This window comes from Kitasatospora sp. NBC_01300, assembly GCF_041435235.1.
Lineage (GTDB): Bacteria > Actinomycetota > Actinomycetes > Streptomycetales > Streptomycetaceae > Kitasatospora.
The window spans coordinates 2,040,134-2,096,727 of record NZ_CP108408.1 but is presented as its reverse complement, the minus strand read 5'-3'; the positions used below and the strand labels follow the sequence as shown (position 1 = coordinate 2,096,727).

Annotated in this window: 53 protein-coding genes, 1 pseudogene and 2 riboswitches (2 of these 56 running past the window's edge); of the genes and pseudogenes, 30 read left to right on the top strand and 24 right to left on the bottom strand. The window is 72.9% G+C overall.

The genetic code is table 11. The features are described 5' to 3' along the window. The 5 genes and pseudogenes from lpdA to cobU all read right to left on the bottom strand — a co-directional run. Positions 1–1,116: the 5' portion of a dihydrolipoyl dehydrogenase gene (gene lpdA, locus OG556_RS09375; protein ID WP_363580954.1), read on the bottom strand. 273 nt of this gene lie to the left of the window's left edge; only the first 1,116 of its 1,389 coding nucleotides appear in the window; it begins with the start codon at positions 1,114–1,116; its stop codon lies off the left edge, out of view. Between the two features lie 407 nt (positions 1,117–1,523). Further along, entirely contained in the window at positions 1,524–3,029 is a 1,506-nt protein-coding gene (locus OG556_RS09370) for a leucyl aminopeptidase (protein ID WP_371516716.1), read from the bottom strand. 260 nt (positions 3,030–3,289) lie between these two features. After that, positions 3,290–4,069 carry an adenosylcobinamide-GDP ribazoletransferase gene (locus OG556_RS09365; protein WP_371516715.1) on the bottom strand — a complete coding sequence of 260 codons (780 nt, stop codon included), beginning with the start codon at positions 4,067–4,069 and terminating at the stop codon, positions 3,290–3,292. A 103-nt stretch (positions 4,070–4,172) separates the two neighbouring features. Continuing rightward, entirely contained in the window at positions 4,173–5,288 is a 1,116-nt protein-coding gene (locus tag OG556_RS09360; RefSeq protein WP_063347305.1) for a nicotinate-nucleotide--dimethylbenzimidazole phosphoribosyltransferase, read from the bottom strand. Positions 5,289–5,316: 28 nt separating this feature from the next. Then, positions 5,317–5,934, bottom strand: a pseudogene (cobU, locus tag OG556_RS09355) (bifunctional adenosylcobinamide kinase/adenosylcobinamide-phosphate guanylyltransferase); the annotation flags it as partial. A 72-nt stretch (positions 5,935–6,006) separates the two neighbouring features. Between cobU and OG556_RS09350 the strand changes: the two are divergent. Beyond that, positions 6,007–6,207, top strand: coding sequence for a hypothetical protein (locus OG556_RS09350; RefSeq protein ID WP_350886321.1), 201 nt, complete (start codon positions 6,007–6,009; stop codon positions 6,205–6,207). 17 nt (positions 6,208–6,224) lie between these two features. Here OG556_RS09350 and OG556_RS09345 read toward each other — a convergent pair whose 3' ends face one another. Continuing rightward, entirely contained in the window at positions 6,225–6,965 is a 741-nt protein-coding gene (locus tag OG556_RS09345; protein ID WP_371522638.1) for a class I SAM-dependent methyltransferase, read from the bottom strand. 158 nt (positions 6,966–7,123) lie between these two features. After that, on the bottom strand, positions 7,124–7,714 hold the full coding sequence (locus OG556_RS09340; protein WP_350886323.1) for a DUF3043 domain-containing protein: 591 nt from the start codon (positions 7,712–7,714) through the stop codon (positions 7,124–7,126). Between the two features lie 299 nt (positions 7,715–8,013). Here OG556_RS09340 and OG556_RS09335 point away from each other — a divergent pair, with 299 nt between their 5' ends. After that, complete coding sequence (locus tag OG556_RS09335) at positions 8,014–8,817, top strand: PspA/IM30 family protein (protein ID WP_350886325.1); 804 nt, start codon at positions 8,014–8,016, stop codon at positions 8,815–8,817. A gap of 37 nt (positions 8,818–8,854) precedes the next feature. Beyond that, positions 8,855–9,148: a hypothetical protein gene (locus OG556_RS09330; RefSeq protein ID WP_371516714.1), complete on the top strand. Its 294-nt coding sequence runs from the start codon at positions 8,855–8,857 to the stop codon at positions 9,146–9,148. A 106-nt stretch (positions 9,149–9,254) separates the two neighbouring features. On the opposite strand, the gene nadA is transcribed toward OG556_RS09330, so the two are convergent. Next, positions 9,255–10,439, bottom strand: coding sequence for a quinolinate synthase NadA (nadA, locus tag OG556_RS09325; RefSeq protein ID WP_363622260.1), 1,185 nt, complete (start codon positions 10,437–10,439; stop codon positions 9,255–9,257). Between the two features lie 219 nt (positions 10,440–10,658). Between nadA and OG556_RS09320 the strand changes: the two genes are divergently transcribed. The 3 genes from OG556_RS09320 to OG556_RS09310 all read left to right on the top strand — a co-directional run bounded on the left by OG556_RS09320 (position 10,659) and on the right by OG556_RS09310 (position 13,829). Further along, on the top strand, positions 10,659–11,582 hold the full coding sequence (locus OG556_RS09320) for an NADP-dependent oxidoreductase (RefSeq protein WP_363372070.1): 924 nt from the start codon (positions 10,659–10,661) through the stop codon (positions 11,580–11,582). Positions 11,583–11,764: 182 nt separating this feature from the next. Next, a complete protein-coding gene (locus OG556_RS09315; RefSeq protein ID WP_063347298.1) occupies positions 11,765–12,229 on the top strand; it encodes an Lrp/AsnC family transcriptional regulator in 465 nt (154 codons plus the stop codon). Positions 12,230–12,461: 232 nt separating this feature from the next. After that, positions 12,462–13,829, top strand: a complete 1,368-nt coding sequence (locus OG556_RS09310; protein ID WP_371516713.1) for an aspartate aminotransferase family protein — start codon at positions 12,462–12,464, stop codon at positions 13,827–13,829. Between the two features lie 91 nt (positions 13,830–13,920). Here the strand turns inward: OG556_RS09310 and OG556_RS09305 are convergent, their stop codons facing one another. Continuing rightward, the gene (locus OG556_RS09305; protein WP_371516712.1) at positions 13,921–14,781 is read right to left on the bottom strand and encodes a GNAT family N-acetyltransferase; all 861 of its coding nucleotides are present in this window, start codon (positions 14,779–14,781) and stop codon (positions 13,921–13,923) included. Positions 14,782–15,028: 247 nt separating this feature from the next. Between OG556_RS09305 and erpA the strand changes: the two genes are divergently transcribed. Then, complete coding sequence (erpA, locus tag OG556_RS09300) at positions 15,029–15,382, top strand: iron-sulfur cluster insertion protein ErpA (protein ID WP_030391519.1); 354 nt, start codon at positions 15,029–15,031, stop codon at positions 15,380–15,382. A gap of 112 nt (positions 15,383–15,494) precedes the next feature. Here erpA and OG556_RS09295 read toward each other — a convergent pair whose 3' ends face one another. Further along, positions 15,495–16,193: a hypothetical protein gene (locus tag OG556_RS09295; protein WP_371516711.1), complete on the bottom strand. Its 699-nt coding sequence runs from the start codon at positions 16,191–16,193 to the stop codon at positions 15,495–15,497. Between the two features lie 124 nt (positions 16,194–16,317). Continuing rightward, positions 16,318–16,527: a hypothetical protein gene (locus tag OG556_RS09290; RefSeq protein ID WP_350886337.1), complete on the bottom strand. Its 210-nt coding sequence runs from the start codon at positions 16,525–16,527 to the stop codon at positions 16,318–16,320. A gap of 280 nt (positions 16,528–16,807) precedes the next feature. On the opposite strand from OG556_RS09290, the gene OG556_RS09285 reads away from it, so the two are divergent. Next, positions 16,808–17,785 (top strand): carbohydrate kinase family protein, encoded by a 978-nt coding sequence (locus OG556_RS09285; protein WP_371516710.1) that lies wholly within the window; start codon positions 16,808–16,810, stop codon positions 17,783–17,785. Here OG556_RS09285 and OG556_RS09280 read toward each other — a convergent pair. After that, positions 17,778–19,178 (bottom strand): cysteine desulfurase/sulfurtransferase TusA family protein, encoded by a 1,401-nt coding sequence (locus tag OG556_RS09280; RefSeq protein ID WP_371516709.1) that lies wholly within the window; start codon positions 19,176–19,178, stop codon positions 17,778–17,780. The genes OG556_RS09285 and OG556_RS09280 overlap by 8 nt on opposite strands. Positions 19,179–19,546: 368 nt before the next feature. Here OG556_RS09280 and coxB point away from each other — a divergent pair, with 368 nt between their 5' ends. The 4 genes from coxB (at position 19,547) to OG556_RS09260 (ending at position 24,032) form a co-directional block, all read left to right on the top strand. After that, positions 19,547–20,401, top strand: a complete 855-nt coding sequence (coxB, locus tag OG556_RS09275) for a cytochrome c oxidase subunit II (protein WP_371516708.1) — start codon at positions 19,547–19,549, stop codon at positions 20,399–20,401. Further along, positions 20,398–22,173, top strand: coding sequence for a cytochrome c oxidase subunit I (ctaD, locus tag OG556_RS09270; protein WP_371516707.1), 1,776 nt, complete (start codon positions 20,398–20,400; stop codon positions 22,171–22,173). The genes coxB and ctaD overlap by 4 nt, the downstream gene beginning before the upstream one ends. Next, complete coding sequence (locus tag OG556_RS09265) at positions 22,173–22,589, top strand: cytochrome c oxidase subunit 4 (protein WP_063347290.1); 417 nt, start codon at positions 22,173–22,175, stop codon at positions 22,587–22,589. Before ctaD ends, OG556_RS09265 begins: the two co-directional genes overlap by 1 nt. A 180-nt stretch (positions 22,590–22,769) precedes the next feature. Beyond that, a complete protein-coding gene (locus OG556_RS09260) occupies positions 22,770–24,032 on the top strand; it encodes an Ig-like domain-containing protein (RefSeq protein ID WP_371516706.1) in 1,263 nt (420 codons plus the stop codon). Positions 24,033–24,051: 19 nt separating this feature from the next. Here OG556_RS09260 and OG556_RS09255 read toward each other — a convergent pair whose 3' ends face one another. From OG556_RS09255 to OG556_RS09235, 5 genes are all read right to left on the bottom strand, one after another. Further along, on the bottom strand, positions 24,052–24,423 hold the full coding sequence (locus OG556_RS09255) for a GntR family transcriptional regulator (RefSeq protein WP_371516705.1): 372 nt from the start codon (positions 24,421–24,423) through the stop codon (positions 24,052–24,054). Positions 24,424–24,529: 106 nt separating this feature from the next. Then, positions 24,530–26,182, bottom strand: a complete 1,653-nt coding sequence (locus tag OG556_RS09250) for a cytochrome bc complex cytochrome b subunit (RefSeq protein WP_371516704.1) — start codon at positions 26,180–26,182, stop codon at positions 24,530–24,532. After that, entirely contained in the window at positions 26,179–27,231 is a 1,053-nt protein-coding gene (locus tag OG556_RS09245) for a Rieske 2Fe-2S domain-containing protein (protein ID WP_371516703.1), read from the bottom strand. Before OG556_RS09245 ends, OG556_RS09250 begins: the two co-directional genes overlap by 4 nt. An 8-nt stretch (positions 27,232–27,239) precedes the next feature. Continuing rightward, on the bottom strand, positions 27,240–28,049 hold the full coding sequence (locus OG556_RS09240; RefSeq protein WP_063347285.1) for a c-type cytochrome: 810 nt from the start codon (positions 28,047–28,049) through the stop codon (positions 27,240–27,242). Positions 28,050–28,236: 187 nt separating this feature from the next. Next, a complete protein-coding gene (locus tag OG556_RS09235; protein WP_063347284.1) occupies positions 28,237–28,857 on the bottom strand; it encodes a heme-copper oxidase subunit III in 621 nt (206 codons plus the stop codon). 395 nt (positions 28,858–29,252) lie between these two features. On the opposite strand from OG556_RS09235, the gene OG556_RS09230 reads away from it, so the two are divergent. The 3 genes from OG556_RS09230 to OG556_RS09220 all read left to right on the top strand — a co-directional run bounded on the left by OG556_RS09230 (position 29,253) and on the right by OG556_RS09220 (position 32,587). After that, a complete protein-coding gene (locus tag OG556_RS09230) occupies positions 29,253–29,678 on the top strand; it encodes a hypothetical protein (protein WP_350886353.1) in 426 nt (141 codons plus the stop codon). A 120-nt stretch (positions 29,679–29,798) separates the two neighbouring features. Next, a complete protein-coding gene (gene trpD, locus OG556_RS09225; RefSeq protein ID WP_371516702.1) occupies positions 29,799–30,875 on the top strand; it encodes an anthranilate phosphoribosyltransferase in 1,077 nt (358 codons plus the stop codon). Positions 30,876–30,982: 107 nt separating this feature from the next. After that, a riboswitch (SAM riboswitch) is annotated at positions 30,983–31,100 on the top strand. 53 nt (positions 31,101–31,153) lie between these two features. Next, positions 31,154–32,587, top strand: coding sequence for an aminotransferase class V-fold PLP-dependent enzyme (locus tag OG556_RS09220; RefSeq protein ID WP_371516701.1), 1,434 nt, complete (start codon positions 31,154–31,156; stop codon positions 32,585–32,587). Positions 32,588–32,615: 28 nt separating this feature from the next. Here OG556_RS09220 and OG556_RS09215 read toward each other — a convergent pair whose 3' ends face one another. Continuing rightward, entirely contained in the window at positions 32,616–32,897 is a 282-nt protein-coding gene (locus tag OG556_RS09215; protein WP_063347281.1) for an Lrp/AsnC ligand binding domain-containing protein, read from the bottom strand. A 41-nt stretch (positions 32,898–32,938) separates the two neighbouring features. Further along, a complete protein-coding gene (locus OG556_RS09210) occupies positions 32,939–33,721 on the bottom strand; it encodes a rhomboid family intramembrane serine protease (protein WP_371516700.1) in 783 nt (260 codons plus the stop codon). A 201-nt stretch (positions 33,722–33,922) separates the two neighbouring features. On the opposite strand from OG556_RS09210, the gene OG556_RS09205 reads away from it, so the two are divergent. From OG556_RS09205 to OG556_RS09180, 6 genes are all read left to right on the top strand, one after another. After that, positions 33,923–34,186, top strand: a complete 264-nt coding sequence (locus OG556_RS09205; protein WP_371516699.1) for a hypothetical protein — start codon at positions 33,923–33,925, stop codon at positions 34,184–34,186. 288 nt (positions 34,187–34,474) lie between these two features. Further along, positions 34,475–35,836: an NYN domain-containing protein gene (locus OG556_RS09200; protein WP_371522636.1), complete on the top strand. Its 1,362-nt coding sequence runs from the start codon at positions 34,475–34,477 to the stop codon at positions 35,834–35,836. Positions 35,837–36,036: 200 nt separating this feature from the next. Then, positions 36,037–37,071, top strand: coding sequence for an NlpC/P60 family protein (locus tag OG556_RS09195; RefSeq protein ID WP_371516698.1), 1,035 nt, complete (start codon positions 36,037–36,039; stop codon positions 37,069–37,071). Between the two features lie 337 nt (positions 37,072–37,408). Next, a riboswitch (cyclic di-AMP (ydaO/yuaA leader) is annotated at positions 37,409–37,558 on the top strand. A 10-nt stretch (positions 37,559–37,568) separates the two neighbouring features. Next, positions 37,569–38,714, top strand: a complete 1,146-nt coding sequence (locus OG556_RS09190) for an NlpC/P60 family protein (protein WP_371516697.1) — start codon at positions 37,569–37,571, stop codon at positions 38,712–38,714. A 227-nt stretch (positions 38,715–38,941) separates the two neighbouring features. Further along, entirely contained in the window at positions 38,942–39,988 is a 1,047-nt protein-coding gene (locus tag OG556_RS09185; RefSeq protein ID WP_371516696.1) for an NlpC/P60 family protein, read from the top strand. Positions 39,989–40,065: 77 nt separating this feature from the next. Next, positions 40,066–41,208, top strand: a complete 1,143-nt coding sequence (locus tag OG556_RS09180) for a hypothetical protein (protein ID WP_371516695.1) — start codon at positions 40,066–40,068, stop codon at positions 41,206–41,208. A 13-nt stretch (positions 41,209–41,221) separates the two neighbouring features. Here OG556_RS09180 and OG556_RS09175 read toward each other — a convergent pair whose 3' ends face one another. Continuing rightward, positions 41,222–42,661: a glycosyltransferase 87 family protein gene (locus OG556_RS09175; protein WP_371516694.1), complete on the bottom strand. Its 1,440-nt coding sequence runs from the start codon at positions 42,659–42,661 to the stop codon at positions 41,222–41,224. A gap of 244 nt (positions 42,662–42,905) precedes the next feature. On the opposite strand from OG556_RS09175, the gene OG556_RS09170 reads away from it, so the two are divergent. Next, the gene (locus OG556_RS09170; protein WP_363582986.1) at positions 42,906–44,042 is read left to right on the top strand and encodes a glycosyltransferase family 4 protein; all 1,137 of its coding nucleotides are present in this window, start codon (positions 42,906–42,908) and stop codon (positions 44,040–44,042) included. A gap of 62 nt (positions 44,043–44,104) precedes the next feature. On the opposite strand, the gene OG556_RS09165 is transcribed toward OG556_RS09170, so the two are convergent. Further along, positions 44,105–45,898: a long-chain fatty acid--CoA ligase gene (locus tag OG556_RS09165; RefSeq protein WP_371516693.1), complete on the bottom strand. Its 1,794-nt coding sequence runs from the start codon at positions 45,896–45,898 to the stop codon at positions 44,105–44,107. 325 nt (positions 45,899–46,223) lie between these two features. Between OG556_RS09165 and OG556_RS09160 the strand changes: the two genes are divergently transcribed. The 5 genes from OG556_RS09160 to OG556_RS09140 all read left to right on the top strand — a co-directional run bounded on the left by OG556_RS09160 (position 46,224) and on the right by OG556_RS09140 (position 50,375). Continuing rightward, positions 46,224–46,685 (top strand): SRPBCC family protein, encoded by a 462-nt coding sequence (locus OG556_RS09160; protein WP_350884431.1) that lies wholly within the window; start codon positions 46,224–46,226, stop codon positions 46,683–46,685. A 24-nt stretch (positions 46,686–46,709) separates the two neighbouring features. Further along, on the top strand, positions 46,710–47,882 hold the full coding sequence (locus OG556_RS09155; protein WP_371516692.1) for an ArsA family ATPase: 1,173 nt from the start codon (positions 46,710–46,712) through the stop codon (positions 47,880–47,882). A gap of 85 nt (positions 47,883–47,967) precedes the next feature. After that, entirely contained in the window at positions 47,968–48,345 is a 378-nt protein-coding gene (locus tag OG556_RS09150) for a DUF5304 family protein (protein WP_371516691.1), read from the top strand. Positions 48,346–48,538: 193 nt separating this feature from the next. Further along, complete coding sequence (locus OG556_RS09145; RefSeq protein ID WP_371516690.1) at positions 48,539–49,483, top strand: ROK family glucokinase; 945 nt, start codon at positions 48,539–48,541, stop codon at positions 49,481–49,483. A gap of 133 nt (positions 49,484–49,616) precedes the next feature. Continuing rightward, complete coding sequence (locus OG556_RS09140) at positions 49,617–50,375, top strand: endonuclease/exonuclease/phosphatase family protein (protein WP_371516689.1); 759 nt, start codon at positions 49,617–49,619, stop codon at positions 50,373–50,375. Here OG556_RS09140 and OG556_RS09135 read toward each other — a convergent pair. Together OG556_RS09135 and OG556_RS09130 are read right to left on the bottom strand one after the other, a co-directional pair. Next, on the bottom strand, positions 50,372–51,130 hold the full coding sequence (locus tag OG556_RS09135) for a hypothetical protein (protein ID WP_371516688.1): 759 nt from the start codon (positions 51,128–51,130) through the stop codon (positions 50,372–50,374). The two genes, OG556_RS09140 and OG556_RS09135, sit on opposite strands and share 4 nt — an antisense overlap. 10 nt (positions 51,131–51,140) lie before the next feature. After that, positions 51,141–51,935, bottom strand: a complete 795-nt coding sequence (locus OG556_RS09130) for an alpha/beta hydrolase (RefSeq protein WP_371516687.1) — start codon at positions 51,933–51,935, stop codon at positions 51,141–51,143. 256 nt (positions 51,936–52,191) lie between these two features. Here OG556_RS09130 and OG556_RS09125 point away from each other — a divergent pair, with 256 nt between their 5' ends. The 3 genes from OG556_RS09125 to OG556_RS09115 are packed head-to-tail and all read left to right on the top strand — an operon-like array spanning position 52,192 to position 54,973. Then, complete coding sequence (locus OG556_RS09125) at positions 52,192–53,025, top strand: lysophospholipid acyltransferase family protein (protein ID WP_371516686.1); 834 nt, start codon at positions 52,192–52,194, stop codon at positions 53,023–53,025. Between the two features lie 36 nt (positions 53,026–53,061). Further along, positions 53,062–54,315, top strand: coding sequence for a MacS family sensor histidine kinase (macS, locus tag OG556_RS09120; protein WP_371516685.1), 1,254 nt, complete (start codon positions 53,062–53,064; stop codon positions 54,313–54,315). Next, positions 54,293–54,973, top strand: coding sequence for a response regulator (locus tag OG556_RS09115; RefSeq protein WP_371516684.1), 681 nt, complete (start codon positions 54,293–54,295; stop codon positions 54,971–54,973). The genes macS and OG556_RS09115 overlap by 23 nt, the downstream gene beginning before the upstream one ends. A 77-nt stretch (positions 54,974–55,050) precedes the next feature. Here the strand turns inward: OG556_RS09115 and OG556_RS09110 are convergent, their stop codons facing one another. Further along, positions 55,051–56,594 carry the 3' portion of an anthranilate synthase family protein gene (locus OG556_RS09110; protein ID WP_371516683.1) on the bottom strand. Its footprint extends 391 nt past the window's final position, so 1,544 of the gene's 1,935 nt are visible here — the last part of the coding sequence; its start codon lies beyond the right edge, outside the window; it ends in the stop codon at positions 55,051–55,053.

Here is a 56,594-nt window from a genome sequence, read left to right as displayed (position 1 = left end):
GGTGACGACCTTCTCCTTGCCGTACAGCTCGACGGCCTTGGCCTCGGAGATGCCGACGGAGGCCACCTCGGGGTTGGAGTAGGTCACGCGCGGGACGCCGTCGTAGTCGATCGGCACCGGCTTGAGGCCGGCCAGGCGCTCGGCGACCAGGATGCCCTCGGCGAAGCCGACGTGGGCCAGCTGCAGGGTCGGGGCGAGGTCGCCGACGGCCGAGATGGTGGGCACGTTGGTGCGCATGTACTCGTCGACCAGGACGTAGCCGCGGTCCATCGCGACGCCGTTCTCCTCGTAGCCGAGGCCGGACGAGACCGGGCCGCGGCCGATGGCGACGAGCAGCAGGTCGGCGTCGATCTGCTTGCCGTTCTCGGTGGAGACGCGGACACCGGCCTCGGTGTACTCGACGCCCGAGAAGCGGGCCTTCAGCTCGAACTTGATGCCGCGCTTGCGGAACGCGCGCTCCAGCAGCTTGGAGGAGTTCTCGTCCTCCAGCGGGACGAGGTGCGGCAGCGCCTCGACGATGGTGACCTCGACGCCGAAGGACTTCCAGACCGAGGCGAACTCGACGCCGATCACGCCGCCGCCGAGGATGACGGCCGACTTCGGGATGCGGTCGAGCTTGAGCGCGTGGTCCGAGGAGATCACGCGGTTGCCGTCGATCTCCAGGCCCGGGATCGAGCGCGGCACGGAGCCGGTGGCCAGGACGATGTGGCGGCCCTCGATGCGCTGGCCGTTGACGTCCACCGAGGTCTGCGAGGAGAGCTTGCCCGCGCCCTGGATGAAGGTGACCTTGCGGGAGGCGACCAGGCCCTGGAGGCCCTTGTACAGGCCGGCGATGACGTCGTCCTTGTACTTGTGGACGCCGTTGATGTCGATGCCCTGGAAGGTGGCCAGAACGCCGAACTCGGCGGCCTCCTTCGTCTCGTCCGCGATCTCGGCGGCGTGCAGCAGAGCCTTGGTCGGGATGCAGCCGCGGTGCAGGCAGGTGCCGCCCAGCTCCCCCTTCTCGACCAGGGCGACGCTCAGGCCCAGCTGAGCGGCGCGGAGCGCCGCGGCGTAACCGCCGCTTCCGCCTCCGAGAATGACTACGTCGAAAACGGTGCTGGCGTCGTTCGCCACGTCACGTCCTCCATGCAATGGGGTGGGTCGCCGGGCCGGTCGCGGTCCGGTGGGGTCGGAAGCCTTTGTGAGGCGCCCAGTCGTGCCGGAAATACATCTTCGCACTTGTTCGCGGTGGCTGATGTCCGGGTCCACCCCAGGGGTGTCCCCCAGAGCGGTCACCGGGGCGGGAATACCCCCCACGGAAGGGCATCATTGCAGCTCAACGCGGGGTTGACAGCCGCCGGACGGGCGTCGGCGCGGCCCTGCGGCGCCACCTCTTCCGCAGGGTGGAACAAAGTTTCGCCCGCAGCGAACAGAGGTGCGGAGCGGGGCCCTGGCCTACTCGCAGGTAACCGGAGCCTGTGCGCGAACGCCGACGGGGGCCCGGCGCACGCGCGCCGGACCCCCGTCGAATCGGTGCCTGATCAGGCCTTGCCGCCCGCCGCGGTCTGCTCGGCGAACCGGACCAGGGTGCGCACCGCGCTCGCGGTGCCGCCCTTCGGGGTGTAGCCGAACGGCGCGCTCTCGTGGAACGCCGGGCCGGCGATGTCCAGGTGGGCCCAGTCGATGCCCTCGGCCACGAACTCCTTCAGGAACAGGCCGGCCACCAGGCCGCCGCCCATCCGCTCGCCCATGTTCGCCAGGTCGGCGATGGTCGACTCGGTCATGCCCTTGCGCAGCTCGGCCGGCAGCGGCATCGGCCAGGACTGCTCGCCGACCTCGCCCGAGACGGTGTGCAGGGTCTCGCGCAGCTCGTCGTTGTTGGACATCACGCCGAAGGTGCGGTTGCCCAGGGCCAGCACCATGGCGCCGGTCAGGGTCGCCACGTCGACGATGACGTCCGGGTTCTCCTCGCCGGCGCGCACGATCGCGTCGGCCAGCACCAGACGGCCCTCGGCGTCGGTGTTCAGCACCTCGACGGTCTTGCCGCCGTACATGCGCAGCACGTCGCCGGGGCGGGTGGCGGAGCCGGACGGCATGTTCTCGGCCAGCGCCAGCCAACCGGTCACGTTGACGGCCAGGCCCAGGCGCTTGGCGGCCACCACGGCGGCGAACACGGCGGCGGCGCCGGCCATGTCGCACTTCATGGTCTCGTTGTGGCCGGCCGGCTTCAGCGAGATGCCGCCCGAGTCGTAGGTGATGCCCTTGCCGATGAAGGCCAGCGTGGCCTTCGCCTTCGGGTGGGTGTAGGCCACCTTCACCAGCCGCGGCGGGTTGGCCGAGCCGTTGCCGACGCCCAGCAGGCCGCCGAAGCCGCCCTTGAGCAGCGCCTTCTCGTCCAGCACCTCGACCTTGAGGCCGTGCTCCTTGCCGGCCGCCTGGGCGATCGCGGCGAAGCTCTTCGGGTTCAGGTCGTTCGGCGCGGTGTTGACCAGGTCACGGGCCCGGTTCATCTCCTCGCCGACCGCGGCGGCGCGCTCCACGGCCGCCTTGGCGTCCTTGCTGCCCTTGCGGGGGGCCAGCACGACCAGCTCGCCGACCGGCTCCTTGCCGCTGCCGTCGGCCTTGTAGGTGCCGAAGGCGTACGAGCCGAGCAGGCCGCCCAGCGCGACGGCCTCGACCTCGTCCGCGGACTCGGTCGGCAGGGCCAGCGCGGCCTTCTTGGCGCCGGTCAGGGTGCGGGCGGCGACACCAGCGGCGCGGCGCAGCGCCTCCAGCTGGTAGCCGGCCTCGGCGGCCTCGCCGAGGCCGACCGCGAGCACGAGCGCGGCCTTCAGGCCGGCGGGGGAGGGCACCTTGACGGCCTCGCCCTCGGCGCCGGTCGCGCCCAGGGTGCTGAGGACCTCGGTCAGCTTGCCCTCGAACGCCTCGTTCACGGCCTCGGAGCCGGGGGCCAGCACGATGCCCTTGGGGCCCTTGGCGACACCGACCACCAGGGCGTCCGCGCGCAGCGAGGCGGCGGAGGAGGTGCTCACAGACAATGCAGTCACGTAATGCGTCCTGTTCTTTCGCGGTCCACGGCCGGTTGCGGCGAGGCTGCCGCACCGGCGCAACCCGCCGTCGCAGGCCGGACCGCCCGGCACGCCCCGGGTCCGGGCCCCCTGGCGCGCGCACCCGCGCAGTTCGCGGCCACGCACACCAGAGGCCCCGGCTCCTCGGGTCACGCCGGGCGGGCAGGACCTGCGGCGGTGCAGGGCTGCGGTGCTCCCCGCATGGTAGTCCGCATGGTGGGATCACGCGCCGCCCGGTATCAGCCGAGCAACGCCAGGGCGAACAGCGAGGCGGTCGCGGCGGTTTCCGCCATCGCGCCGAGCACGTCCCCGGTGATTCCGCCGAACCGCCGTACGCAGCGCCGGAGCAGCAGCTGGGCACAGCCGACGCCGAGCACAACAGCCAGGGGGAGACGGAAGGTTGACGATCCGTCAAACATCCCGAGTGCGGCCAGGGCGAGCGCCGCGGCGGCCGTCCCCGCGACCGCTCCGGCGGGTGCCACGGTGCCCGCCACCATCGCGCCCAGGCCGCCCGGCCGGGCGGCCGGCACCGACCGCAGGCAGCCCCAGGCGAGCGCGCACCGCGCGGTCACCGCCGACGCCAGCACCGCGAGCGCGCCGCGCGTGGTCGACTCGGCGAACTGTCCGGCCAGCGCCGCGATCTGGGCCAGCAGCACGAGAACGAGGGTCAGGACGCCGAACGGGCCGATGTCGGACTGCTTCATGATGCGCAGCGCGTCCTCGGCCGGTTTCCCGCTGCCCAGGCCGTCGGCCACGTCCGCCAGGCCGTCCAGGTGCAGCCCCCGGGTGAGCGCGGCCAGCACACCCACCGCCGTCACCGCCCCGAGCAGCCCGCCGGCTCGCCAGGCCACCAGCGCCCCCGCCCCGGCGGCCGCCGCGCCGAGCACCAGCCCCACCACCGGGGCCGCCGTCATCGCCCGCGCCGCCGCGGCCCGGTCCCACCGCTCCACCCGCACCCGCAGCACGGACAGCGTCCCGAACCCGAACCGGAGCCCCTCGGCCCAACTGGCGCCCTGCACGACGTGTTTCCCTCCGAACGGAAGCGCCCCGTCCGATGTGCCGGACGGGGCGCCGATGATCCTGGTGCCGCGGGTTGCCGCGGGTCTCCTACAACCGTCTTTCCTACAGCCGCCGCAGCAGGTCCGCCGCCGACGGCAGCTTCGGCTGCTCCTTCGGCGCCGACGGCACGAACGGCCGCGGGGCCTCGTCCGCGAGCGCGTCGCCCGCGGCCTGGAGCAGCGGCAGGGCCAGCAGCGCGCCGAGGCCCTCGCCCATGGTGATCCCCTGGTCCTGCAACGGCGTCAGGGTGAGGCGGTCGTAGGCCTTGGCCTGGGCGGGCTCGCCGCTGGACTGCCCGGCCCGCCACCACTCCGGCGCCCGGAAGGCGATCCGCTGCGCGACCAGCGCGCAGGCCGCCGAGACGACGCCGTCCAGCACCACGGGGAGCCGTCGCACTGCGGCCTGGAGCAGGAAGCCGGTGATCGCCGCGAAGTCGGCCCCGCCGGTGGCGCCGAGCAGCGCCAGCTGGTCGCCGAGGACGGGCCGGGCCCGCCGCAGGGAGTCGCGGATGGTGGCGCACTTGACCATCCAGACCCGGTCGTCGACGCCCGAGCCGCGCCCGGTGACGGCGGCCGCGTCCGTTCCGCACAGCGCGCCGACCAGGACGGCGGCGACGGTGGTGGCGCCGACGCCGAGGTCGCCGAGCAGCACCAGGTCGGTGCCGGCGTCGGCCTCCTCGTCGGCGACGGCCATGCCGGCCCGGAAGGCCCGCGCGGTCTCCTCGGGGGTGAGCGCGTCCTCGACGTCGATCCGGCCGGAGCCGCGCCGGATCCGGTGGGTGACCACGTCGTCCGGGAAGTCGGCGGGGTCGGCGTCCACCGCGACGTCGACGACCCGCACCTCGGCGCCGTAGCGCCGGGCCAGCCGGGTGACCGGCGCGGTGCCGTCCAGGACGGCGCGCACCCGCGCGGCGGTACCGCCCTTGGCGGGCAGCCGGGACACCCCGAGCGCGGCCACGCCGTGGTCGGCGGCGAACAGCAGCACCTTGGGGGCCGACACCGGCCGCACGGGGGATCGCCCCTGTACGGACGACAGCCAGCTGCCCAGCTCCTCCAGCTTGCCGAGCCCGCCGCGCGGTCGGCCGGCCTCCTGCCAGCGTTCCTCGGCGGCCCGTCGGGCGCTCTCGTCGGGGCGCTCGACGAGCGAGGAGAACGTATCGAGATCCACGGTCGTGTCCATCGTCCGGAAGGCTACACGCCGCAGATGTTCAGGCGGCGGCTGGCTTGACGGTCAGAACCTGCCCGGCCACGACCAGCAGCACACGCTCGGAGGCGTCCGCCACGGCCATGTTCAGCCGGCCCAGGGTGTCGCGGAAGCGCCGGCCTGCGGCGGTCGCCGGGACGACGCCCATCCCGACCTCGTTGCTGACCGCGACGGCCGTCCGCCCGGTGGCCGCCCAGGCCCGCGCCAGGGCCTCGCAGCGCCGCTGGACGGCGGCCTCCCCGCCCGCCGCCCAGACCGCGTCGTCCCAGGCGCCGCACTCGTCCATCACGGCGGTCAGCCACAGTGCCAGGCAGTCGACCAGCACCGGCGCCGGGTCGGTCCGGTCGGCCAGCACGGCCTCCAGGTCGCAGGTCTCGGCGGTGCGCCAGCTCGCCGGCCGCCGCTCGCGGTGCAGGGCGACCCGCTGGGCCCACTCGGCGTCGCCGTCCCGGGTGCCGCCGGTGGCCACGTACAGGACGTCCGGGCGGTCGGCGAGCAACTGCTCGGCCCGGGTGGACTTGCCGGAGCGGGCGCCGCCGAGCAGCAGCGTGCGGGGGAGCAGGTGGTGGGTCGCCATGCCGCCCATCCTGCCCGACCGGGCATCCGGACCGTCCGGCCAGGCATACGGAAGATCGGGCCGGGCAGGCTAAGGTGCGCAGCACGCAGGCAGCGTCGTCGGTGGGAGGAGCCGGGCATGGTCTGGACGTGGCGGTACGAGAAGGCGGACGGCACCGCGGTGGTGCCGGAGGGCGCTCAGGAGGAGTTCGCCGGCCAGGGGGACGCCGAGACCTGGATCGGGGAGTCCTGGAAGCAGCTCGCCGAGGACGGCATCGACACGGCGGTCCTGCTGGACGACGACCGGGTGATCTACTCGATGAGCCTGCACGAGGCGTAACCGCCGTCGCGGGGCCGCTACTTGGCCCCGACCACGTGCAGCAGCGCGGCGACCTGCCGGTACGGGTCGGTGCGGCCGGCCCGGTCCTCGGCCTCCAGCAGCTGGGCGAGCTGCCGCCCGTCCACCGGCGGGGTCGCGTCGTCGGGCGCGTTGTCGGTGAAGACCCGTACGCCGTACCAGTGCTTCAGCGGCACCGACACCTCGGAGAGGGTGACGGTGAGGTCGGTGAGGCGGTCGGCGCGGGCGGCCAGCCCGAGCCGGTTGTAGTACCGGTCGCTCTCGAAGGCGTGCAGGGCGGCCCGCCAGTCCCCGGCGGCGGCGGGCCGCAGGGCGAGCGCGTCGCGGTTGCGGACCAGCAGCGAGAGCAGCCCGCCCGGGGCCAGCAGCCGGGCCAGCGAGGCGATCATCGGGTCGGGGGCGGGCAGGTACATCAGGACGCCGTGGCAGAGCACCACGTCGAAGCTGCGCGGGCCGAACCAGCGCCCGCACTGGTGGGCGTCGCCGCTGAGGAGTTGCAGCCGGCCGGCGACCTCCGGCGGTTCCTCGGCGAGCGCCCCCTGGGCGACGCCGAGCGCGACCGGGTCGGAGTCGATGCCGGTGACGTAGTGGCCGGCCCGGGCCAGGCGCAGCGCCTGGGTGCCCTGGCCGCAGCCGATGTCGAGGACGCGCTGCCCGGTGCGGCCGGCCAGCTGCTCGGCGAGCTGCCGGGAGACCAGCTCCTGGCGGACGAAGTTGCGCAGTCCGCCGAGCCGGTCCAGCCAGGCGCCGGTGCCGCCGGCGAAGGAGCCGCTGCGCGAGGGCAGCCGGCGCTCCTGGCCGATCCGGTCGTGGCCGCCGTCCCCCTGACCCGGCAACGCGTACAGGCCGGGCCCCTCCCAGGAAGGGGGGGCCCAGCCGGAGTCCACCGGTTCGGCGGTCAGGGCTTCTCCCCGCGCCGCACCTGCGGCTTGGGCAGTCGCAGCCGGCGCATCTGCAGGATGCGCATCAGGCCGTAGGCGACCGCGCCGCGGGTGTTCTGGCCGGCGAAGCGCTCGGCGAACTGCTTGCGCAGACCGAAGCCGAGGCGGACGAAGTCCAGGATCACCAGCACGAAGAACAGCAGGAACAGCAGCGTGGACAGCAGCTGGATGGCGGGCACCTTGATGATGCTCAGCACCAGGATGACCACGGCGGCGGGCAGGAAGAACTCGGCGAGCGACCAGCGGGCGTCCACGTAGTCGCGGGCGAACTTGCGCACCGGGCCCTTGTCGCGGGCCGGCAGGTGGCGCTCGTCGCCCTCCAGCAGCGCGGTGCGCTGCTTCTCACGCTCGGAGCGCATCCGCTCGCGGGCCTGGCGGGCGGCCTCCTTGCGGTCCTTGGGCACCGTCACCCGGGTACGCCGGTTGGCCTCGGCCTCACTGCGCTTGGGCGTTGGCCGGCCCTTCTTGGCCTGGGGGTGGCGGGTCTCGTCCGGCTTCTCCAGCACGGTGGCGGAGGCGGCTGCATCATCTGAACGGCGTCGGAACACACCACCAGCGTACGGGGTGCCGGGCGGCTTCTCGGGGTCCCCTCGGACCCAAACGCGTATCGATCCGCGAGGCCGACCGCCCGCCGGGGTTTCCCGGCCCCTTCCCGTAGGGGATCAATCGGATGGACTATGGAGGGGATGAGAGGCGGATCCACCCGGGGGAGGAGGAAGTCCGCTGGTCGCTGTAGCAGTCTTGTAGCAGGCAGGTGCACTGCGGCGACGGGCTCGCTGCACATACACTCGTCGTGTCTGGTATCGAGATAGAGACCGCAGGCCGGAGAAGGGGGCACCCGAGGCCCATGAGCGACGGAATCATGAAGCGTATGGGGTTGATCTTCCGCTCCAAGGCGAACAAGGCCTTGGACCGGGCGGAGGATCCCCGAGAGACGCTCGACTACTCCTACCAGAAGCAGCTCGAACTGCTGCAGAAGGTACGGCGTGGCGTCGCGGACGTCGCGACCTCGCGCAAGCGCCTGGAACTCCAGCTGACCCAGCTCCAGCAGCAGTCGGCGAAGTACGAGGACCAGGGCCGCAAGGCGCTGTCCCTGGGCCGCGAGGACCTCGCGCGCGAGGCGCTGACCCGCCGGGCCAACATGCAGTCCCAGATCACCGACCTGGAGACGCAGTACCAGGCCCTCCAGGGCGAGGAGGAGAAGCTCACGCTCGCCTCCCAGCGGCTGCAGGCCAAGGTGGACGCCTTCCGCACCAAGAAGGAGACCATCAAGGCCACCTACACCGCCGCTCAGGCGCAGACCCGCATCGCCGAGTCCTTCTCCGGGATCTCGGAGGAGATGGGCGACGTCGGCCTGGCCATCCAGCGGGCCGAGGACAAGACGGCCCAGATGCAGGCCCGGGCCGGTGCGATCGACGAGCTGCTGGCGTCCGGCGCGCTCGACGACTCCAGCGGTCTCGGCCGCAAGGACGACATCGAGGCCGAGCTGGAGCGGGTGGCCGGCGGCACCGACGTCGAGCTGGAACTGGCCCGGATGAAGGCCGAGCTGGGGGGCCCGTCCTCCGGTCCGGCCGCGATCGAACAGGGCAAGCCGCAGCAGCCGGAGGCCCACCCCCAGCAGGACACCCCGCGCATCAACTACAACAAGTGATCTGAGCTCCATCCCACGAACCAGGGAGACGCACGGCATGATCATGAGGGTCATGGGTGAGGGGCAGTACGAGGTGGGCGATGACCACCTGAACCTGCTCAACGAGCTCGACGCCGAGCTCGTCACCGCAGTGGAGTCGGGGGACGAGGAGCACTTCCGTCGGGCCTACGGCAAGCTGCTGGACGCGGTGAAGCAGTTCGGCACTCCGGTGCCGCTGGATTCACTGGCGCCGTCCGAGCTGATCCTGCCGAGCGCCGAGGCGACGATCGACGAGGTCCGCGAGCTGTTGATGGCCGACGGCGAGGGAGTGATCCCGGGCTACCCCGAGTAGCCGCCGCGGCTGGTGCCAGACGAAAGGGCGGGTCCCCTCCGGTGGGAGGGGACCCGCCCTTCGTCGTGTCCCGGTGGCCGGGCCAGGTCGGCCCGGCCCGGGTCGGCTACGGCAGGGCCAGCATCCGGTCCAGCGCCGCCTTGGCGTACTTCTCGGTCTCCGGGTCGACGGTGATCACGTTCGGCACCCGGCCCTCGACCAGCGACTCCAGCGCCCAGACGAGGTGCGGCAGGTCGATCCGGTTCATGGTGGAGCAGAAGCAGACCGTCCGGTCCAGGAAGACGATCTCCTTGTCCGGGTGGGCCTTGGCCAGGCGGCGGACGAGGTTCAGCTCGGTGCCGATGGCCCACTTGGAGCCGGGCTCGGCGGCGTCCAGCGCCTTGATGATGTACTCGGTCGAGCCCACCATGTCGGCGGCCGAGACGACCTCGTGCTTGCACTCGGGGTGCACCAGCACGGTGACGCCGGGGATCCGCTCGCGCACGTCGTTCACCGAGTCCACGCTGAACCGGCCGTGCACCGAGCAGTGGCCGCGCCACAGGATCATCTTGGCGTCCCGCAGCTGCTCGGCGGTCAGGCCGCCGTTGGGCTTGTGCGGGTTGTACAGGACGCAGTCGTCCAGCGAGAGGCCCAGATCGCGCACCGCGGTGTTGCGGCCGAGGTGCTGGTCGGGCAGGAACAGGACCTTCTGGCCCTGCTCGAAGGCCCACTCCAGGGCGCGCTCGGCGTTGGAGGAGGTGCAGATGGTGCCGCCGTGCCTGCCGGTGAAGGCCTTGATGTCGGCGGAGGAGTTCATGTACGAGACCGGGACGGTGACGTCGGCTATGCCGGCGTCGGTCAGCACGTCCCAGCACTCGGCGACCTGCTCGGCGGTGGCCATGTCGGCCATCGAGCAGCCGGCCGCGAGGTCCGGGAGGACGACCTGCTGGGCGTCGCCGGTCAGGATGTCGGCGGACTCGGCCATGAAGTGCACGCCGCAGAAGACGATGTACTCGGCCTCCGGGCGGGCCGCGGCGTCGCGCGCGAGCTTGAAGGAGTCGCCGGTGACGTCGGCGAACTCGATCACCTCGTCGCGCTGGTAGTGGTGTCCGAGGATGAAGACGCGGTCACCGAGCGCGGCCTTGGCGGCGCGGGCGCGCTCGACGAGGTTCGGGTCGGAGGCCGGGGGGAGGTCGCCGGGGCACTCGACGCCGCGCTCGCTGTTCGGGTCGGCCTCGCGGCCGAGCAGCAGCAGAGCGAGCGGCGTCGGAGTGGGGTCGACGCCGTGGGTCTCGGTGATGGTGGTGGTCACGGGCGGGTGCCCTTCTGTGCGGCCGATCAAGCCTGAAGCCTTTTCGTCTAACTGACGCTATCTATGATAACCGGTTAGCGTCAGAGTGACGATGGCCATCCTGTCGATGTGACGAGAACCGCTCGCCGAATCGGACCCTGGCGGAACCGGATGACCGTTTTGGGGTGGTCCTCGCGTGGCCGAATCGATATCCGGCCGGGCCCGGGTATGGCTGAGGCCATGAAGGCAATCGCGATCAACCGCTACGGCGGCCCCGAAGTCGTCGAGTACACCGACCTGCCCGACCCCAAGGTCGGCCCGGACTCGGTCCTGGTGCAGATGCGGGCGGCCGGGGTGAACCCGGTGGACTGGAAGATCCGGGACGGCGCCCTGGACGGCCTGCTGGACGCGCACTTCCCGCTCGTCATGGGCTGGGACCTGGCCGGCGTGGTCCGCGCCGTCGGCGGCGGCGTCACCGAGTTCGCGCCCGGCGACGAGGTCTACGGCTACGTCCGCAAGGACACCGTCGAGCACGGCACCTACGCCGAACTCGTCTCCGCCCCGGTCCGCACCCTCGCCCGCAAGCCGGCCGCACTGGACTGGGCCCAGGCCGGCGGCCTGCCGCTGGCCGGGCTCACCGCGCTGCAGAGCCTCAAGGCACTGCGGCTGCGGGCGGGGGAGACCCTGCTGGTGCACGCCGCGGCCGGCGGGGTCGGGCACCTGGCCGTCCAGATCGCCCGGGCCCTCGGCGCCCGGGTGATCGGCACCGCGGGCGAGCGCAACCACGACTACCTGCGCGGCCTCGGCGCCGAGCCGGTGCTCTACGGCGAGGGCCTGGCCGACCGGGTCCGGGCGCTGGCCCCGGGCGGGGTCGACGCGGCCCTCGACCTGGTCGGCCACGGCGCCGTCCCGCTCTCGGCGAGCCTGGTGGCGGACCAGAGCCGGATCGCCTCGATCACCGACTTCGGGGTCAAGGCCCTCGGCGGCCACTACGTCTGGGTCCGCCCGGACGCCGCAGACCTCGCCGAACTGGCCGCGCTCGCCGACGACGGCCGGCTGACCGTCACCGTCGCCTCCACCTTCCCGCTCGCCCAGGCGGCCTCCGCCCAGGCGCTCAGCGCCGAGGGCCGCACCCGGGGCAAGATCGTCCTGCTGGCCGACTGACGGCGGACCGGCTGCCGACCGGCGGCGGACCACCGGCCGTCATCTGCGAGCGGTGAACTCGCTCCTGACATCCGCCAGAATGGTTGGCGAACCGTTTCGGCAGCCGCCCCTACCGCCCTCCGTCCGAGGGCCCGCCGCCCGAGGCCGCAACCGACCCGTACGACCCGTGGAGCCCCGCACCGATGACCAGCAGCCGAGCGCACGAGGTGGTCGGGGCCGACCTGGACGAGACCGACCGGCTCCTGCTCGCCCGGCTCGGCCGCGACGGCCGCGCCTCGTACGCCGAGATCGGCCTCCAGGTCAACCTCTCCGCCACCGCCGTGCGCCGCCGGATCGACCGGCTGCGGGCGCGCGGCGTGGTGCGGGGTTTCACCGTGGTGCTCGACCCGTCGGTGCTCGGCTGGCAGACCGAGGCCTTCGTCGAGGTCTACTGCCGCGAGCGGACCGCCCCCGAGGAGATCCTCGCCAGCCTGCGCCAGTTCCCCGAGGTGATCGCCGCCTGGACGGTCACCGGCGACCCGGACGCCCTGGTCCACCTGCGCGCCGCCGACATGCGCCACCTGGAGGCCGTCATCGAGCGCATCCGCCGCGAGCCCGGCGTCCAGCGCAGCCGCTCCTCGGTCGTCCTCTCCCAGCTCATCGGCTAGGGCGCGCCCGACGATCCCCGCCTGACCCGCCTGCCCCCGTCCGGCCCCCTCCGGCGGGTGCGCAGGAATCCTGCGCGGACCGGCCCGAAGACGCCCGAAAGCTGCCTGACCAGCCGGGTTCCGACGCGCGGCGAACCCCTCCCGCTGCCTACGCTGATCACGTCCGGTCCACGCGGTGAACCGCCCCGCCGACCGGGCATCCCCCGACACCCCACAGCCGAGAGGGACAGCCGTGTCCGCAGCCCCCGACCGCATGCACCGGCCCGACAACGAACTGGTCGACCTGGTTTTCGACTACATGCGGGACCGGCTGCAGTACGACCCCGTCCCGCTCGACCACCCCGGTGACGGCGAGCACCTGCGCGCCCAGCTGGCCGGTCTGCTGAACGCGGACGGCAACGCCCCCGCCGACGTGCTCAAGCTCTACGACCACGAGCTGTCCCGCGCGGTGATCTCCGCCGACAGCCCGCGCTACCTGTCGTTCATCCCGTGCGCCCCGACCAAGGCCGCGCTGCTCTTCGACATGGTGGTCTCCTGCGCGTCCCTGCAGGGCATCTCCTGGCTGGAGGCGGCCGGCGCGATCGCCGCCGAGAACCAGGTGCTGCGCCTGATCGCCGACCGCGCCGGCCTGCCCGCCTCGGCCGGCGGCACCTTCGTCTCCGGCGGCTCCGCGGGCAACCTCTCCGCCCTCGTCGTCGCCCGCGACACCGCCCGCCGCAAGCTCGGCGTCGGGCCGGAGGCGCGGCTGCGGATCGCCGTCGCCGACCAGGTCCACTCCTCGGTCAAGAACACCTTCAACATCATCGGCGTCGAGGCCTTCAAGGTCCCCACCGTGAACCGCCGGTTCACCGGCGAGGCGCTGCGTGCCGCGCTGGCCGCCGACCCGCACCCGGAGACCGTCATCGCGGTCGTGGGCACGGCCGGGACGACCAACGAGGGCATCGTCGACGACCTCGAGGGCCTGTCCGAGGTCGCCCGCGAGCGGGACCTGTGGTTCCACGTCGACGGCGCCTACGGCGGCGCGGGCCTGTTCGCCCCCTCGGTGCGTGAGCGCTACAACGGCATCGAGCACGCCGACTCCTTCGTCGTCGACCCGCACAAGTGGCTGTTCGCCCCCTTCGACTGCGCCGCGCTGATCTACCGCAACCCGCAGCTCGCCCGGGCCGTGCACACCCAGGACGCCTCCTACCTCGACGTCCTGCACACCGAGGGCGACGAGTGGAACCCCACCGACTACGCCTACCACCTCACCCGGCGCGCCCGCGGCCTGCCGCTGTGGTTCTCCCTCGCCGTCCACGGCACCCAGGCCTACACCGACGCCATCGAGGCCGGCCTCACGCTCGCCCGGGACACCGCCCAGCTCATCCGCGACACCGACCACCTGGAGCTGCTGTTCGACCCGCAGCTCTCGGCCGTCTGCTTCAAGCGCAAGGGCTGGACCAACGAGGACTACTACCGCTGGTCGCAGCAGCTGCTCGCGGACCAGATCGGCTTCGTCACCCCCACCGGCTGGGACGGCGAGACGGTCGCCCGCTTCGCCTTCCTGCACCCGGGCACGACGATGGACATGGTCCGCGAGATCCTGGACACCATGGCCTGATCGGCCCCCGGTGACCCGTGGCCCCCGTCGGAGCAGGCAGCCGGCGGGGGCCCCGCCGTCCCGCCGTCCAGTCGTTCCGCCGTCCCGTGGTTCACAGGAAGGCGCCGCTCGGCAGGTACGGCGCCGGCGGCCGCATCCCGCGCAGCCCGACGAAGCCCCGGCTCTGCGGGGTCAGCCCCACCTCCAGGCCGACGTCCAGCGCCCACTCCTGCTCGGCGGTCAGGAACTCCACCCGCGCCTCGACCCCGTCCGGCACCCGGGCCAGCGCCTCGCGCAGCAGCCGGGCGGCGATCCGCTTGGTGGTGGCCGCCAGCAGCTTCACCTCGCCGCCGTCCCGGTAGCAGTAGCCGCTGCCGGCCAGCGCGTCGGCGATCAGAAGTTCCTCGAAGTGTCCCAGCATCAGTTCGTGGTCCGGGCCGTGCGCGGACCCGCGCAGCCGCCGGTCCACCGAGTCCAGCAGGTGCCGGTGGACGGCGCCGCCCCGGTGCACCGGGATGTCCCCCGGGTCGAGCAGCCCGGCCCGGTCCACCCGCCCGGTCAGCCGCATCGCCGGGTGCAGGGTGAACCCGGCCAGCCGGTAGCGGCGGGCCGCCGCCGGGGACGCCGACGCGCAGACCATCCCGCGCAGGCAGCCCCGCGAGTGCGCCGCCGCCCGTTCCAGCAGCAGCCGCCCGACGCCCTTGCCCTGCGCCTGCGGCCGGACCGCGAACAGCGACGGCGCCCACAGGCCCTCCCGGCGCATCGACAGCACCGCGCCGACCGGCTCCCCGCCGCTCTCCGCCAGCCAGCAGCCCTCCGGATCGGTGCGTGCCAGGTGTCTGGTCCGGGCGAGCTGCAACGGGGTCGGTACGGCCGCCGGACCGGGCAGGGCCGGATCGGCGAACGCGGCGAGGGAGAGCTCCTGGACGGCCTCCGCGTCGGCGGCGGTGTCCCTGACCTGGCGCAGGATCATGGCCACCATCCTGGCGTCCGCGGGCCCGGCCCGGGGCCGGTTCCCCGGATTCCGCGGCTCGGGCGGTGACCCATCCTCCCGGGTTGTGCGAGCATGGGGAGCGTAGGGGACGCGGGTGGCACACCCGGCCCACGGAAATTCCGCCACCAGCAAAGCCGACGAAGACGATCGCCGTTCGGGAAATGAATCCGGACGGCCGTTGGTTGGCACTGGGGGCAAACCGTCGTCAAAGACCGGGAGAAAGCAGATGACCGTCCAGGACGAGACCACCGTCGAGAGTGGCATCCTCCTTACCGATGCCGCCGCGGCCAAGGTCAAGGGCCTGCTGGAGCAGGAGGGCCGCGACGACCTCGCACTTCGCGTCGCCGTCCAGCCCGGTGGCTGCTCCGGCCTGCGTTACCAGCTGTTCTTCGACGAGCGCTCGCTCGACGGCGACGTGCTCAAGGACTTCGACGGTGTCAAGGTCGTCACCGACCGGATGAGCGCCCCGTACCTGGGCGGCGCCACCGTCGACTTCGTCGACACCATCGAGAAGCAGGGCTTCACGATCGACAACCCGAACGCCACCGGCTCCTGCGCCTGCGGCGACTCGTTCAGCTAGGCAGCACCGCTCGACGCTCGTTCGAGCCGCGGTACGGAGGCGGCCCCGGGGATCATCCCCGGGGCCGCCTTCCGCGTTCCGCACCGTCGTCGCGGTTGCCGGGTCGTCGCGGCTACTGGCCGGCGACATCCGGAGTGACCGGGTCCGGGCCCATGTGCGGATCGGCCTCCAGCGGCACGTTCTGGCCGCTCGACTGGTCGGTCACCGTCCGCCCGGCCAGCGGCGAGCGCAGATCGGCGGACACCGACTGCCGCTTGGCCAGCGCGTTGCAGACCTGCCCGGGCTGCACCGGCGCCGCCACCACGATCCTGACGTCCACCCGGCCGGCGTGCGACTCGTCCGCCTTCAGCGCGTACTTCTGGCAGACCCCGCCGAAGAAGTAGACGGTCAGCCCGTTGCTGCCGTCCACCCGGTAGGAGACCGCCGGGCGCGCCCCCGACCCGGCCGGGTCGGGCTCGCCCACCGCGATCCCGGGGCCCGGGGGAGTGCCCCCGGAACCGGCCGTCGACGGCTGCCCCGGGGCGGGCGAGGCCGCGGTGGGGGCCCACTTGGTCGGCGGCGTCTGGCCGGGCTGGTCCGACGTGGCCGACGGGCTCGCCGTCGGAGCCGGCGCGGACGGGGCGCCGGAGGACGCCGGGGCCTCCGGGGAGGTGCTCGCGCCCGCCGAGGTCGTGGCCGCGCGCGCCGCCGCCGAGTCCGACGAGGTCTTGCCGTCCCCGTTGCACCCGGCCACCGTCACCACCGCCGCCAGCGCAAGGCCCGCCAGGGCCACCGCCCGCCGACCGCGCCGGGGCATCGTCTCCAGGTCCATCTGCACATCCTCCCGAGGGCTCAGCGGTGCCGCCCGCTCGGCCGCTCCGCGCGGATGTGACGTGACCCGGTCGGATCCGGTTCCACTCCGGTTCCACCCGCCCCGGGCCGGGGCGGGCGCCGGGTCACATGCCGTACTCGGCCATCCCGGCGACCAGCCGCTGCGCGTCGGACGGCACCCGGAACCCCTCCCGGGCGGGCGCGGCCGGCTCGGGGCCGGTCGCCAGCAGCGGCCAGAACCGGCGCAGCCGCCGGGACGAACTCACCAGCGCGTCGAGGCTCTCGCCGTCGGCTTCGGTCCGCAGGGCGGGCAGCGGGGCGTGGCTGGGCATCATCGGGCATCGCTCCGATCCATGGCCGTGGCCGCACTGCCACGGTCGACGACGGGGCCCGCCCGGCTCGGCGGGGCCCCTGCTGCCGACCCTAGGCCGGGGTTCGGCCCACCCACCAGTGCTACCCGGAGGTAGTACACGTTCGACGGTGACGGGTGCCACGATGGCACTGCGGGCCGGCGGATTGCGGCGGTCTTGCTGCCGCCCGCCCCCAGCCCGGTACCGTGTGTGGGTTCACCCGTGCTTGCCCGTTGGCCCCGCAGCCATCCTGAGGAGACCTCCCGTGCGTATCGCCGTCGCCGGCTCGATCGCCACCGACCACCTGATGACGTTCCCCGGTCGGTTCGCCGACCAGCTCGTCGCCGAGCAGCTGCACACCGTGTCGCTGTCCTTCCTGGTCGACACCCTGGACATCCGCCGCGGCGGAGTCGCGCCGAACATCGCGTTCGGCATGGGCGTGCTCGGGCTGCGCCCGATCCTGGTCGGCGCGGCCGGCGCGGACTTCGCCGAGTACCGCAGCTGGCTGGAGCGCAACAACGTGGACTGCAACTCCGTCCACATCTCCGAGACCCGGCACACCGCCCGCTTCATGTGCACCACGGACGAGGACCACAACCAGATCGCCTCGTTCTACACCGGCGCCATGGCGGAGGCCCGCAACATCGAGCTCAAGCCGATCGCCGACCGCGTCGGCGGCCTCGACCTCGTCCTGATCGGCGCCGACGACCCGCAGGGCATGGTCCGCCACACCCAGGAGTGCCGCACCCGCGGCTTCGCCTTCGCCGCCGACCCCTCCCAGCAGCTGGCCCGCCTGGACGGCGACGACATCCGCGAGATCGTCGACGGCGCCGCGTACCTCTTCACCAACGAGTACGAGGCCGCGCTGATCGAGAGCAAGACCGGCTGGGACGCCGAGGAGATCCTCACCCGGGTCGGCACCCGGATCACCACCCTGGGCAGCAAGGGCGTGCGGATCGAGCGCAAGGGCGAGGCGGCGATCCTGGTCGGTTGCGCCGCCGAGGAGGCGAAGGTCGACCCGACCGGCGTCGGCGACGCCTTCCGGGCCGGCTTCCTGGCCGGCCTGTCCTGGCAGCTCGACCTGGAGCGCGCCGCCCAGCTCGGCTGCATGCTCGCCACCCTGGTGATCGAGACCGTCGGCACCCAGGAGTACGAGCTGCGCCCGACCGCCTTCCTGAAGCGCTTCGAGGACGCCTACGGCGCCGAGGCCGCCGCGGACATCCGCGCGCACCTGGTCAAGTAGTCCGCCGGACGACGAGGTAGGCCGAGCCCCGGTCGCCGCCGTAGTCGGCGGCCGGGGCCTCGCCCGCGTACTCCTGACCGCGCATCCCGCACCAGGCCGGGATGTCCAGCCGGGCGGCCTCGTCGTCCGCGAGCACGGCGACCGTGCCGCCCTCCGGCACCTCGCCGATCCGCTTCGCCAGTTCGATGACCGGCAGCGGGCAGCGCTTGCCCAGCGCGTCGATCACCAGCAGGGGCCCGGCCGCCGGCTCCGGCTCCGGGGCCGGCAGGTCCAGCCCGAGCGGCGCCCGGACGCCCGCGACCAGCTCCGGCAGCACGGTGAGGAAGCGTTCGACGTCGGCCTCGGCCGTCCCGGGCGGCAGCGAGACCCGGACGTTCCCCTCGGTGAGCACCCCCATCGCGGCCAGCACATGGCTCGGCGTCAGGGTGGAGGAGGTGCAGGAGGAGCCGGAGGAGACCGCGAAGCCCGCCCGGTCCAGTTCGGTGAGCAGCACCTCGCCGTCCACGTACAGGCAGGAGAAGGTGACGATGTGCGGCAGCCGCCGCACCGGGTCGCCGACCACCTCCACCTCGGGCACCAGCTGCGGCACCCGGGCCCGGATGCGCTCCACCAGCGCGTGCAGCCGGGCGTTCTCCCGCGCGGCCTCGGCCCGGACGGCCCGCAGCGAGGCGGCCGCGGCGACGATCGCCGGGACGTTGACGTAGCCGGGCACCCGCCCGCCCTCGCGTTCGTCGGCCGGCAGCGGCGAGGCGTACCGGACGCCCTTGCGCACCGCCAGTACCCCGACGCCGGGCGGCCCGCCCCACTTGTGCGCGCTGGCGGTCAGCAGCGACCAGCCGGCCGGGACGTCCATCCGCCCGACGCTCTGCGCCGCGTCGACCAGCAGCGGGACACCGGCCTCGCGGCAGTGTCCGGCGACCTCGCCGACCGGCTGGACCGTCCCCACCTCGTGGTTGGCGCTCTGCAGGACGGCCAGCGCGGTGTCCGCGCGCAGCAGCGCGGCGAACACGTCCGGGTCGACCCGGCCGCCGCGGTCCACCGGCGCCACCGAGACGGTGCCGCCGCCCGCCTCCTGACGCTCGGCGACGTGCAGCACGCTGGAGTGCTCGACCGCCGAGTGCACCAGGTGGCCGCCGCGCCGCCGGTGGCCGGCCAGCCCGCCCAGCATGCCGAGTTGCACCGCCTGCGTCCCGCTCGCGGTGAAGGCGATCTCGTCCGCCCGGGCGCCCAGGGCCTCGGCCACCGTCTCGCGGGCGGCGTCCAGCAGCATCCGGGCCTGCCGGCCGGAGCGGTACAGCCGGGCCGGATCGGCCCAGCCCTCGTCCAGGGCGGCGGTCAGCGCCTGTCGTGCGACGGGGTGCAGCGGGGCCGTCGAGGCCGCATCGAAGTACACGGTCACATTTAACGACACACCCGGAGCCGTTCCGGTCCGACGACGTCGCTTACCGGCCGTCAGTCGATCACCCCGAATGTCCGCTTCGTCCGCGTCCGACGGACCGTCACCCGCGTAGTTCGAGGTCATCCCCCGATCGGGCGTAAGGACCTCGAATGCCTACGATGACCTGCGGCGCAGCCCCTGCCGGGCCTGATCGGGCGACCGGGCGGCGCGTTACCGGGGGCTGCCCGTCAGGAGCGCATAAGGCTGGAGTAGGGTTTGGCCCGCATAAGCATTCAAACCGTGCCCGTGGACGGGTCGCCGGGGAGGCTCACAATCCTCCGCGGGGCGACGCGAAGGCGGGCGAGACTTCGGGAAGGCGCTACGTGAGTCCCAACGGCTCCGACCGCTCGCCGCGGCGCACGATGCGGCGGAAGCTGCCTCAGGCGCTGGCACTGGGCCTCGTCATCGCGACCGCCACCGGCTGCTCGGCCAACGACCTCCCCAGGCTTGGCCTCCCGAGCCCCGTCACCAAGGAAGGGCCGATGGTCCTCCAGATGTGGCAGGGCTCCTGGATCGCGGCTCTGGTGGTCGGCGTACTGATGTGGGGTCTGATCATCTGGAGCGTGATCTTCCACCGGCGCAGCCGCACCGGCGTGGAGGTCCCCCCGCAGACCCGGTACAACGTGCCCATCGAGGCGCTCTACACCGCGGTCCCCATCATCATCGTGTCGGTGCTCTTCTACTTCGTCGCCCGCGACGAGTCGAAGCTGATCGCCGTCTCCGAGAAGCCGCAGCACACGGTCAACGTGGTCGGCTTCCAGTGGAGCTGGGCGTTCAACTACGAGAACACCGAGGACCCCGACCCGGCCAACAAGGACGCCGCGTACGACGTCGGTACGCCCAAGGAGGTTCCGACCCTCTGGCTGCCGGTCAACGAGTCGGTGCAGTTCCGGCTGACCTCGCGTGACGTCATCCACGACTTCTGGCCCGTCAACTTCATGATGAAGATGGACGTCGTGCCGGGCGTGGTGAACAGGTTCGAGGTCACCCCCACCGTCAAGGGCGAGTACATGGGCAAGTGCGCGGAGCTCTGTGGCGTCGACCACTCGCGCATGCTGTTCAACGTCAAGGTCGTCGACCGCGCCGACTACGACAAGCACCTGGCGGACCTCCGGGCCAAGGGCCAGACCGGCGCGTTGCCCTCCGGCATCACGACCATGGGAAGTGAAGAGAAGTGACCATCCTCAACGAGCCCGCCGCGGCCGGCGGGGGCGCCGGGGCCGTCACGGTCGGGGCGCAGCGGACCCGCAAGCCGGGTTCGACCATCATCAAGTGGCTGACCACCACCGACCACAAGACGATCGGCACCCTGTACCTGGGCACGTCGTTCGCCTTCTTCCTGATCGGCGGCATCCTCGCGCTGGTCATGCGTGCCGAGCTGGCTCGTCCCGGGACCCAGATCCTGTCGAACGAGCAGTTCAACCAGGCGTTCACGATGCACGGCACGATCATGCTGCTGATGTTCGCGACGCCGCTGTTCGCCGGCTTCGCGAACTGGATCATGCCGCTCCAGATCGGCGCCCCGGACGTGGCGTTCCCGCGTCTGAACATGTTCGCGTACTGGCTGTACCTCTTCGGTTCGACCATCGCGGTGGCGGGCTTCCTGACCCCGAACGGCGCGGCCAACTTCGGTTGGTTCGCCTACTCCCCGCTGTCGGACGCGGTCCGTTCGCCGGGCGTCGGCGCCGACATGTGGATCATGGGTCTGGCCTTCTCCGGCTTCGGCACGATCCTCGGTGCGGTCAACTTCATCACCACGATCATCTGCATGCGCGCGCCCGGCATGACGATGTTCCGGATGTCGATCTTCGTCTGGAACGTCCTGCTGACCGCCGTGCTGGTCCTGCTGGCCTTCCCGGTCCTGGCCGCCGCGCTGTTCGCCCTGGAGGCGGACCGTAAATTCGGGGCCCACGTATTCGATCCCGCCAACGGCGGGGCGATGCTGTGGCAACACCTGTTCTGGTTCTTCGGCCACCCCGAGGTGTACATCATCGCGCTGCCGTTCTTCGGCATCGTGTCGGAGATCATCCCGGTCTTCAGCCGCAAGCCGATGTTCGGCTACTCCGGCCTGATCGCGGCCACCATCGCGATCGCCGGTCTGTCCGTGACGGTGTGGGCGCACCACATGTACGTCACCGGGCAGGTGCTGCTGCCGTTCTTCTCCTTCATGACCTTCCTGATCGCGGTCCCGACCGGTGTGAAGTTCTTCAACTGGGTCGGCACCATGTGGAAGGGCTCGCTGAGCTTCGAGACGCCGATGCTCTGGACGGTCGGCTTCCTGGTCACCTTCCTCTTCGGTGGTCTGACCGGTGTGCTGCTGGCCTCCCCGCCGATCGACTTCCACGTCTCGGACTCGTACTTCGTCGTCGCCCACTTCCACTACGTGGTCTTCGGCACCGTCGTCTTCGCGATGTTCGCCGGCTTCCACTTCTGGTGGCCGAAGATGACCGGCAAGATGCTGGACGAGCGCCTCGGCAAGATCACCTTCTGGACGCTGTTCTTCGGCTTCCACACCACCTTCCTGGTCCAGCACTGGCTCGGCGCGGAGGGCATGCCCCGCCGCTACGCCGACTACCTGGCCTCGGACGGCTTCACCACGCTGAACACCGTCTCGACCATCGGCTCGTTCGTGCTCGGCGCCTCGATGCTGCCGTTCCTCTACAACGTGTGGAAGACGGCCAAGTACGGCGAGAAGGTCGAGGTCGACGACCCGTGGGGCTACGGCCGTTCGCTGGAGTGGGCGACCTCCTGCCCGCCGCCGCGGCACAACTTCCTCACCCTGCCCCGGATCCGCTCCGAATCCCCGGCCTTCGACCTCCACCACCCGGAGATCGCCGCGCTGGACTACCTGGAGAACCACGGTGAGCCGGCCAAGCACCTCGCCGGCGTGACCCCGGCGAAGTACGACGCCCCGAAGCTGGAAAAGGGCAAGAAGGAGGGCGACGTCTGATGAAGGAACAGGGAAAGATCTTCCTCGGCCTGGCCGTCTTCGTCCTCGCGATGGCCGTCACCTACGGCCTGTGGACCAACCACTCGGAGCACGGGATCGAGGCGGCCGGCACCACGGCGCTGTTCCTCGCCTTCGCGCTCTGCGCCTTCATCGGGTACTACCTCGCCTTCACCGCCCGCCGGGTGGACAGCGGCGCGGGTGACAACCCCGAGGCCGAGGTGGCGGACGACGCCGGCGAGCTGGGCTTCTTCGCCCCGCACAGCTGGCAGCCGCTCTCCCTGGCGATCGGCGGTTCGCTGGCGTTCCTCGGAGTGATCTTCGGCTGGTGGCTGCTGTTCTGGTCGATCCCGATCATCCTGATCGGCCTCTTCGGCTGGGTCTTCGAGTTCTACCGGGGCGAGAACCAGAACCAGTAGGTTCCCGGGTTCCGCCGACGACGACAGGGCCGGTCCTCCCCGCACGGGGAGGACCGGCCCCGTTGCGTCTCCAGGGTGACGAAACCACTCACCCGGGTGAACACGGGGTCGCTCCGATGTCGCTCAGGCCAGCCTCGTTCCTACGATCTGAGCAATCGTGCGGACCCTCGGAGGCGTTTCATGGCCGACAGGCGCGGAATCGCAGGTATCGGCGGCATCTCGCTGACCCTCGTAGTACTGGCCCCGCTGGCCGCCTGCTCGTCCGGCGGCGGCGAGGCGGTCGGCCCCCACCGGATCGACGCGGCCGCGCTCGTCCACCTCTCGGCCGAGGGCGGGGGCAAGGTCGACCCCTCCAAGCCGGTCACGGTGACGTCCGTGCCCGGCAGCCGGCTCACCGACGTCACCGTGACCGGCCCGGACGGCCGGGTGGTGGCCGGTCAGCTCGCCGAGGACCAGCACAGCTGGCAGACCACCGGCCGGCTGAAGGCCGACACCGACTACTCGGTGCGGATCGCCGCCGACGACGGCAAGGGCGGCCGCGGCGACACCACCGCGGACTTCAGCACCCTCGCCGCCCAGCGCCTGCTCACCGCCAAGCTGGGCCCGGACTCCTCCGGCAGCGGCATCTACGGCGTCGGCCAGCCGCTCACCGTGCAGCTCTCCGAGGCCGTGCAGGACCCGCAGGCCCGCCAGGAGGTCGAGCGCGTCCTGACCGTCAGCTCCCAGCCCGCCGTCACCGGCGCCTGGTACTGGGTGGGCGACAAGGAACTGCACTTCCGCCCGCAGGAGTACTGGCCGGCCGGGACGACCGTCTCGCTGTCCTTCGACGGCACCGGCGTCCGGATCGAGGACGGCCTCTACGGCGGCGACCGCAGCACGCTGGGCCTGCGGATCGGCGCCCGGGTCGAGACGCTGGTCGACGCGGCCGCCCACCAGCTCACCCTCAGCCGTGACGGCGAGCTGGTGCGGAGCATCCCGGTGACCACCGGCAAGCCCGGCTTCGACACCCGCAACGGCGTCAAGGTGGTGCTCGGCCAGGAGCGGTCCGTCCGGATGAACGGCGAGACGATCGGGATAAAGGTCGGGAGCTCGGAGTTCTACGACCTCGACGTGGAGTGGGCCACCCGCGTCACCTGGAGCGGCGAGTACGTCCACGCGGCGCCCTGGTCGGTCCGCTCGCAGGGCCTGGAGAACGTCAGCCACGGCTGTACCGGCATGAGCACCGAGAACGCCAAGTGGTTCTTCCAGAACACCAGGGTGGGGGACCTGGTGACGGTGGTGAACAGCCGCGGCGCCACCATGGAGCCGTTCGGCAACGGCTTCGGGGACTGGAACATCTCCTGGACGGACTGGGTCAAGCACAGTGCCCTCGGACAGCCCGTCAGCACCACCGCACCGGCCTCCCAGGCCCACGCCTCGGGGATGATCCGCCCGGAGGTCTGAGGGCCCCTGGAGGGCCTTCTCAGCCCTCCTGGTAGGCAAGCCGCAGGGCGGCGTCCACGGCGGCCAGCGCGTCCGCCCGCGGGAGCCCGAGCCGGGTCGCCCGCTCGGCGTACTCGGCGGCGGCCGCGGCGGCCAGCCGGTGCGCGGTGTCGCCGGTGGCCGCGATCAGCGTGCCGCGCCGGCCGTGGGTCTCCACCACGCCGTCCGCCTCCAGCTCCCGGTACGCCCGGGCGACCGTCCCGGCGGCCAGCCCCAGCTCCTCGGCCAGGGCCCGGACGGTGGGCAGCCGCAGCCCGGTCGGCAGTTCGCCGGAACGGGCCCGCTCGGCGATCTGGGCCCGGATCTGCTCGTACGGGGGAGTGGCGGCGGCGGGGTCGACGGACAGCTGCACGGGAGCTCCTGGAGGGTGCGGACGGGGGACGGGAAAGCCCGAGGGCCGCCGACCAGAAGAACTCTGGTCAGCGGCCCTCGGGTGTGACGCTGCGGGGCGTACGGGATCAGTGGTGGCCGTGGCCGCTGGTGATCTCGTGGTGCTCCTCGGAGGTCGGCTTGGGGATCTGCGCGCCGCCGCCGTAGAAGCCGCGGGACAGCTTGGCCCGGGTGCGGCCGAGCAGGCCGGCCTTGGCGGCCACGCCGTTCTCGTCCGTCTGGGCCGGCAGCTCGACCGGCTGCACCTGCTCGTGCGCGGTGAGCTTGTACAGGTCCTTCTGCGGCAGCTGGGCGTGCACCTCGACGAACTCGCCGTGCGGCAGGCGCTTGATGACGCCCGTCTCGCGGCCGTGCAGCACCTTCTCCTTGTCCCGGCGCTGGAGGCCGAGGCACCAGCGCTTGGTGACGATGAAGGTGATGACCGGCACCGCGAAGAAGCCGACGCGGACGAAGTAGGTGATCGAGTTGATCGACAGGTGCAGGTGGGTGGCGAACAGGTCGTTGCCACCACCGACCAGCAGCACCAGGTACAGGCTGATCCAGGCGGCGCCGAGCGCGGTGCGGACGGGCGCGTTGCGCGGGCGGTCCAGGATGTGGTGCTCGCGCTTGTCGCCGGTGATCCAGCCCTCGATGAACGGGTAGACCGCGATCGAGACCAGGACCAGCGGGAAGATCATCAGCGGGATGAAGACACCCAGGTTCAGGGTGTGGCCCCACAGGCCGACCTCCCAGCCCGGCATGACGCGGATCAGGCCTTCGGAGAAGCCCATGTACCAGTCGGGCTGGGCGTCCGTGGACACCTGGTCCGGGCGGTACGGGCCGTACGCCCAGATCGGGTTGATCGTGGCGATCGCCGAGATGGCGGCGATCAGGCCGAACACCAGGAAGAAGAAGCCACCGGCCTTGGCCATGTAGACCGGCATCAGCGGCATGCCGACGACGTTCTTCTCGGTCTTGCCCGGGCCCGCCCACTGGGTGTGCTTGTGGTAGAAGACCAGGATCAGGTGCGCCACCAGCAGGCCGAGCATGATGCCCGGGATCAGCAGCACGTGGATCGTGAAGAAGCGCGGCACGATGTCGTGGCCGGGGAACTCGCCCCCGAACAGGAACATCTGGATGTAGGTGCCGACCAGCGGGACGGCGAGGATCGCGCCTTCCATGAACCGGATACCGGTACCCGACAGCAGGTCGTCCGGCAGCGAGTAGCCGAAGAAGCCGTCGAACATGCCCAGGATCAGCAGCAGGAAGCCGAAGACCCAGTTGATCTCACGCGGCTTGCGGAACGCGCCGGTGAAGAACACGCGCATCATGTGCACGAGCATCGCGGCCACGAAGACCAGGGCGGCCCAGTGGTGGATCTGCCGGATCAGCAGACCGCCGCGGACCTCGAAGCTGATGTCCACCGTCGAGGCGTACGCCTCGGACATCCCGATGCCCTTGAGCGGCACGTACGAGCCGTTGTAGACGACCTCGGCCATCGACGGCTTGAAGAACAGCGTCAGGTAGACACCGGTCAGGATGATGATGACGAACGTGTAGAGGCAGATCTCGCCGAGCATGAAGGACCAGTGGTCCGGGAAGATCTTGCGCAGGTTGGCCTTGGCGAGGGAGTAGATCCCCACCCGGCCGTCCGTCCAGTCAGCAGCGGCCTCCCACTTGTTGGCGGGCTTGGCGCGCGTGCTGGCGGGCTTGGCGGCACCGGTGGTGCTGCTCGTACTCATCGAGCACGCTCCCAGTAGCTCGGGCCGACGGGCTCGTCGAAGTCGCCGGTGGCGACCAGGTAGCCCTTCTCGTCAGTGATGATCTTCAGCTGCGGCAGCGGGTGGCCGGCCGGGCCGAAGATCACGCGCGCGCCGTCCGCCAGGTCGAAGGTCGACTGGTGGCAGGGGCAGAGCGCGTGGTGGGTCTGCTGCTCGTACAGGCTGATCGGGCAGCCGACGTGGGTGCAGATCTTGGAGTAGGCGAGGATGCCCTCGAAGCCCTTCTCCCGCGACCGGTCGTCCTTGATGTCGTCCGGCGCGATGCGCACCAGCATCAGGGCGTCCTTGGCGATCGCCTGCTGGAAGTCCTCGTCGTGGACGTGCAGACCCTCGGGCATGGCGAAGGTCAGCGAGCCGATGACGATGTCCTCGGCCTTCATCGGCAGGTTGGTGCTCATGTTGATGAGCTGCAGCGGCTGGGCCGGGGTCGCCTCGTTCCAGCCCGTCTCCTTCAGCTTCTTCTCGGGCAGCGGCCCGAGGTCGCGGAGCAGGACCACGCCGGAGAGCGGGACCAGCGCCATGGAGCCGATGAGGGTGTTGCGGATCATCTTGCGGCGGCCGAAGCCGGACTCGGCGGCACCGGTCTTGAACTGCTCGATGACGTCCGCGCGGACCTCGTCGTCAGCCTCGATCGGGTGGCGCTCGGCCGGCAGCTCGACGTCCGACATCAGCGTGCGGGCCCAGTGGACCGCACCCGCGCCGATCATGAACAGCGCGACGCCCAGGGTCAGGCCGAGCGCGAAGTTCAGTGCGCTGACGTGACCGAGCGGGAAGATGTAGACGATCTTGTCCGGGTCGATGGCCACGTACGAGGCGATGAAGCCGATGGTGGCGAGCATCGAGACCACGAACATCAGCGAGACCTGACGCTCGGCCCGCTTGGCGGCCCGCTCGTCGATGTCGGTGCGGCGGGGCTCGTGGGCCGGCAGGCCCGGGTCGGCGAACGGGTCGCCGTGCGCGGCGACGTCACCGGCGGAGCCGTGTGACTCCGGAAGCTTGTCTTCTGACATGTCGTGGCTCATGACTTCTTGGCCTTGGTGGTGTGGGCGGCGACCCAGATCGCGACCGCGATGAGCGTGCCGAGACCGAAGATCCAGCCGAACAGACCCTCGGTCACCGGACCGAGGCTGCCGAGCGTGAGACCACCGGGGTTGGGCTCATCGGAGGTGGTGTGGCGGACGAAGGCCACGATCTGCTTCTTCTGCTCCTCGGGCATGGTGGTGTCCGGGAACGACGGCATGTTCTGCGGGCCGGTCTGCATGGCCTCGTAGATGTGCTTGGCGTCCACGCCCTCCAGCGACGGGGCGTACTTGCCCTTGGTCAGGGCACCGCCCTGGCCGGCGAAGTTGTGGCACTGGGCGCAGTTGGTGCGGAACAGCTCGCCACCCTTGGAGATGTCATCCGGGTTGGTCGAGGTGTACTGCTCCGGGGTCGGCGTCACCGGGCCGGGGCCGAGCGAGGCGACGAAGGCGGCGAGCTGGTCGATCTCCGCCTGCGAGTAGATGTTCTTCTTGCGCGGCACCTGGGCGCCGGGCTGCTGGGCCGGCATGCGGCCGGTACCGACCTGGAAGTCGACGGAGGCGGAGCCGACGCCGACCAGGCTCGGACCGTCGCTGCTGCCCTGGCCGTTCAGGCCGTGGCACGAGGAGCAGCCCACGGCGAAGAGCTTCTTGCCCTCATCGATCGCGAGCGACTGCGCGGCGACGTCGGCCTGCGCCTTGTCGGCGGGCGCGAACGCGGCGTACAGCCCCCCGGTTGCCGCCAGGGCGAGAAGTAGGACGACCAGCGCCGCCAATGGGTGGCGCCGTCGTGCGGAGAGCTTTTTCACGGAATAACCCCGGTGTCAGGATCTGGTCGACTGGTGGGTGCACCCGGCGGCCGGTCTGGCCGGCACGAGGCTGCCTGTCTAGGGCTGCGCGCGCGGTCGGTCGGTGGGAGCGTCGCCACCGGCAGAATCGGCCCGACGCCGGTGAGGGCGGGGACCGAAGCCGGTGGCCAGCGACCTGATCAGCTGGTTACTTGATCAGGTAGATGGTCGCGAACAGGCCGATCCACACGACGTCGACGAAGTGCCAGTAGTACGACACGACGATCGCGGCGGTGGCCTGCTCGTGCGTGAAGCGCTTGGCTGCGTACGTCCGTCCCAGGACCAGCAGGAAGGCGATCAGACCACCCGTCACGTGCAGACCGTGGAAGCCGGTGGTCAGGTAGAACACCGTGCCGTACGGGTCGGAGGACAGCGAGAGGCCGTCCTTCTTGACCAGCTCGGTGTACTCGAAGATCTGGCCGCCGATGAAGATCGCGCCCATCACGAAGGTGATGACGAACCACGAGCGGAGCTTCTTCACGTCCCCGCGCTCGGCAGCGAACACGCCGAGCTGGCAGGTCAGCGAGGAGAGCACCAGGATCGTGGTGTTGACCGAGGAGAAGGGCACGTTGAGGGCGTGCGCCTTCTCGGTCCAGAACTCGGCTCCCTTGACGGAGCGGAGCGTGAAGTACATCGCGAAGAGGGCCGCGAAGAACATCAACTCGGAACTGAGCCAGACGATCGTTCCGACGCTGACCATGTTCGGCCGGTTGACCGATCCGTGCGCGTGCCCGGTTTCTACTGCTGTTGCTGTCGCCACGACGGACATTATGTCGGTCCCTTATTCCGTCTTCACGCCGGGGGGTGTCCCTCGGAGTGTCCGGTGCGTGCGGTATGCCCCCCTGGAGGGCGGTGGGGGGTCCCAATGGCGGCTGAGCAGCGGCGTGTCCCTTTTCTGACGGTTCCTCGAAGGGGCCCGCGACCCCGTTGCCCAGCGCGTCGTTGCACGCATGGCGGAGCCTCCGGGGGTAATGCGCGGGCCCCTTATCGGCCGTACGGGTGGTCTGGACGGGTCCGGGTGACGGGCCGTCCTCCGGGCGGGTGAGTCGCGGGCGCGGCGGCTTGAGGAGGAAGGTCCGCGAGGGGGACTCGGCGACAGGTGATCGGGAGTAGCATCCGGATCAGGCGAACGTGGTCCGGATCACACTTGAGGGAGCAGGGCCCATGGCGTACACGACCGACGAGACGCTCACCGTCCTCGTCTACAGCGATGACCGCAACACCCGCGAGCAGGTGCTGACGGCACTCGGCCGCCGGCCCGTCGAGGACCTTCCGGAACTTTCCTACCTGGAGTGCGCGACCACCCCCGCGGTGCTGAAGGCACTGGAGAAGGGCGGCGTGGACCTCTGCATCCTGGACGGCGAGGCGGTGCCGGCCGGCGGGCTCGGGCTCGGCCGCCAGCTCAAGGACGAGATCTACGGCTGCCCGCCGGTGCTGGTGCTGATCGGCCGGCCGCAGGACTCCTGGCTGGCCGCCTGGAGCCGGGCCGACGCCGCGATCTCCCGCCCGGTGGACCCGGTGGCGCTCGCCGAGGCGGTCGCCACCCTGCTGCGGGCGCGGCTGGCCAAGCGGGCGCCCGTCAGCCGCTGAGCGGTGCCGTCTCAGGACCAGAGAAGAGGCCGCCGCGGGGACCCCGCCGGTCGATAGGCTGACTCCATCCGTACGGACGTCCCCCCGACGCGGGGAACCCGACAACAGCTGGAGTCAGCCATGGTGAACGTGAACCCTGCGAACGGTGGTACCGCACCCGCGCAGGTGGTCCGCACCTGGCCGGACGTCCTGGCGGCGCTGTTGAAGGGGGAGGACCTCGACCGCTCGGCCACCGCGTGGGCGATGGACCGGATCATGAGCGGCGAGGCGTCCCCCGTCCAGGTGGCCGGGTTCATGGTGGCGCTGCGGGCCAAGGGCGAGACGGTCGACGAGATCACCGGCCTGGTGGACGCGATGTACGCGCACGCCGAGCCGCTGGACATCCCCGGCCCGGCCGTGGACATCGTCGGCACCGGCGGCGACCGGGCCAAGACCGTCAACATCTCCACCATGTCGGCGATCGTCGCGGCCGCGGCCGGCGCCAAGGTGGTCAAGCACGGCAACCGGGCCTCCTCCTCGGCCAGCGGCTCCTCGGACGTGCTGGAGAAGCTCGGCGTCCGCCTCGACCTGTCGGCCCGGCGGGTCGCCGAGATCGCCGAGGAGGTCGGGCTGACCTTCTGCTTCGCGGCCAAGTTCCACCCGTCGATGCGGCACGCCGCCACCGCCCGGCGCGACCTCGGGGTGCCGACCGCGTTCAACATCCTCGGCCCGCTGACCAACCCGGCCAAGGTCACCTCGCACGCGATCGGCTGCTTCGACACCCGGCTCGCCGGACTGATCGCCGGCGTGCTCGCCCGGCGCGGCTCGACCGGCCTGGTCTTCCGGGGCGACGACGGCCTGGACGAGCTGACCATCACCACCACCTCGCAGGTGTGGATCGTGCGGGACGGGACCGTCACCGAGACCGCCTTCGACCCGCGGGACGTCGGCGTCGAGCTGGTCGGCATCGAGGCGCTGTGCGGGGCGGACCCCTCGTACAACGCCGAGGTCGCGCGGCGGCTGCTGGCCGGCGAGCGCGGGGCCGTGCGGGACGCCGTCCTGATGAACACGGCGGCGGCGCTGGTCGCGCTCGACCTGGGCGAGGCGCCGCTCACCGAACAGCTCGCGGCCGGCATGGCGCGGGCGGAGCGGGCCATCGACTCGGGCGCGGCGCAGGAGCTGCTGCGGCGTTGGTCGGAGGCCACCAGCCGGGTGTGAGGCGGTACTTGGGAGCCCGTGCCGGAACGCCGGCGCGGGCTCCTCGGCTGTCCGGATGGTGGATGCCTGTTTGACCACTCGCTGGGCGCGACCTAGAGTCTTGGCCAGGTCATGAGTGACAGCGCCAAGCCCCAGCTTGCTGTCCGGCAACCCTCCGTCCGTGGCGGGGTGCCCTGGGTGAGGACCGGGTCGCTCGGCGAATCGTCCGTGCGGCAAGCGCGGACACCCGACGACTTAGCACTCCCGGGGTCCCACACCCCCAGAAGGAGTGCATCCTCATGTCCGTCTCCCACCCGTCGCCCGCCGCCACCCTTGTCTCGACGCGCTCCGCGCGGCAGCCTCGTGTTGAACTCTGCGCCCCCCTCGCCGTCCTCGGCCACGACGTGCAGGTCCCGCTCGCCAGCGGCGAGAAGGTCGGGTACGCGGCCCTCGACTACGCGGCCAGCTCCCCGGCGCTCCAGCGGGTCTGGGACGACGTCTCCGCCTACGCCCCCTACTACGGCAGCGTGCACCGCGGCGCCGGGTACCTCTCCCAGCTGTCCACCGACCTGTTCGAGCAGAGCCGCCGCACCGTCGCCGAGTTCCTCGACCTGCGCGAGGGCGACCAGGTGGTCTTCACCCGGGCCACCACCGACTCGCTGAACCTGCTCGCCTCGGCCGTCCCGGCCGGGACCCGGGTGTTCGCCTTCGAGACCGAGCACCACGCCTCGCTGCTGCCCTGGGCGCACGCCGGGCTCGACGTCCACTACCTGCGCGCGCCGCGCTCGCACGCCGAGGCGGTCGCCGCCCTGGACGCCGCGCTCGCCGAGGCGCCCGAGGGCCCCAAGCTGCTCTGCGTCACCGGCGCCTCCAACGTGACCGGCGAGCTGTGGCCGGTCGCCGAGCTGACCGGGACCGCGCACCGGCACGGCGCCCGGGTGGTGCTGGACGCCGCCCAGCTGGCCCCGCACCACCGGGTCTCGGTGCGCGAGCTGGACGTCGACTGGATCGCCTTCTCCGGCCACAAGATCTACGCGCCCTTCGGCGCCGGCGTGCTGGCCGGCCGGGCGGACTGGCTGGACGCGGCCGACCCGTACCTGGCCGGCGGCGGGGCGACCCGGACGGTGGCCCGGGAGAGCGACGGCTCGGTGGCCGTCCAGTGGCACTCCGGCCCGGCCCGGCACGAGGCCGGCTCGCCGAACGTCATCGGCGCCTACGCGATCGCCTCGGCCTGCCGGGCGCTGAGCGAGGCGGGCTTCGACGCGCTGGAGGCCCGGGAGCGGCAGTTGATCGCCCGGCTGACCGCCGGGCTGGCGGAGATCCCGCAGGTCAAGGTGCTGAACCTGTTCGGCGCCGAGGCGGCCCGGGTGGGCGTGCTGTCCTTCGTCGTCCAGGGCTGGAACAGCTCGCACTTCTCGGCCGCGCTGTCCGCCGAGTACGGCATCGGGGTCCGCGACGGCCTGTTCTGCGCGCACCCGCTGCTGCGCACCCTGCTCGGGGACGAGGAGGTCTCCCCCTCCGAGTGCGGGGCGCCCGAGCCGTCGCTGCCCGGTGAGCGCAGCCTGAACGCGATCCGGGTGAGCTTCGGGGCCGGGACCCCGGACGAGCACGTCGACCGCTTCCTGACCGCCGTGCGCGAGCTGGTCACGGACGGTGCCGCGTGGGACTACCGCAACGAGGGCGGGCGCTGCGTCGCCACCGTGCAGGTCGACCGGGGGCGTCAGCAGGGCTGAGGGGCCCGGTCGGCGGGGCCGAAGGGGCCTACTCGTCCAGGCCGAGGGCGAAGGCGGCCTCGAGGTCGTGCTGGGAGTAGGTGCGGAAGGCGATCTGGGTCTCGGTGTGGGCCACGCCCGGGACCTTGTTCAGCCGGCCCGGGATGACCGCGGCCAGATCGTCGTGCCGGCGCACCCGGACCATCGCCACCAGGTCGTAGCCACCGGTCACCGAGTACACCTCGCTGACGCCCTCGATGGCCGCGATGGCCTCGGCGATCTCCGGGATGCGGTCGACACTGGTCTTGATCAGGACGATGGCGGTGATCACTGTTCGGGCTCCTTTGTGGGGTGCCGCCAGCGTATCGGGCGTCAGCCGGGTCGTCTCGGGTGGTGGCTGACCGCCGTGCAGGCGTGGAGGAAGCCCGCCGAGAAGCCGATCACGTGGACCAGATAGGCCACGCCGGGCCCGGCCGAGTGGACCGACCACCACTGGAGGGCGAACCAGAGGCCGAGCACCAGCCAGGCCGGGAAGCGCAGCGGCAGGAACAGCAGCAGCGGGACGAGCGTCGTCACCCGGGCGCGCGGATGGAAGCGCAGGTAGGCGCCGAGGACGGCGGAGATCGCGCCGGAGGCGCCGATCAGCACCAGGGTGGAGCCCGGGGAGTGCGCCTCGGCGAGGGCGAACCCGTACGTGGCCAGGCTGCCGGCGGCCAGGTAGAAGACGGCGAACCGGGCCCGGCCCAGCCGCTGTTCGACGGTGGGGCCGAAGACGTGGAGGAAGAGCAGGTTGCCCAGCAGGTGCAGCCAGCCGGCGTGCACGAAGAGCCCGGTGAGGACGGACAGCGCCGGGTGCTTGCCCGGGGTGGGCGCGGCCGGGCAGCCCGGGGCCGGGTCGGGGGCCTGGGCCAGCTGCTCGGCGGTCAGTGGCCGGCCGGCCAGCACCTCGGCGGGGATGACGCCCCAGTGCTGCTCGTACCGCTGCTCCGCGCAGAGCCGGGACTGGCCGGTGCCGTACAGCGGGTTGAGCCCGGCGGCCGGGCCCAGCAGGAACACCAGGGTGTTGAGCGCGATCAGGGCGTAGGTGACCGCCGGGGCGGGCACGGACGGGTGCTCGCCCCGCGCGTCGGTGTGCCCGGGGGCCGTCAGTGCCATGCGGCCAAGCATCCCTCCGTGTCGGGCGTGTGACACGGCCTTGTACGGCAGGTGGACTAGCCCGCTCGTTCTCCTGACCGGTGGCCGGGATGGTTGCCCCAGGCAATAGGCTTGGGGCGGGCATTCCCGCCTCCCGCCGCCGACGCCGGGGCTCCGGGGGGAGCGCCTGGCCCACCCAGGGACCACCCGAGAGGACCCCCGATGACCGTCCCCGCCCTGACCGCCGAGACGCGCTGGCGCTGCACCCTGTGCGGAAACCTCACCCGCTTCGACGTGACCCGCACCGCGCGGGTCACCGAGTTCCTGCACTTCGACCTGGCCGGCGAGTCCAAGGTCGAGGAGACCGAGGTGCTGAGCGAGACGATCGAGTCGGTGCGCTGCCGCTGGTGCAACGCCGTGGACCAGGTCGAGCTGGTGGCCCGTCCGGGCGCCGAGGGCGCGGAGGCCTCCGCCGAGCAGGGCTGACGCCCGACGGCGCGGGGGGCGGGTGCGCGGCGCGCCTGCCCGCCGCGCTGGGACAATACAGACAGGACGCACGGAGCGTGACGACAGGGCGGCGGCCGCGGGCCGTGACCCCGTAGGACCAGGATCGGAGCCGAGGACGTGGTGGACGCAGCGAGGGAGCCCGCCGAAGCGCAGGGGCTTCAGCCCGCTGCGGCCGTGCAGGCGCGGGCCGCCGACGCGGCCCCGTCCGAGCCCGCGGCCGTCGGCGGGGCGGCAGGTTCCGGTGAGCCGGCGGGGCCCGATGAGTCGGTGGGCTCCGGCGGGGCGGCGGGTTCCGGCGAGGTGGCGCCGGAGCGTGCTGCCGAGAAGCTGGACCGGCCGCTGCCCGAGGGCGTGCGCCGGCGCGTGGTCGGCCTGGCCTCGGACGCGCTCGGCGGGCTGCCGCCCGGCGAGCTGCCGCAGAGCCTGCGCCAGTACGTCAAGTTCACCCCGGCCCGGCGGGCCAAGTACGCGGCCACGGCGCTGGCCGCGGCGCTGGAGTCGGAGCCGGCGTTCCGGGTGCGGATAGCGGAGCGGCTGAGGCTGGGCCAGCCGGATCTGGTGAAGGCGTTGGAGTCGGGCAGCGTCCCGGGCGCCGCCGATCCGATGGACGTCGCGGCCGCCGCCTACCTGGTGCGGTCGGCCGGCTGGAGCCGGCTGGTGGCCGAGGCCGGGGAGGAGGCCGAGCGGGCCGGCGCCGAGGGCGCGGCCGCCGAGGCCACCCGGTTGGTGGAGAAGTTGCAGGCGGAGCTCGCCGAGCTGCGGTCCGCCGCCCGGGCGGACCTGGATCGGCAGCGCGCGGAGTCCGAGGACGTCCGCCGGGAGGCAGAGTCGCTGCGGAAGAAGGTGCGCTCGCTGGAGAGCGACACCCGCCGGGCGCAGGCCGAGACCAGGCGGCTGACCGCCGAGCTGGAGGCCGCGAGGGCGCAGGCGGCCACCGAGCGTGGCGCGGCGGAGTCCGAGGCGCGGCGGCTGCGGCACCGGGTCGGCGAGCTGGAGACGGCGGCCGAGCAGGGCCGCCGGTCGGCCCGCGAGGGCCGCAGCGTCGAGGACATGCGGCTGCGGCTGCTGCTGGACACGGTGCTGCAGTCGGCTCAGGGGCTCCAGCGGGAGCTGGCGCTGCCGGTCTCCCAGATCCGGCCGGGGGACCTGGTGGAGGCGGTGGTGCCGGGCGCGGCCTCGCCGCACGACGTGGCCCGGCGCGGTCTGGCCGACGACGATCCGGCGCTGCTGGACCAGCTGCTGGCGATCCCGCAGGTGCACCTGGTGGTGGACGGCTACAACGTGACCAAGACGGGCTATCCGACGCTGCCGCTGGAGCAGCAGCGGATCCGGCTGCTGGGCGGGCTGGCGATGCTGGCCCAGCGCACGCAGGCGGAGGTCACCTGTGTGTTCGACGGGCAGGACCTGGACGTTCCGGTGATCATGGCGCCTCCGCGCGGGGTGCGGGTGCGGTTCAGCCGGACCGGCGAGACCGCGGACGAGCTGATCCGCCGTCTGGTGCGGGCCGAACCGCAGGGCCGTCCGGTGGTGGTGGTGTCCACCGACCGGGAGGTCGCGGAGGGCGTGCGGAAGGCCGGCGCGCGCCCCGTGGCTTCCGTTCTGCTGCTGAACCGGCTGGCGCGGCCCTGACGGCTTCCGCGACGGGATGACGCCTGGTCAGCGCCCGGTTTGCGGCGGTGTGCACATCCGGTGAAGCCTGCGGGGGAAGTGGAGTTCACGCCTTCGGGGGAGTGGCAAAACCCGTGGATCTTCCCTAGGGTGTGGCGTCAAACCTATTTTCCGGATTCTCACCTGATTGGGTGAGGCCGATGGAAGAAGGAGCAATTCCCTTGGCCTCGCACCGCCGTCCCAAGCAGCCGAGCCGCGCCCGGGTCTCCGTGCTCACCGCTGCCGCGGCGACCGCGGTCGCCCTCTCCGCGCAGGTCGCCGCGCACGCCGCGCCCCAGCCGAGCAAGAGCGACGTCAAGGCGCAGATCGACCAGCTCCAGCAGGACCAGGAGCAGGCGGCGGAGAAGTACAACGGCGCCAAGGAGCGGGCCGACCAGCTCCGCAAGCAGTCCGACCAGCTGCAGGACAAGGTGGCCCGCAGCCAGGACGAGATGACCCAGCTGCAGACCGGCCTGGCCGGCGTGGCGGGCGAGCAGTACCGCACCGGCGGCATCGACCCGTCCGTCCAGCTGATGCTCTCCTCGGACCCGTCGGGCTACCTGGAGAAGGCGTCCAGCGCCCAGCAGGCCAGCGCCAGCGAGTCCGAGGCGCTCAAGGGCCTGCTGGACCAGCAGCGCCGGCTGGACCAGGAGAAGTCCGAGGCCGCCGCCGTCCTGGCCTCGCTCGACTCCACCACCAAGGACCTGAACCAGGCCAAGACGGACGTCAACCAGAAGCTGAAGGCCGCGCAGGACCTGCTGAACTCGCTCAGCGCCTCCGACCGCGCCGCGCTGCGGGCTCAGCAGCAGCAGGACGACCGCGCCTCGCGCGGCAGCGACCGTGCCGACCTCGGCAGCCTCCCGCAGGCCGGCGGCTACGCGGGCGTGGCCGTCGCCAAGGCGATGAGCAAGCAGGGCTCGCCGTACGTGTGGGGCGCCACCGGCTCGACCACCTTCGACTGCTCGGGCCTGATGGTCTGGGCGTACGGCCAGGCCGGCGTCTCGCTGCCGCGCACCTCGCAGGAGCAGGGCAACGTCGGCACCAGGGTCTCGCTGGACCAGGCCCAGCCGGGCGACCTGGTCATCTACGGCCCCGACCGGCACCACGTCGGGATGTACATCGGCAACGGCATGGTGGTCCACGCGCCGCACACCGGTGACGTGGTGAAGGTGATGAAGGCCGACGCGATGCCGATCAACACGATCCGCCGGGTCTGACGTCCCGACACGCCCGAAGGGCCCGTCCGGGCCTGTGATCCACGCCACCCTCGGACCGGGGGTGGCGTTCGGGTTTTGTCCGCAGCATGACGCCCCGATGAAGAGTGATCAGCTTTACGTACGGCGGTGATCACTATGTGTCATATTCACAAAAGAACTTTGGTCTTCTTCCGTCTTTTTTCTGACAAGGATTTGAACGGATCACGGTTCAGTTACTAGGGTCGTGCCCCGAACCACCGCACTCCCGATCGCCCAGCCAGGGTGGCGGCGGTGGTTTCCGTCGAGTTCGTGACGCAGCGGGGCGGGCCCAGTGCCTGCCCGACGGGGAGCCCAGCAGTCGGGGGTGCTGTCGAACGGAGCCGGGGAACCACGTTCCTCCGGGGTGAATCGGCGCCAGGTCGGCCGGTGGAACGGCCGTGAGGCGTCGTAGGGCACGCTTCCGGCCCGAACCCGTCAGCTCACCCGGTAGACGGCGTAGGAAGAAGGAGTCCGCCTTCGTGGCGTCCCATCGTCGTCCCAAGCCCGCCAGTCGCACCCGAGTCTCGATCATGACCGGCTTCGCCGCGGCGGCCGTCGCGCTGTCCGCGCAGTCCGGCGCCCACGCCGACCCGCAGCCGACCAAGGACCAGGTCAAGGAGCAGGTCGACCAGCTCAACGACCAGGCCGAGGTCGCGACCGAGAAGCTCAACGCCGCCCAGGAGAAGCAGCAGCAGCTGCAGAAGCAGGTCACCGACCTGCAGGACCAGGTGGCGCGGCAGCAGGGGCAGGTGACCGACCTGCAGGGCGGCCTGGCCGAGATCGCCGGCGAGCAGTACCGCAACGGCGGCATATCCCAGACCGTCCAGCTGATGTTCTCCGCCAGCCCGGACACCTTCCTGAGCCAGGCCGACACGCTGAACCAGGCCGGCGGCACCCAGAAGGGCCAGCTCAAGCAGCTCCAGGACGAGCAGCGCAAGCTCGACCAGGTGCGCTCCGAGGCCCAGGGCAAGCTCGCCGAGATGGAGACCACCACCCAGCAGCTGAAGAGCGCCAAGGACGAGGTCCAGGGCAAGCTCAAGGCCGCGCAGGACCTCTTCAACACCCTGTCCGAGCAGGAGCGCCAGGCGATTCGCGCGGCCGAGGAGAAGGCCGCCGCCGACGCCAAGGCGAAGGCCGACGCCGCCGCCAAGGCCGCCCAGCAGCAGCAGGCGGCCCAGCAGGCCGCCGACCGCTCCTCCCGCGACAACAACCGCAACGACCTGAGCGCGTCGCAGGCCCCCGCCGCGCCGGTCAGCAAGCCGAGCGCCGGCAGCTCGCGCGGTGCCGCGGCGCTGTCCATCGCCGCCTCCAAGATCGGCAGCCCGTACGTCTACGGCGCCTCCGGCCCCGGCTCCTTCGACTGCTCGGGCCTGATGGTCTGGGCGTTCAACCAGGTCGACGTCTCGCTGCCGCGCACCTCGCAGGAGCAGGCCCACGCCGGTACCCGGATCGGGAGCGACCTCTCCCAGGCCCAGCCCGGCGACCTCCTGATCTTCTACGGGGACGCCCACCACGTCGGCATCTACGCGGGCAACGGCCAGGTGCTGCACGCGCCGAAGCCGGGCGCGTCGGTCCGCTACGAGGCCGTCAGCAACATGCCGCTGACCTCCATCGTGCGGGTCTGATCCCAGCGCAGGTCCTCCCAGGCCCGGCCTTCCACCACGGAAGGCCGGGCCTGCGGCTTTTCCGGCGACTCGGACCGGTGTCCGATTAAGGGTCAAATATTCGGGTTGGCAGGGGTTTGGACTCGGTTGCCCGGACTCGCTAACGTCTGCCACCGGACTCCGCTTCCAGGGCCGCCCGCGTTGGTGCGGCGGCGGGGTCCGACCGCCGGATCGGAGCCGTTGCCGCCATGCCCGTGCACCGTCGTTCCCAACTGTTCGCCCGTGCGCTGGTGCTGACCGCGGCCGCCACCACCGCCCTGGGCGTGACGACGGGCGGCAGCGCCCAGGCCGCCCCCGCCGCGCCGGACGCGCCCACCCGCAAGGACGTCAAGGCGCAGGTGGAGCAGCTCTACGGCGAGGCCGAGCAGGCGTCCGAGAAGTACAACGCCGCCCAGGAGGCGCAGCAGCGGCTCCAGGGCGAGACGACCGTCCTCCAGGGCGAGATCGCCGTCGCCCAGGACCAGCTCAACCAGTTGCGCGGCGACCTCGCCACCGTGGCCGGCGCCGAGTACCGCGGCGGCGGCATGGCCCAGACCGTCCAGCTGATGCTCTCCACCGACCCGGAGGGCTACCTGTCCCGGGCCCGCACCCTCGACCAGGCCGCCGAGCGGCAGGAGGAGACCCTGCACGAACTGGCCACCCGCCAGCGCCGGCTCGACCAGCGCCGCACCGAGACCGCCGGCAAGCTCGCCGAACTCGACCAGGCCCGCCGCTCGCTCGCCGACAGCAAGCAGCAGATCCAGCAGCGGCTCACCAAGGCCCAGCGGCTGCTCAACAGCCTGGGCGTCGCCGAGCGGGCCCGGATGGCCGCCCAGGACGCCCGGGAGGCCGAGCAGCGCGCCACCCGGGGCACCGACCGGCTGGACCTCGGCACGGCCCCGCCCGCCTCCGAGCGCGGGGCGGCCGCGCTGGCCGCCGCGGTGGGGATGATCGGCTCGCCCTACCTCTACGGATCCACCGGGCCCCGCGCCTTCGACTGCTCCGGCCTGATGTACTACAGCTGGCGGCAGGCCGGAGTGACCCTGCCGCGCACCTCGCAGGCCCAGGCGTACGCCGGGCAGCGGGTCAGCCTCTCCGAAGCGCGGCCGGGAGACCTGGTGATCTTCTACCGGGACATGCACCACGTCGGGATGTACGCCGGCGGCGGGGTGATCGTGCACGCCCCCTACCCGGGCGCCAGGGTCCGCTACGAGAGCGTCAACGCGATGCCGGTCACGGGGGTGGTCCGGCTCTGAGCCCGGCACCGTCCGACCCCGACGCCCCCCACCCGACAGACGGCGCCCGCCGGACGCTGTCCCGGCGCGGTGCGCTGTTGCTCGCGGCCGGCGGGCTGGCCCAGCTGTCGTTGCCGCCGGCCGCCCCGGCGGCCTCCTCGGCGGCCGGGCGGGCGTCGGACCGGTGGGCGTCGGACCGGCGGGCCGAGGTGGCCGCGCTGCTGGACGCGCGGGCCCGGGCGCTGCCCTCCTGGTCCGGACCGGCGGCGATCGAGGCCGGCTACCGCAACCTGGTGCTCGGCGCGGACGCCGGGCCGGAGCGCCTCACGGCCGCCGCCGACCTGGCGGTCCGGATCACCGGGTACGACGACTACCCGGTGGTGTACCCGCGCCGGATCGACCTGGTCCGGGCCGGCGGCGGCTGGCGGGTCGACCGGGAGGAGAGCGCGAGCGGGCCCCCGGCGCTCTGGGACCTCGGCTCCGCCCGGTCCGCGGCGGGCGCGCACTGCCTGGTGCTCGGCCTGGCCGACGGGCCCGACCCGGCCCCCCTGGTCGCGGTGGCCGACCGGGCCGCACCCGCCGTGAGCGAGGTCTGGGGCACCGGCTGGCCGGGCCGTCTGCTGCTCGAAGTGCCCGCCACCGCCGAGCAGTTCGCCCGGCTGCTGGAGGTCGACCCGGCGGGCTGGGCGGGCATGGCGGCGGTCACCTCGGCCGCCCCCGGCGCGCCCTGGCACACCCCCGCCGACCGGGTGCTGGTCAACCCCGACACGTTCGGGCGGCTCAGCGACTTCGGCCGGCAGGTGGTCGTCACCCACGAGGCCACCCACGTCGCGACCAGGGCCGACACCCGGGCCTGGACGCCGCTCTGGCTCTCCGAGGGCGTCGCCGACTGGACCGCCTACCGGGGCTCCGGCCGGCGCCCGCAGCAGATCGCCCCCGAGCTGGCCCGGGACGTCGCCGCCGGCCGGCTGCCCACCGCGCTGCCCGCCGACCGGGACTTCACCGCGGGGGCCGACGGCATCGCCCAGGCGTACGAGCAGGCCTGGCTCGCCTGCGAGCTGATCGCCCGGCGCTACGGGCCCGAGCGGCTCGTGGCGTTCTACCGGGCGGTCGGCGCGGCCGACGGGCAGGGGGAGGACCGGGACCGCCGGCTGGACCGGCTGCTCCGGGCCGGACCGGGCGTGGGCCTGGCCCAGTTCACCCGGCTCTGGCTGGACGAGGTGGCCGCGCTGCGCGGTTGAAGGCGCGCGTCGTTCAGCGCCGTTGCCTGGCCGGGGTGCCGGGCCGCTGTCCGGCCGGGGTGCCGGGCCGGTCGATGCCGTCCAGCAGGTCCTGCTCGTAGGCGATGCCGGGGCGCACCGGGTAGGCGCCGGCGGGCACCGGCTCGGGCTTGGCCAGCACCACCGTCGCCGGGAGCTGTGCCGGCCCGCGGGTGGCGCGCCAGAGCCGGACGCAGGAGAGCACGGTGGCGGCCAGCAGCAGCAGGTTGCGCAGGCTGAGCACGGTGACGCCCCAGGGCTCGCTGGCGAGGATCCGGCTGAACATCAGCGGGAACTCGGCCAGCGTCAGCGGGCAGGCGAGCAGGATCAGCAGGGCCACCGGCCGCTGGCTGCTGCCGCGCACGGTCAGGCAGACGGCGGCGACGCCGATCAGCCAGACCAGGTACTGCGGGCTGATCACCCGGCTGGTGACGGTGAAGATGAGCAGCGCGCTGAGCGCCGCGTCGTACATGGTGGCCGCGTTGCGGCGCTTGGCGGTGAAGCGCCAGAGCAGCAGCCAGGCGAAGCCCAGCACGGTGCCGGCCATCATCACCTTGCTGATCACGGGGACCCACGGCCCGAGCATCTCCGGGGAGCCGTAGTTCATGGTGACCTTGCCGTCCCAGGCGTCCGCGAGCCGGGCGAAGTGCAGCGGCAGCGCGCCGAGCGACTCCACCTCGATGCCGCGCTCCTTCTGGAAGGCGAGGAAGCCGAAGGCGCCGTTCATCCCGGCCGCGAGCAGGAAGCCCACCGAGACGGCGGTGGCCGCGGCCAGCGTCCAGGCGCGGCGGGTGCGGCGGCCGGAGGGGGTGCCGATCAGGGCGAGCAGCGGCCAGATCTTGATGATCCCGCCCAGGCCGAGCAGCATCCCGCCGATCGCCGGGCGGCGGATCAGCGCCAGCAGGCCGGCCAGGGCGATCGCGGTGACGATGATGTCCAGCCGGTTGTAGACCATCGGGCCGAGCAGCGGCACGGCCACCACCCACATCCAGGCGCCGGTCAGTGCCCGGCCCCGGCGCAGTCCGGTGCGGACCAGCAGGGCGGTGGCGGCGATGTCGGCGATCCCGCAGATCACCCAGAAGGAGACCAGGTACGACCAGGGCAGCAGGCCGGGCAGCAGGATCACCAGGGCCGCGCCGGGCGGGTACTGCCAGGTCACGTCGTCGAACGGGAAGGTGCCGGTCTGCAGGACGCCGTACCAGGCGTGGTAGATCATCCAGACGTCCGCGGTGATGTCCCCGCCGATCCCCTTGATCACGCCGGTCATCAGCAGCACCAGCAGCGTCCGGGTGGCCAGCCAGGTGGCGCCGAGTGCGGCGAGCGCCCCGAACGGGCGGCCGGGGGCACGGGCCGGCTCCTGCCGGGCGGCCGGCGTCGGGCCGGGGCCGGCGGCGCCGCTGGGTGTACCGGACTCGGTGGCCGGGGCCAACTCCACTGCGCTCCCTCGTTCGTCTCGGACGTCCCACCGGAGGCGCCGCGCGACGGACGCCCGGGCGGTCGGCGGGGCGGGCGCGGCACGCTGGGCCGGGCCGCCACCGGCCGCCTAGGTTCTAGGACTGACCCGGGGGTGAAACGGTTGCCGAGCGCGGATCCGTTCCCGGCGGGTCATGGTGTTGACCTATCGTACGGATCACCCAGCGGTACACCGAGCACCCCCCGACAAGCGAGCCGTGGCCTGAATGCACCGAACCTTGATCGTCACCAACGACTTCCCGCCCCGCCCCGGCGGCATCCAGGCCTTCGTGCACAACATGGCTGTACGTCAGCCCGCCGGGAGCATCGTGGTGTACGCCTCCACCTGGCGGGACGGCAGCGAGGTGGCCCGCTTCGACGCCGAGCAGCCGTTCCCGGTGATCCGGGACCGGACGAAGGTGATGGTTCCCACACCGCGGGTCACCCGGCGGGCCGCCGAGATCCTGCGGGCGGAGAAGTGCGACTCGGTCTGGTTCGGCGCCGCCGCCCCGCTCGGGCTGATGGCGCCCGCGCTGCGCCGGGCCGGTGCGGCGCGGCTGCTCGGCATGACCCACGGGCACGAGGCCGCCTGGGCGCAGCTGCCGGCCGCCCGGCAGCTGCTGCGGCGGATCGGTGCGGGCACCGACGTGCTGACCTACCTGGGGGAGTACACCCGGTCCCGGATCGCGGGCGCGGTCGGGCCGCAGGCCGCGGCCCGGATGGTGCAGCTGCCGCCGGGCGTGGACGAGACGACCTTCCACCCGGGCTCGGGGGGCGCCGAGGTGCGTCGCCGGCTCGGGCTGGCGGACCGGCCGGTGGTGGTCTGCGTCTCCCGGCTGGTGCCGCGCAAGGGCCAGGACACGCTGATCGAGGCGATGCCGCAGATCCTCGCCGACGTGCCGGACGCCGTGCTGTTGATCGTCGGCGGCGGCCCGTACCGGGCGGACCTGGAGAAGCTGGCCGACGCCAAGGGGGTCCGGGCCTCGGTGCGCTTCACCGGCTCGGTGCCGTGGGAGGAGCTGCCCGCCCACTACGGGGCCGGGGACGTCTTCGCGATGCCCTGCCGGACCAGGCGCGGGGGGCTGGACGTCGAGGGGCTGGGCATCGTCTACCTGGAGGCCTCGGCGACCGGTCTGCCGGTGGTCGCGGGCGACTCCGGCGGCGCGCCGGACGCGGTGCTGGAGGGCGAGACCGGGTACGTGGTGCCGGGCGGCTCGGCCGCCGCGGCCGCCGAGCGGATCGTCCGGCTGCTGGGCGACGAGGAGCTGCGGCGGCGGATGGGCGAGGCCGGGCGGCGCTGGGTGGAGCGCTCCTGGCGCTGGGACCTGCTGGCCGGGCGGCTGACCTCGCTGCTGGCGGCCTAGAAGCCGGCTTGGACCTGTGAGCGGGCCCCGTCTCCTTCGCCGGAGGCGGGGCCCGCTCACGGCTACTTCTGGTAGATCGCCTCGATGTCGGCGGCGAAGTCCTTCAGCACGAGGTTGCGCTTGAGCTTGAGGGAGGGCGTCAGGTGGCCGCTCTCCTCGGAGAACTCGGTGTCCAGCAGGCGGAACTTCTTGACCGCCTCGGCGTGCGAGACGGCCGCGTTGCCGTCGTCCACCGCGGCCTGGAGGGCGGCCAGCAGGTCCGGGTCCTGGCTCAGCTCGGCCACCGTGGCGGTGGCGGGCTTGCCGTTGAGCTCCTTCCACTTGGGGAAGAAGTCCGGGTCGACGGTGACCAGGCAGGCCACGAAGGGCTTGCGGTCGCCGACCACCATGACCTCGCCGACCAGCGCGTGCGCCCGGATGCGGTCCTCGATCACGGCCGGGGCGACGTTCTTGCCGCCCGCGGTGACGATGATCTCCTTCTTGCGGCCGGTGATGGTCAGGTAGCCCTCGGAGTCGAGCGAGCCGAGGTCGCCGGTGGCGATCCAGCCGTCCTTGAGGGTGTCGGCGGTGGCCTGCGGGTTGTTCCAGTAGCCGGTGAAGACGTGCGGGCCCTTGAAGAAGACCTCGCCGTCCTCGGCGATCCGCACCGAGGCGCCGGGGACCGGCTGGCCGACCGTGCCGATCTTCGGCTTGTCCCACGGGTTGAAGGCGGTGGCCGCGCAGGTCTCGGTCAGGCCGTAGCCCTCCAGGACGGTGAAGCCGATGCCCCGGTAGAAGTGGCCCAGCCGCTCGCCGAGCGGGGCGCCGCCGGAGATGGCGTGGGTGGCCCGGCCGCCGAGGGCGGCGCGCAGCTTGCTGTAGACCAGCTTGTCGAAGACCGCGTGCTTGATCCGCAGGACCAGGCCCGCGCCGCCGGCGTCCAGCGCCCGGCTGTAGGCGATCGCGGTGTCGGCGGCCTTGTCGAAGATCTTGCCCTTGCCGTCGGCCTGGGCCTTGGCGCGGGCGGTGTTGTAGACCTTCTCGAAGACTCTCGGCACGCCCAGGATCAGGCTCGGCCTGAAGGCGGCCAGCTCGGCGGTGACGTCCCTGATGTCGGAGACGTGGCCCAGCTTGATCGGCGCCATCGCGGTGGCGATCTCGGCGATCCGGCCGAGCACGTGGGCCAGCGGCAGGAACAGCAGGACGGAGCTGTCGCCGGTGCGGAACAGCGGGGCCAGACGCTCCACCACGTTGCCGCACTCGGCGAGGAAGTTGGCGTGCGTCAGCTGACAGCCCTTCGGGCGGCCGGTGGTGCCCGAGGTGTAGACGATGGTGGCGATCGAGTCGGCGGTCGCGGTCGAGCGGCGCTCCTGCACCGCCCCGTCCGGGACGTCCTTCCCGGCCTCGGTCAGTGCGGCGATCGCGCCGCCCTCGATCTGCCAGGTGTGCTTCAGCCCGGTGAGCCGGCCGCGGACCTCGTCGACCACCTTGACGTGCTGGGCGGTCTCGGTGACGACGGCGACCGCGCCGGAGTCGCCGAGGATCCACTCGACCTGCTCGGCGGAGGAGGTCTCGTACACCGGGACGGTGATCGCGCCGGCCGTCCAGATCGCGAAGTCCAGCAGCGTCCACTCGTACCGGGTGCGGGACATGACGCCCACCCGGTCGCCCGGCTCGATGCCCGCGGCGATCAGGCCCTTGGCGGCGGCGTGCACCTCGGCCAGGAACTGCACCGAGGTCAACTCCTGCCAGCGGCCGTCCACCTTACGGCTGAGCACCGCGACGTCCGGGTGCTCCGCTGCGTTCCGGTGCACAGGGTCGGAGAGATTACCGCCGCTGGGTACCTGGTAGAGAGCCGGAAGGCTGAAGTCGAGCAAGACTGCTCCTCGTTCGCGACGCTGCGGGACGGCAGGACGTTACTGCCCGGTAGGCAGCTTCGACCAGGGGGGTCGGCTCCGGTGTTCGAAGTGTCACACCCGGCCGGGTCCGACCAGGCCGTGACCGGGTCGTTCGAATGGCACCCTACGACAGCCCTGATGTGACCGGCCGGTAGCATGCCCCGCCGCCCGGCGCCGGGCCCCCGCCGAGCCACGGCCCGCGCGGCCGAGCCGATCGCCGGTCGCGGTAGCCTGCTCCGGGCGGACAAGGCCGAGCACGCTCGACCGGACCGGCAGGCAGAGGGACGACGCGGAGGGCCATTCCATGGCGGAGCACACCAGGTCGAGCATCACCATCGACGCGACCCCGGCCACGGTCATGGCCGTGATCGCCGACTTCGCCGCCTACCCGGCCTGGACCGGCGAGGTCAAGGAGGTCGAGGTCCTGGAAGCCGGCGAGGACGGCCGCGCCGCCCAGGTCCGCCTGCTGCTCGACGCCGGCGCCATCCGCGACGAGCACGTCCTCGCCTACACCTGGGACGGCGACCGCGAGGTCGGCTGGACCCTCGTGCGCAGCCAGATGCTCCGCTCGCTGGACGGCTCCTACTCCCTCGCCCCGCTCTCCGGCAGCCGCACCGAGGTGACGTACCAGCTCGCCGTGGACGTCAAGATCCCGATGCTCGGCATGATCAAGCGCAAGGCCGAGAAGGTCATCATCGACCGCGCCCTGGCCGGGCTGAAGAAGCGCGTCGAGGACGCCGACGGCAAGAAGCCCGTCCAGGGCTGACGCGGCGGAACGGGGGCCGACGGCATGACGGCGACACGCACCATCCTGGTCAGCGGCGACGCGGGCGCGCCCGCGGTGGCCGCCGCCACCGCCCTGCACGCGGCCCGGCGCGGCCACCGCACCTGGCTGCTGGCCGCCGACGACCCGCACCGCGCCCTGGACGGCGTCCTCGGCACCCGCCTGGAGCCCGAACCGGCCCGCTACGCACCCGGCCTGACGGTCTCCCGGATCGACGAGCAGGCCGCCTTCCGGTACGCCGCCGGCGAGCTCACCGGCCGGCTCAAGCCCGCCCTCGACCTGCTCGGCGCAGAGCAGCTCGACCCCGAGGAGCTGACCGCCCTCCCCGGCATCGCCCGGATCGCCCTGCTGCGCGCCCTGCCCGCCGCCGACCAGGACGTCCTGGTCGTGCTCGCCCCGCCGCCCGCCGAGCTGATCGCCACCCTCGCCCTGCCCGAGCAGCTGGAGCGCTACCTGGACCGGCTCGTCCCCGAGCAGCGGCAGGCCGCCCGGGCGCTGCGCCCGCTGCTGGCCGGCCTGGCCGGCGTGCCGATGCCCGCCGAGTGGCTGTACGAGGGGCGGACCAAGGCCGCCGCGGTGCTCGCCGAGTCCCGCGCCGCGATCGCCGCGCCCGGCACCAGCGTGCGCCTGGTCGTGCCCGCAGACGGCCACCCGTACCAGGAACTGGGCCGGATCCGGGCCGGGTTGGCCCTGCACGGCCACCGGCCGGACGCCGTCGTGGTGCACGGCGTGCTGCCCGAGGGCGCGGTCGACTCGCCGGACCCGTGGCTGGCCGCGCTGGCCCGCCGCCGCCGGGAGGAACTGGCCGAGCTCGCCGCCGAGACCGACGCCCCGGTGCTGGCCACCGGACTGGCCGAGGCCACCCTGGAGGCCGTCGCCGACCGCCTGTACGGGGACGGGCCCGGCCCGGAGCGGCTGGCCCCCGAGCCCTGGCCGGTCGAGGACCGCCTCGCCGAGGAGGGCCTGCTGGTCTGGCACCTCGCGCTGCCCGGTGCCGACCGGGCCGAGCTGGACCTCGTCCGGCGCGGCGACGAGCTGGTCGTCGGCCTCGGCGCCCACCGCCGGGTGCTCAGCCTGCCGTCCGCGCTGCGTCGCTGCACGGTGGCCGGCGCGAGCCTGCACGACGGGGCGCTCTCGGTGCGGTTCGCGCCCGACCCGGCGCTCTGGCCCCGGGTCTGAAGCCCTTTCGGGGCCCCTACGGGCTGTCCGGTAGCGTCGGGCCCGAGGGCCGCGGGGTGCGGCCACGGCTGAGGAGGCGCCCGCGATGACCAGCACCGACGACCGGACCGAGCCCACCGCCGAGCCGGGCGGTCCGCAGGCCCACCCGTTCGGACCGGAGCTGGGCCCGCTGGTGGACGAGGTGCGCAAGCTCGCCTCCGCCGTCGGCCAGAAGGCGCAGGAGGCGAGCGCCGACACCCTGATCACCCTCTCCGGGCTGGCCGACCGGCTGCGCACCCAGCAGCCCGAGGTCTACTCCCACCTCGCCGCCGCCGGCTCCGGACTGGCCGCCGCGGGCACCGAGCTGCTGGCCGCCTACCGGGCCGCGGTGGCCGGCCACGAGCACCGCTGGACGGCCGGCGAGAGCGCCGCCACCGAGCGGATCGACCTCGACACGCCTGACGAGGCGTCCGCCAAGCAGTGAATCCGTAACCTTCGAACCGTGATCGCGTTGCTCTGGTGCGTGACGAAGCGGGCGATTAGGTACGACTTTTGAAGCGTAGCGGCGCGGTTGGTCCATGATTGTCTTCGGTTAATGTATGCGAGGCTGTGTACGGGGGGCAGGGTTGGGCGGTACCGTTCCGCCCAGCGGGAACGAGTGAATAGCTGAGGGACACATGGCTCTGACCATCGGCGTCGATGTCGGCGGGACCAAGATCGCGGCAGGCGTGGTCGACGAGGCGGGCGCGATCCTGGCCCGGACCAGGGTGCCCACCCCGGCCGATCCGCAGTGGGCGGTCGATGCCATCGCGCAGGCCGTGCGCGAGCTCAAGGAGCAGCACCCCGACGTCACCGCCGTCGGCGTCGGCGCCCCCGGCTTCGTGGACAGCAACCGTTCCACGGTGATCTTCGCTCCCAACATCGACTGGGAGAACGAGCCGCTGCGCGGCCGCATCGAGGAGCTCGCCGGCCTGGACACCGTCGTCGAGAACGACGCCAACTGCGCCGCCTGGGCCGAGTTCCGCTTCGGCGCCGCAGCCGACCACCAGGACATGGTGCTGATCACCGTCGGCACCGGCATCGGCGGCGGCATCGTCCTCGACGGCCGGCTGCACCGCGGCCGGTTCGGCGTGGCCGGCGAGATCGGCCACCTCAACATGGTCCCCGACGGCCTGCCCTGCGGCTGCGGCGGCAAGGGCTGCTGGGAGCAGTACGGCTCCGGGCGGGCGCTGCGCCGCTACGGCCGGGAGAAGGCCGCCGCCGACCAGGTGCGCGGCCGGCGGATGCTGGAGCTCAACGACGGCGTCGCCGAGACCATCCGCGGCATCCACATCACCGAGGCGGCCGAGGAGGGCGACCCGCTCGCCCTGGAGTGCTACGCCGAACTGGCCGACTGGCTCGGCCGCGGCATGGCCGACCTCGCCGCGCTCTTCGACCCGGGCGTCTTCGTGCTCGGCGGCGGCGTCTCCGACTCCGGCCGCCTGCTGCTCGACCCGGTCGCCAAGGCCTTCGAGCACTACCTCACCGGCGGCATCCACCGCCCGCGCGCCGAGGTCGTGCTGGCCTCGATGGGCTCCGCCGCCGGCATCGTCGGCGCCGCCGACCTGGCCCGCACCGCGTAGCCACCCCCCGAACCCGCCGGCGGCGGTGCGACCGGACCCCGACCAAACCCGGACGCGCCGCCGCCGACGCACGCCCCCGGCCCTGCCGTACGGTCGTCCCACGCACCACGTACGTACGGGGAGGACCAGGACCATGACCACGGCACCCGCCGGACCGCCGCCGCCCGGCCCGCGCCGGCTGCGCCTGCTCAGCTACAACATCCGCTCGCTGCGGGACGACCGGCGGGCGCTGGCCCGGGTGATCCGGGCCTGCGCGCCCGACCTGGTCTGCATCCAGGAGTCGCCGCGCTACTGGCGGCCCGAGGGCCAGGCCGCCTGGCTGGCCCGGAGCACCGGGACGGTCGTCCTGGCCGGCGGCGGCCGGACCGCCGCCGGGCCGCTGCTGCTCGGCCGGCCCGGTGCGGCGCAACTGCTGGGCGTGCACGACCGGCTGCTGCCCAAGACCCGCGGCCTGCACGCCCGGGGCTTCGCCACCGCGCTGCTGCGACTGCCCGGAACGGCGCCGTTCACCCTCACCAGCTGCCACCTCAGCCTGGACGCCGACGAGCGCTACGGCCAGTTCGAGCTGCTGCTCGACCAGCTCGGGATCGCCGAACACGGCATCGTGGCAGGGGACTTCAACGAGCACCCGGACGGCAGGGGCTGGCAGCTGCTGGCCGCGCGGCTCCAGGACGGGTACCCGACCGCGCCCTGGGGCGGCGAGTTCACGTCCGTCCCCGAGCGCCCCTACCAGCGGATCGACGCCGTGTTCGCCACGCCCGGGATCACCGTCCTCGGCTGCGGGGTGCCGCACGGGCTGCCCGGCGTCACCGAGGCCGACCTGCGCGCCGCGACCGACCACCTGCCGGTGCTCGCGGTGCTGGAGCTGCCGGAGGCTCCGGATAGGACCTAGACGACGGCTCCGTTGTCCGGGTCCTCGGGCTCGTCCTCGTCGCGGTCCTTCATCCGGGTCACCAGGGTGACGAAGCCGCCGAGGAAGGCGGTGATCCCGACCCAGGCCGGCCAGCCGGCGATCTCCCGCCACACCACCGCGTCGAACAGCAGCAGGGCGGGGCCGCCGAGCACCGCGAGCCAGGCGAACTTCGCGGTGACGTCGGCGGTCGGCAGCGGCGGGGGCTCCGGCGGGACGTAGTGGTCCTCGTCGGTCTCCTCGGCCAGCTCGAAGTCGCGCGGGCCCGAGCCCGCCGCCGGCATCACCGGCCGACCGGAGCGGGGGCGGGGCTGCGGGGCGAGGTCGGCGAGGTCGTCCGGGTCGGTCCGGGAGCCGGGGGCGTCCTTGAAGCCGCCCTTCAGCTCGCTCTGGGCGCGGAGGTTCTCGACCTCCGGCCAGTTGGGGTTGGTGAGGTCCACGGGGTCGTCGAACTGGGCGACCAGGGCGGCGAAGATCTCGTCCTGCTCGGCCTGGCTGCGCTCGGGGGCGCGCCGGGTGCGGGGCTCCGCGGGCGCGGCGGCCTCCGGTTCGGCCGGGCGCCGGTCGGCGGCCGTGGCTTCGGCGGCCTCCGCGGCCGGGGCGGTGACGCCGTCCGCCCCCGGACGGTCCGCCGGGGCGCCGCTCTGCGCGCTGCCGTCCTTCGCCGTGCCGTCCTTCGTCGCGCCGTCCTCGCGGGGTGCCTCGTCCCCGCCGCCCGCCGTGCTGCTCTCGTGCACTTCCGGCCCTTCAGCCATGGTGATCGTCGGATTCGACCCCGGTGACGCCCACCGCGTGCGCGGGGGCCAGCCGTCGGATGAAGTCCTGGCTGGCCGCGAATATTTCCGCCGCGTCGTGGTCCAGCGTCGCGACGTGGAAGCTGCGCTGGCACAGCCGCTCCGTCACGTCGGTCGAGGATATCCGGGCCAGCACCAGTTCCGAGTTGGCCGGCGAGACGACGTGGTCCTGCGGACTGCGGAAGAGCAGCACCGGCTGGGTCACCTGCGGCAGCCGCCGTCGGACGTCCCGCCACAGCCGGCTCAGCGACCAGGCGGCGTTCAGCGGCGTCCGGTCGTAGCCCAGTTCGACCGTGCCGGGCTTGGCGATGTCGTCGGCGATCCCGGGCACGCTCGGCACGAGGTGCCGCAGTACCGGCAGCAGCACACTCGCGGGGTTGTCCGAGCGCACCGACGGGTTGACCAGCACCAGCCCGGACACCGCCGGACCGTGCAGCGCGGCCAGCCGCAGCGCCAGCGCGCCGCCCATCGACAGCGCGCAGACGAAGACCTGCTCGCACTCGGCGGAGAGCGTCAGCAGTTCGTGCTCGACCTCGGCGTACCAGTCCTCCCAGCGGGTGACCTGCATGTCCCGCCACCGGGTGCCGTGCCCGGGCAGCAGCGGCAGCGACACGCTGAACCCGGCCGCCGCCAGTTCCTCCGCCCAGGGCCGCAGCGACTGCGGCGACCCGGTGAAGCCGTGGCACAGCAGCACCCCCACCGGTCCGCCGCGGTGGCGGTACGGTTCGGCACCGGGCAGCAACGGCATGGCGGACTCCTTCGCGGGCGGGTGGCGCTGGGGGAGGAACGCTGGAGGGGGAGGCTGCGGGAATCCGCATCGTCCCACGGCCCCGCCCGGGACGTACACCCCTCATGGCGGCCCCCGCGCGGGCCGCGCACCCCTCGCGGCGGCCCCCGCGCGAGTGCCCGTGGGAGTCCGGCGGCGGCCCGCCGGGGCGGGGCGGGGCGCGGGCCGACCCCACGGGGCATTAGGATCGACCGGTCCGCATAACAGGAGGCCCGGGTTGTTCTACCGACTGATGAAGATGATCGTCGCGCCACTGCTTCGGATCTTCTTCCGGCCGTGGATCGAGGGTGAGGAGAACATCCCCACCGAGGGCGCGGCCATCATCGCGAGCAACCACCTGTCCTTCTCGGACTCCTTCTTCTTCCCCGCGCTGATCAAACGCCGGGTGACCTTCATCGCGAAGGCCGAGTACTTCAACACGCCGGGCATCAAGGGCCGGCTGACCGCCGCGTTCTTCAAGGGCGTCGGCCAGCTGCCGGTGGACCGCTCGGGCGTGCGCGGCGCGGGCGAGGCCGCGATCCGCAGCGCCATCGCGGTGCTGGACGGCGGCGAGCTGTTCGGCGTCTACCCCGAGGGCACCCGCTCGCCCGACGGCAAGCTGTACCGCGGCAAGGTCGGCGGCCTGGCGCGCGTCGCGCTGGCCACCGGTGCGCCGGTCATCCCGGTCGCCATGATCGACACCGAGAAGGTCCAGCCGCCCGGCCAGGTGATCCCCAACTTCGGCATCCGCCCCGGCATCCGGATCGGCCGCCCGCTGGACTTCTCCCGCTACCACGGCATGGAGAACGACCGCTTCATCCTCCGTTCGGTGACGGACGAGGTGATGTACGAGATCATGCGGCTCTCCGGCCAGGAGTACGTGGACATCTACGCGACCGCCGCCAAGCGGCAGATCGCCGACGACAAGAAGAAGGCCGACGCCGAGCGCAAGGCCGCCGCCAAGGCGGAGAAGGCGGAGGCGGAGGCCGAGAAGGCCGCCGCCGACAAGGCCGCCGCGACGGAGAAGGCCGAGCAGTCCGGGCAGGAGCCGAAGGAGACCGGGTCGGCCTGACGACCGCGGGGCACGGCCCAGGGGAGGGGCGGAAGGATGACGGACGGCGAGAGAACCGGGGCGGTCGGCGGCGCGGTCGCGGCCGGGGGCATGTCCGTCGAACTGCCGTTGTGGAAGGCCATCTCGTACTTCCGGGTGCTGGCCCTCTGCTACGCCCTGCTGCGGTACCTCAACTCCTACCTGGACTTCCTGCACCCCGTCGCCGGCTGGATCTTCCTCGGCACGCTCACCCTCTGGACGCTCGCCAGCACCCGGGCCTTCGCCGGCCCGCAGCGCTGCACCTGGTACGTGCTCGGCACCGACCTCACCCTCGCCGTCACCGGCATCGTGATGAGCGGCCTGACCGACGACCCGGTGCGGATCAGCCACGGCGCGCCCACCCTGCCGACCATCTGGGCCGCCGGTACGGTGCTCGGCTTCGCCGGCAAGGGCGGCTGGCGCTGGGCGGCCGCCGCGGGCACGGTGATCGGCGTCGCCAACATCCTCGGCCACGGCGGCCCGACCGGCGACAACATCCACAACATCATGCTGCTGATGGTGGCCGGCTGCGCCATCGGCTACGTCATCGAACTGGCCCGCGCCAGCGAGGCGACGCTCACCCGGGCGCTCCAGGTCGAGGCGGCCACCCGGGAGCGCGAGCGGCTCTCCCGGGACATCCACGACGGCGTGCTCCAGGTGCTCGCCCTCGTCCAGCGCCACGGCGCCGAACTCGCCGCGCGGCCGGCCGAGGGCGCTGCGGCCGGTGGACGCCCGGGCGGTGACGCCGACTTCGCGGAACTCGGCCGGCTGGCCGGCGAGCAGGAGCGCGCCCTGCGGGCGCTGATGACCGGCGGCCCGATCCCGGCGCAGCGCCCGCAGGAGCGCGGGGCCGGGGAGCCGCAGGACCTCACCGCGCTGCTGCGCCCGTACGCCGACGAGCGGATCACGCTGTCCGCGCCCGGCGGGCCGGTGCTGCTGCCCGCCGGGGCGGCCGGCGAACTGGCCGCGGCGGTCGGCGCCGCCGTCGACAACGTCCGCCGGCACGCCGGGGAGCGGGCCCGGGCCTGGATCCTGGTGGAGGACGAGCCGCAGGCCGTCACGGTCAGCATCCGCGACGACGGCCCCGGCTTCGCCCCCGGCCGGCTCGGCGAGGCGGAGCGGGCCGGGCGGCTGGGCGTCTCCCAGTCCATCCGCGGCCGGCTGCTGGACCTCGGCGGAACGGCCGAGCTGTACTCGGCGCCCGGCGAGGGCGTCGAGGTCGAACTCCGCGTCCCGAGGAAGGGCTCTGATGACCGATCAGCCGACGACTGACCGGCCGGTGCGGGTGATGGTCGTGGACGACCACCCGATGTGGCGCGACGCCGTCTCGCGGGACCTCGCCGAGGCCGGGCTGGACGTGGTGGCCACCGCGGGCGACGGCGAGGAGGCCGTCCGCCGGGCCCGCGCCTGCTCGCCGCAGGTCGTCGTGCTGGACCTCAACCTGCCCGGTCTGCCCGGCGCCGAGGTGTGCCGCCAGGTGGTCGCGCAGGACCCCGCGGTGCGGGTGCTGGTGCTCTCGGCCAGCGGCGAGCACCAGGACGTGCTGGAGGCGGTGAAGTCCGGCGCGACCGGGTACCTGGTGAAGTCGGCCGGGCGGGAGGAGCTGCTGGACGCGGTGCGGCGCACGGCCGTGGGCGACGCCGTGTTCACCCCGGGCCTGGCCGGCCTGGTGCTGGGCGAGTTCCGCCGGCTGGCCGCCGAACCGGCCCCGGCCTCCGCGCCGGCCGTCCCGCAGCTGACCGCGCGGGAGACCGAGGTCCTGCGCCTGGTGGCCAAGGGCCTGTCGTACCGGCAGATCGCCGACCGGCTGGTGCTGTCGCACCGGACGGTGCAGAACCACGTCCAGAACACGCTCGGCAAGCTGCAACTGCACAACCGGGTGGAACTGGTGCGGTACGCGATCGAGCAGGGGCTGGACGACGACATCTGACGGGTCCGGCGGGTCCGGCCGCGGCGGCGATGCCGCGTGCGGTGGGGGCCGGTCCGGGACCGGCCCCCACCGGCCGCTCAGCCGCGGACGGCCGCCGCCTCGCGCAGCAGGCCCGCCACGATGCCGACGCCGTCGCGGGTCAGCACCGACTCGGGGTGGAACTGGAGGCCGGCGAAGCCGGGACCGCGCAGCGCGTGGACGTCCCCGGTGGCGGCGTCCCGGGCGACCTCGACGCCCTGCGCGGCGAGCCGGGCCGCGTCGGCGTCCGAGCAGCGCGCGGTGAACGTGTTGTAGAAGCCGACGGTGTGCTTGGTGCCGAACAGGTCGACGCTCTCCTGCGCCCCCTGGTACGGGACGTCCTTGCGGCCCAGCGCCAGCCCGAGCTCGCCGCAGAGCAGCTGGTGGCTGAGGCAGACCGCGAGCAGCGGCGCGGTGCGGGCCCCGGAGCGGACCGCGGCCAGGGCGTCCGCGACGACCGGCCGCAGCAGGGCCATCTTGGGGTCGTCGGCGAGCGCCGGGTCGCCGGGCCCGGGGCCCAGCACCAGCGGCCCGCGGTGCGCCGCCAGCAGCGCGGGCAGCCCGGGCGCGTCGTAGCGGACGACGCTGACCTGGTGGCCGATCGAGGTGAGCAGGTGGGCGAGCATCGAGGTGAAGGTGTCCTCGCCGTCGACCACCAGGGTCGGCGTGGGCTCGGTGACCACGGTCGGCGTCTGCATCCGCAGCCAGAACGGGGCGAGGTCGGCCCGCCGGGCGTCCAGGGCGGCCTGGACGCGGTGGTCGTCGGCGAGCCGGGGGCCGGTGGGGCCGGGCAGCCGGGCGGGCGCGGGCCGGGCGCCGATCGCGGTGAGCACCCCGGCGGCCTTGGCGTGGGTCTCGGCGACCTCGGACTCGGGGACGGAGTGGCGCACCAGCGTGGCGCCGACCCGGACGACCAGGCGGCCGGTGGCCGGGTCGATGTCGGCGGTGCGGATGCAGATCGGCGAGTCCAGCAGCTGCCCGCCGCTGGCGGAGCGGCCGATCAGGGCGAGCGCGCCGGAGTAGTAGCCGCGCCCGCCGGGCTCGTACCGCTTGATGACCCGGGTGGCGTTCTGCACCGGGCTGCCGGTGACGGTGGCGGCGAACATCGTCTCGCGGAGCACCTCGCGGACGTCCAGCGAGGTGCGTCCGCGCAGCTCGTACTCGGTGTGGGCGAGGTGGGACATCTCCTTGAGCCGGGGCCCGAGCACCTGGCCGCCGAGGTCGCCGACCGTGCACATCATCTTGAGCTCCTCGTCGACGACCATCGTCAGCTCCTCCAGCTCCTTGGGGTCGTGGAGGAACCGGAGCAGCGAGTCGATGTCGGAGCCGCCGGCCGGATAGCGGTAGGTGCCGGAGATCGGGTTCATCACGACGGTGCCGCCGCTCTGCCGGACGTGCACCTCGGGGGAGGCGCCGACCAGGACGCGCTCGCCGGTGTGCACCAGGAAGGTCCAGTAGGCGCCGCGCTCCTGCTCCAGCAGCCGCCGGAACAGGGTGAGCGCGAGGGCGGGCGAGAAGTTCTCCAGGGTGGCGCCGAAGTCGCGCCGGATCACGAAGTTGGCGCCCTCGCCGTTGCCGATCTCCTCCTCGATCACCCGGCGGA

Bases quoted from the DNA above. Each gene is read 5' to 3' on its own strand.
- OG556_RS09260 (WP_371516706.1), top strand. From the start codon at position 22,770: ATGGCCGACAGGCGCGGAATCGCAGGTATCGGCGGCATCTCGCTGACC.
- OG556_RS09150 (WP_371516691.1), top strand. From the start codon at position 47,968: ATGACCAGCACCGACGACCGGACCGAGCCCACCGCCGAGCCGGGCGGT.
- OG556_RS09155 (WP_371516692.1), top strand. From the start codon at position 46,710: ATGACGGCGACACGCACCATCCTGGTCAGCGGCGACGCGGGCGCGCCC.
- OG556_RS09220 (WP_371516701.1), top strand. From the start codon at position 31,154: ATGTCCGTCTCCCACCCGTCGCCCGCCGCCACCCTTGTCTCGACGCGC.
- OG556_RS09350 (WP_350886321.1), top strand. From the start codon at position 6,007: ATGGTCTGGACGTGGCGGTACGAGAAGGCGGACGGCACCGCGGTGGTG.
- OG556_RS09185 (WP_371516696.1), top strand. From the start codon at position 38,942: ATGCCCGTGCACCGTCGTTCCCAACTGTTCGCCCGTGCGCTGGTGCTG.
- OG556_RS09205 (WP_371516699.1), top strand. From the start codon at position 33,923: ATGACCGTCCCCGCCCTGACCGCCGAGACGCGCTGGCGCTGCACCCTG.
- OG556_RS09360 (WP_063347305.1), bottom strand. From the start codon at position 5,288: ATGGACACGACCGTGGATCTCGATACGTTCTCCTCGCTCGTCGAGCGC.
- OG556_RS09330 (WP_371516714.1), top strand. From the start codon at position 8,855: ATGATCATGAGGGTCATGGGTGAGGGGCAGTACGAGGTGGGCGATGAC.
- OG556_RS09115 (WP_371516684.1), top strand. From the start codon at position 54,293: ATGACCGATCAGCCGACGACTGACCGGCCGGTGCGGGTGATGGTCGTG.
- macS (WP_371516685.1), top strand. From the start codon at position 53,062: ATGACGGACGGCGAGAGAACCGGGGCGGTCGGCGGCGCGGTCGCGGCC.
- OG556_RS09170 (WP_363582986.1), top strand. From the start codon at position 42,906: ATGCACCGAACCTTGATCGTCACCAACGACTTCCCGCCCCGCCCCGGC.
- OG556_RS09160 (WP_350884431.1), top strand. From the start codon at position 46,224: ATGGCGGAGCACACCAGGTCGAGCATCACCATCGACGCGACCCCGGCC.
- OG556_RS09130 (WP_371516687.1), bottom strand. From the start codon at position 51,935: ATGCCGTTGCTGCCCGGTGCCGAACCGTACCGCCACCGCGGCGGACCG.
- OG556_RS09290 (WP_350886337.1), bottom strand. From the start codon at position 16,527: ATGATGCCCAGCCACGCCCCGCTGCCCGCCCTGCGGACCGAAGCCGAC.
- OG556_RS09305 (WP_371516712.1), bottom strand. From the start codon at position 14,781: ATGATCCTGCGCCAGGTCAGGGACACCGCCGCCGACGCGGAGGCCGTC.
- trpD (WP_371516702.1), top strand. From the start codon at position 29,799: ATGGTGAACGTGAACCCTGCGAACGGTGGTACCGCACCCGCGCAGGTG.
- OG556_RS09235 (WP_063347284.1), bottom strand. From the start codon at position 28,857: ATGTCCGTCGTGGCGACAGCAACAGCAGTAGAAACCGGGCACGCGCAC.
- OG556_RS09245 (WP_371516703.1), bottom strand. From the start codon at position 27,231: ATGTCAGAAGACAAGCTTCCGGAGTCACACGGCTCCGCCGGTGACGTC.
- OG556_RS09140 (WP_371516689.1), top strand. From the start codon at position 49,617: ATGACCACGGCACCCGCCGGACCGCCGCCGCCCGGCCCGCGCCGGCTG.
- OG556_RS09265 (WP_063347290.1), top strand. From the start codon at position 22,173: ATGAAGGAACAGGGAAAGATCTTCCTCGGCCTGGCCGTCTTCGTCCTC.
- OG556_RS09250 (WP_371516704.1), bottom strand. From the start codon at position 26,182: ATGAGTACGAGCAGCACCACCGGTGCCGCCAAGCCCGCCAGCACGCGC.
- OG556_RS09320 (WP_363372070.1), top strand. From the start codon at position 10,659: ATGAAGGCAATCGCGATCAACCGCTACGGCGGCCCCGAAGTCGTCGAG.
- OG556_RS09335 (WP_350886325.1), top strand. From the start codon at position 8,014: ATGAGCGACGGAATCATGAAGCGTATGGGGTTGATCTTCCGCTCCAAG.
- OG556_RS09315 (WP_063347298.1), top strand. From the start codon at position 11,765: ATGACCAGCAGCCGAGCGCACGAGGTGGTCGGGGCCGACCTGGACGAG.
- erpA (WP_030391519.1), top strand. From the start codon at position 15,029: ATGACCGTCCAGGACGAGACCACCGTCGAGAGTGGCATCCTCCTTACC.
- OG556_RS09230 (WP_350886353.1), top strand. From the start codon at position 29,253: ATGGCGTACACGACCGACGAGACGCTCACCGTCCTCGTCTACAGCGAT.
- OG556_RS09295 (WP_371516711.1), bottom strand. From the start codon at position 16,193: ATGGACCTGGAGACGATGCCCCGGCGCGGTCGGCGGGCGGTGGCCCTG.
- OG556_RS09210 (WP_371516700.1), bottom strand. From the start codon at position 33,721: ATGGCACTGACGGCCCCCGGGCACACCGACGCGCGGGGCGAGCACCCG.
- OG556_RS09145 (WP_371516690.1), top strand. From the start codon at position 48,539: ATGGCTCTGACCATCGGCGTCGATGTCGGCGGGACCAAGATCGCGGCA.